Origin of the sequence: Aestuariivita boseongensis (assembly GCF_001262635.1) — a bacterium.
Taxonomy (GTDB): Bacteria; Pseudomonadota; Alphaproteobacteria; order Rhodobacterales; family Rhodobacteraceae; genus Aestuariivita; species Aestuariivita boseongensis.
Genome location: NZ_JXYH01000020.1, coordinates 1 through 56,544 on the forward strand (window position 1 = coordinate 1; position 56,544 = coordinate 56,544).

General features: G+C 62.5%; 55 protein-coding genes and 1 pseudogene (1 of these 56 only partly in view). 28 read left to right on the top strand and 28 right to left on the bottom strand.

The window, feature by feature from the left end:
* From TR61_RS20565 to guaA, 13 genes and pseudogenes are all read right to left on the bottom strand, one after another.
* Window positions 1-181 (bottom strand): annotated as a pseudogene (locus tag TR61_RS20565) (hypothetical protein); the annotation flags it as partial.
* Window positions 105-974 (bottom strand): polyphosphate kinase 2, encoded by an 870-nt coding sequence (gene ppk2, locus TR61_RS09685; RefSeq protein WP_050929788.1) that lies wholly within the window; start codon window positions 972-974, stop codon window positions 105-107. The gene ppk2 and the pseudogene TR61_RS20565, both read right to left, overlap by 77 nt.
* 49 nt (window positions 975-1,023) lie before the next feature.
* The gene (locus TR61_RS09690; RefSeq protein ID WP_245626861.1) at window positions 1,024-1,989 is read right to left on the bottom strand and encodes an alpha/beta fold hydrolase; all 966 of its coding nucleotides are present in this window, start codon (window positions 1,987-1,989) and stop codon (window positions 1,024-1,026) included.
* Window positions 1,979-2,905, bottom strand: a complete 927-nt coding sequence (metA, locus tag TR61_RS09695; RefSeq protein WP_050929789.1) for a homoserine O-acetyltransferase MetA — start codon at window positions 2,903-2,905, stop codon at window positions 1,979-1,981. The genes TR61_RS09690 and metA overlap by 11 nt, the downstream gene beginning before the upstream one ends.
* Before the next feature lie 39 nt (window positions 2,906-2,944).
* Window positions 2,945-3,805: a hypothetical protein gene (locus TR61_RS09700; RefSeq protein ID WP_050929790.1), complete on the bottom strand. Its 861-nt coding sequence runs from the start codon at window positions 3,803-3,805 to the stop codon at window positions 2,945-2,947.
* A gap of 33 nt (window positions 3,806-3,838) precedes the next feature.
* Window positions 3,839-4,762, bottom strand: a complete 924-nt coding sequence (locus TR61_RS09705; protein ID WP_050929791.1) for a DMT family transporter — start codon at window positions 4,760-4,762, stop codon at window positions 3,839-3,841.
* Between the two features lie 26 nt (window positions 4,763-4,788).
* Window positions 4,789-5,670 (bottom strand): DMT family transporter, encoded by an 882-nt coding sequence (locus TR61_RS09710; protein WP_245626862.1) that lies wholly within the window; start codon window positions 5,668-5,670, stop codon window positions 4,789-4,791.
* 2 nt (window positions 5,671-5,672) lie between these two features.
* A complete protein-coding gene (locus TR61_RS09715; protein WP_050929792.1) occupies window positions 5,673-5,942 on the bottom strand; it encodes a putative quinol monooxygenase in 270 nt (89 codons plus the stop codon).
* Between the two features lie 113 nt (window positions 5,943-6,055).
* The gene (locus tag TR61_RS09720) at window positions 6,056-6,802 is read right to left on the bottom strand and encodes an FkbM family methyltransferase (protein ID WP_050929793.1); all 747 of its coding nucleotides are present in this window, start codon (window positions 6,800-6,802) and stop codon (window positions 6,056-6,058) included.
* 29 nt (window positions 6,803-6,831) lie between these two features.
* On the bottom strand, window positions 6,832-7,680 hold the full coding sequence (locus TR61_RS09725) for a DUF268 domain-containing protein (protein ID WP_050929794.1): 849 nt from the start codon (window positions 7,678-7,680) through the stop codon (window positions 6,832-6,834).
* Between the two features lie 15 nt (window positions 7,681-7,695).
* Entirely contained in the window at window positions 7,696-8,274 is a 579-nt protein-coding gene (locus TR61_RS09730; RefSeq protein WP_082181910.1) for an FkbM family methyltransferase, read from the bottom strand.
* A 9-nt stretch (window positions 8,275-8,283) separates the two neighbouring features.
* Complete coding sequence (locus tag TR61_RS09735; RefSeq protein ID WP_050929796.1) at window positions 8,284-8,559, bottom strand: hypothetical protein; 276 nt, start codon at window positions 8,557-8,559, stop codon at window positions 8,284-8,286.
* A 196-nt stretch (window positions 8,560-8,755) separates the two neighbouring features.
* Window positions 8,756-10,324, bottom strand: coding sequence for a glutamine-hydrolyzing GMP synthase (gene guaA / locus TR61_RS09740; RefSeq protein ID WP_050929797.1), 1,569 nt, complete (start codon window positions 10,322-10,324; stop codon window positions 8,756-8,758).
* Window positions 10,325-10,580: 256 nt separating this feature from the next.
* Between guaA and TR61_RS09745 the strand changes: the two genes are divergently transcribed.
* From TR61_RS09745 to TR61_RS09755, 3 genes are all read left to right on the top strand, one after another.
* Complete coding sequence (locus TR61_RS09745; RefSeq protein ID WP_050929798.1) at window positions 10,581-10,931, top strand: Lin0512 family protein; 351 nt, start codon at window positions 10,581-10,583, stop codon at window positions 10,929-10,931.
* Window positions 10,924-11,289: a Lin0512 family protein gene (locus tag TR61_RS09750; RefSeq protein WP_050929799.1), complete on the top strand. Its 366-nt coding sequence runs from the start codon at window positions 10,924-10,926 to the stop codon at window positions 11,287-11,289. Before TR61_RS09745 ends, TR61_RS09750 begins: the two co-directional genes overlap by 8 nt.
* A gap of 116 nt (window positions 11,290-11,405) precedes the next feature.
* Window positions 11,406-12,950: a trimethylamine methyltransferase family protein gene (locus TR61_RS09755; protein WP_050929800.1), complete on the top strand. Its 1,545-nt coding sequence runs from the start codon at window positions 11,406-11,408 to the stop codon at window positions 12,948-12,950.
* A gap of 10 nt (window positions 12,951-12,960) precedes the next feature.
* On the opposite strand, the gene TR61_RS09760 is transcribed toward TR61_RS09755, so the two are convergent.
* Window positions 12,961-13,278, bottom strand: a complete 318-nt coding sequence (locus TR61_RS09760) for a DUF6477 family protein (protein ID WP_050929801.1) — start codon at window positions 13,276-13,278, stop codon at window positions 12,961-12,963.
* Between the two features lie 254 nt (window positions 13,279-13,532).
* Here TR61_RS09760 and TR61_RS09765 point away from each other — a divergent pair, with 254 nt between their 5' ends.
* The 3 genes from TR61_RS09765 (at window position 13,533) to TR61_RS09775 (ending at window position 16,719) form a co-directional block, all read left to right on the top strand.
* Window positions 13,533-14,654: a DUF6456 domain-containing protein gene (locus TR61_RS09765; RefSeq protein ID WP_050929835.1), complete on the top strand. Its 1,122-nt coding sequence runs from the start codon at window positions 13,533-13,535 to the stop codon at window positions 14,652-14,654.
* A 130-nt stretch (window positions 14,655-14,784) separates the two neighbouring features.
* The gene (lipA, locus tag TR61_RS09770; protein WP_342669423.1) at window positions 14,785-15,780 is read left to right on the top strand and encodes a lipoyl synthase; all 996 of its coding nucleotides are present in this window, start codon (window positions 14,785-14,787) and stop codon (window positions 15,778-15,780) included.
* A gap of 123 nt (window positions 15,781-15,903) precedes the next feature.
* Window positions 15,904-16,719 carry an endonuclease/exonuclease/phosphatase family protein gene (locus tag TR61_RS09775; RefSeq protein WP_050929802.1) on the top strand — a complete coding sequence of 272 codons (816 nt, stop codon included), beginning with the start codon at window positions 15,904-15,906 and terminating at the stop codon, window positions 16,717-16,719.
* Window positions 16,720-16,768: 49 nt separating this feature from the next.
* Here the strand turns inward: TR61_RS09775 and TR61_RS09780 are convergent, their stop codons facing one another.
* Window positions 16,769-17,773, bottom strand: a complete 1,005-nt coding sequence (locus TR61_RS09780) for a GlxA family transcriptional regulator (protein WP_050929803.1) — start codon at window positions 17,771-17,773, stop codon at window positions 16,769-16,771.
* 175 nt (window positions 17,774-17,948) lie between these two features.
* Between TR61_RS09780 and TR61_RS09785 the strand changes: the two genes are divergently transcribed.
* The 3 genes from TR61_RS09785 (at window position 17,949) to TR61_RS09795 (ending at window position 21,649) form a co-directional block, all read left to right on the top strand.
* Window positions 17,949-19,319, top strand: a complete 1,371-nt coding sequence (locus TR61_RS09785; protein WP_050929837.1) for a class II 3-deoxy-7-phosphoheptulonate synthase — start codon at window positions 17,949-17,951, stop codon at window positions 19,317-19,319.
* 229 nt (window positions 19,320-19,548) lie between these two features.
* On the top strand, window positions 19,549-20,916 hold the full coding sequence (locus TR61_RS09790) for a cytochrome P450 (RefSeq protein ID WP_050929804.1): 1,368 nt from the start codon (window positions 19,549-19,551) through the stop codon (window positions 20,914-20,916).
* Window positions 20,917-21,151: 235 nt separating this feature from the next.
* Window positions 21,152-21,649 (top strand): hypothetical protein, encoded by a 498-nt coding sequence (locus tag TR61_RS09795; RefSeq protein WP_050929805.1) that lies wholly within the window; start codon window positions 21,152-21,154, stop codon window positions 21,647-21,649.
* A 33-nt stretch (window positions 21,650-21,682) separates the two neighbouring features.
* On the opposite strand, the gene TR61_RS09800 is transcribed toward TR61_RS09795, so the two are convergent.
* The 4 genes from TR61_RS09800 to TR61_RS09815 form a co-directional block, all read right to left on the bottom strand.
* Window positions 21,683-22,366 carry a DUF502 domain-containing protein gene (locus tag TR61_RS09800; protein ID WP_050929806.1) on the bottom strand — a complete coding sequence of 228 codons (684 nt, stop codon included), beginning with the start codon at window positions 22,364-22,366 and terminating at the stop codon, window positions 21,683-21,685.
* Between the two features lie 86 nt (window positions 22,367-22,452).
* On the bottom strand, window positions 22,453-23,352 hold the full coding sequence (locus tag TR61_RS09805) for a pseudouridine-5'-phosphate glycosidase (protein WP_050929838.1): 900 nt from the start codon (window positions 23,350-23,352) through the stop codon (window positions 22,453-22,455).
* A 5-nt stretch (window positions 23,353-23,357) separates the two neighbouring features.
* On the bottom strand, window positions 23,358-24,254 hold the full coding sequence (locus TR61_RS09810; protein ID WP_050929807.1) for a PfkB family carbohydrate kinase: 897 nt from the start codon (window positions 24,252-24,254) through the stop codon (window positions 23,358-23,360).
* Window positions 24,255-24,291: 37 nt separating this feature from the next.
* Complete coding sequence (locus TR61_RS09815) at window positions 24,292-25,104, bottom strand: DUF4198 domain-containing protein (RefSeq protein WP_050929808.1); 813 nt, start codon at window positions 25,102-25,104, stop codon at window positions 24,292-24,294.
* On the opposite strand from TR61_RS09815, the gene TR61_RS09820 reads away from it, so the two are divergent.
* Window positions 25,088-26,227, top strand: a complete 1,140-nt coding sequence (locus TR61_RS09820; protein WP_157440878.1) for a HupE/UreJ family protein — start codon at window positions 25,088-25,090, stop codon at window positions 26,225-26,227. The genes TR61_RS09815 and TR61_RS09820 overlap by 17 nt on opposite strands.
* Window positions 26,228-26,277: 50 nt before the next feature.
* Here the strand turns inward: TR61_RS09820 and TR61_RS09825 are convergent, their stop codons facing one another.
* Window positions 26,278-26,898, bottom strand: coding sequence for a thiamine phosphate synthase (locus TR61_RS09825; RefSeq protein ID WP_050929810.1), 621 nt, complete (start codon window positions 26,896-26,898; stop codon window positions 26,278-26,280).
* Between the two features lie 135 nt (window positions 26,899-27,033).
* Here TR61_RS09825 and TR61_RS09830 point away from each other — a divergent pair, with 135 nt between their 5' ends.
* From TR61_RS09830 to TR61_RS09850, 4 genes are all read left to right on the top strand, one after another.
* Window positions 27,034-27,780, top strand: coding sequence for an RNA methyltransferase (locus tag TR61_RS09830; RefSeq protein ID WP_050929839.1), 747 nt, complete (start codon window positions 27,034-27,036; stop codon window positions 27,778-27,780).
* 332 nt (window positions 27,781-28,112) lie between these two features.
* The gene (ctaA, locus tag TR61_RS09840) at window positions 28,113-29,258 is read left to right on the top strand and encodes a heme A synthase (RefSeq protein ID WP_050929812.1); all 1,146 of its coding nucleotides are present in this window, start codon (window positions 28,113-28,115) and stop codon (window positions 29,256-29,258) included.
* Window position 29,259: 1 nt separating this feature from the next.
* Window positions 29,260-30,729, top strand: coding sequence for a carboxypeptidase M32 (locus tag TR61_RS09845; RefSeq protein ID WP_050929813.1), 1,470 nt, complete (start codon window positions 29,260-29,262; stop codon window positions 30,727-30,729).
* Between the two features lie 9 nt (window positions 30,730-30,738).
* Entirely contained in the window at window positions 30,739-31,164 is a 426-nt protein-coding gene (locus TR61_RS09850) for an acyl-CoA thioesterase (RefSeq protein WP_050929814.1), read from the top strand.
* A 131-nt stretch (window positions 31,165-31,295) separates the two neighbouring features.
* On the opposite strand, the gene gyrA is transcribed toward TR61_RS09850, so the two are convergent.
* Complete coding sequence (gene gyrA, locus TR61_RS09855) at window positions 31,296-34,022, bottom strand: DNA gyrase subunit A (protein ID WP_050929815.1); 2,727 nt, start codon at window positions 34,020-34,022, stop codon at window positions 31,296-31,298.
* A gap of 200 nt (window positions 34,023-34,222) precedes the next feature.
* Here gyrA and TR61_RS09860 point away from each other — a divergent pair, with 200 nt between their 5' ends.
* The gene (locus TR61_RS09860; RefSeq protein WP_050929816.1) at window positions 34,223-34,486 is read left to right on the top strand and encodes an usg protein; all 264 of its coding nucleotides are present in this window, start codon (window positions 34,223-34,225) and stop codon (window positions 34,484-34,486) included.
* Between the two features lie 78 nt (window positions 34,487-34,564).
* Here the strand turns inward: TR61_RS09860 and TR61_RS09865 are convergent, their stop codons facing one another.
* Window positions 34,565-35,512 carry a radical SAM protein gene (locus TR61_RS09865; RefSeq protein WP_050929817.1) on the bottom strand — a complete coding sequence of 316 codons (948 nt, stop codon included), beginning with the start codon at window positions 35,510-35,512 and terminating at the stop codon, window positions 34,565-34,567.
* 143 nt (window positions 35,513-35,655) lie between these two features.
* On the opposite strand from TR61_RS09865, the gene zwf reads away from it, so the two are divergent.
* From zwf to pgi, 3 genes are read left to right on the top strand one after another with little or no spacing between them, the layout of a single operon-like run.
* A complete protein-coding gene (gene zwf, locus TR61_RS09870) occupies window positions 35,656-37,110 on the top strand; it encodes a glucose-6-phosphate dehydrogenase (protein WP_050929818.1) in 1,455 nt (484 codons plus the stop codon).
* Window positions 37,107-37,778 carry a 6-phosphogluconolactonase gene (pgl, locus tag TR61_RS09875; RefSeq protein WP_050929819.1) on the top strand — a complete coding sequence of 224 codons (672 nt, stop codon included), beginning with the start codon at window positions 37,107-37,109 and terminating at the stop codon, window positions 37,776-37,778. Before zwf ends, pgl begins: the two co-directional genes overlap by 4 nt.
* A gap of 3 nt (window positions 37,779-37,781) precedes the next feature.
* Window positions 37,782-39,386 carry a glucose-6-phosphate isomerase gene (gene pgi / locus TR61_RS09880; RefSeq protein WP_050929820.1) on the top strand — a complete coding sequence of 535 codons (1,605 nt, stop codon included), beginning with the start codon at window positions 37,782-37,784 and terminating at the stop codon, window positions 39,384-39,386.
* A gap of 85 nt (window positions 39,387-39,471) precedes the next feature.
* Here pgi and TR61_RS09885 read toward each other — a convergent pair whose 3' ends face one another.
* Window positions 39,472-39,951 carry an acyl-CoA thioesterase gene (locus tag TR61_RS09885; RefSeq protein WP_050929821.1) on the bottom strand — a complete coding sequence of 160 codons (480 nt, stop codon included), beginning with the start codon at window positions 39,949-39,951 and terminating at the stop codon, window positions 39,472-39,474.
* 138 nt (window positions 39,952-40,089) lie between these two features.
* Between TR61_RS09885 and TR61_RS09890 the strand changes: the two genes are divergently transcribed.
* The 5 genes from TR61_RS09890 to TR61_RS09900 all read left to right on the top strand — a co-directional run bounded on the left by TR61_RS09890 (window position 40,090) and on the right by TR61_RS09900 (window position 44,734).
* Entirely contained in the window at window positions 40,090-41,709 is a 1,620-nt protein-coding gene (locus tag TR61_RS09890) for a long-chain-fatty-acid--CoA ligase (protein ID WP_050929822.1), read from the top strand.
* Between the two features lie 165 nt (window positions 41,710-41,874).
* Entirely contained in the window at window positions 41,875-42,027 is a 153-nt protein-coding gene (locus TR61_RS19910; protein WP_157440879.1) for a hypothetical protein, read from the top strand.
* A complete protein-coding gene (gene hemP, locus TR61_RS19650) occupies window positions 42,024-42,197 on the top strand; it encodes a hemin uptake protein HemP (RefSeq protein WP_082181911.1) in 174 nt (57 codons plus the stop codon). Before TR61_RS19910 ends, hemP begins: the two co-directional genes overlap by 4 nt.
* Window positions 42,198-42,255: 58 nt before the next feature.
* The gene (locus TR61_RS09895) at window positions 42,256-44,034 is read left to right on the top strand and encodes a gamma-glutamyltransferase family protein (RefSeq protein ID WP_050929840.1); all 1,779 of its coding nucleotides are present in this window, start codon (window positions 42,256-42,258) and stop codon (window positions 44,032-44,034) included.
* Between the two features lie 58 nt (window positions 44,035-44,092).
* Complete coding sequence (locus TR61_RS09900; RefSeq protein WP_050929823.1) at window positions 44,093-44,734, top strand: glutathione S-transferase family protein; 642 nt, start codon at window positions 44,093-44,095, stop codon at window positions 44,732-44,734.
* Here TR61_RS09900 and TR61_RS09905 read toward each other — a convergent pair.
* Together TR61_RS09905 and TR61_RS09910 are read right to left on the bottom strand one after the other, a co-directional pair.
* The gene (locus TR61_RS09905) at window positions 44,731-45,336 is read right to left on the bottom strand and encodes an alpha/beta hydrolase (protein WP_050929841.1); all 606 of its coding nucleotides are present in this window, start codon (window positions 45,334-45,336) and stop codon (window positions 44,731-44,733) included. The two genes, TR61_RS09900 and TR61_RS09905, sit on opposite strands and share 4 nt — an antisense overlap.
* 60 nt (window positions 45,337-45,396) lie before the next feature.
* Complete coding sequence (locus TR61_RS09910; RefSeq protein WP_050929842.1) at window positions 45,397-46,326, bottom strand: VOC family protein; 930 nt, start codon at window positions 46,324-46,326, stop codon at window positions 45,397-45,399.
* 105 nt (window positions 46,327-46,431) lie between these two features.
* Between TR61_RS09910 and TR61_RS09915 the strand changes: the two genes are divergently transcribed.
* From TR61_RS09915 to TR61_RS09930, 4 genes are all read left to right on the top strand, one after another.
* Window positions 46,432-47,328, top strand: a complete 897-nt coding sequence (locus TR61_RS09915; protein ID WP_050929824.1) for a LysR family transcriptional regulator — start codon at window positions 46,432-46,434, stop codon at window positions 47,326-47,328.
* A 496-nt stretch (window positions 47,329-47,824) separates the two neighbouring features.
* Complete coding sequence (locus tag TR61_RS09920) at window positions 47,825-48,568, top strand: sugar transferase (RefSeq protein WP_050929843.1); 744 nt, start codon at window positions 47,825-47,827, stop codon at window positions 48,566-48,568.
* Window positions 48,569-48,681: 113 nt separating this feature from the next.
* A complete protein-coding gene (locus TR61_RS09925; protein WP_050929825.1) occupies window positions 48,682-49,794 on the top strand; it encodes a CpsD/CapB family tyrosine-protein kinase in 1,113 nt (370 codons plus the stop codon).
* 143 nt (window positions 49,795-49,937) lie between these two features.
* Window positions 49,938-51,248, top strand: coding sequence for a GumC family protein (locus TR61_RS09930; protein ID WP_050929826.1), 1,311 nt, complete (start codon window positions 49,938-49,940; stop codon window positions 51,246-51,248).
* 9 nt (window positions 51,249-51,257) lie between these two features.
* Here the strand turns inward: TR61_RS09930 and TR61_RS09935 are convergent, their stop codons facing one another.
* Window positions 51,258-52,616 carry an oligosaccharide flippase family protein gene (locus TR61_RS09935; RefSeq protein ID WP_050929827.1) on the bottom strand — a complete coding sequence of 453 codons (1,359 nt, stop codon included), beginning with the start codon at window positions 52,614-52,616 and terminating at the stop codon, window positions 51,258-51,260.
* A 237-nt stretch (window positions 52,617-52,853) separates the two neighbouring features.
* Between TR61_RS09935 and TR61_RS09940 the strand changes: the two genes are divergently transcribed.
* On the top strand, window positions 52,854-54,065 hold the full coding sequence (locus TR61_RS09940) for a glycosyltransferase (protein WP_050929828.1): 1,212 nt from the start codon (window positions 52,854-52,856) through the stop codon (window positions 54,063-54,065).
* Here the strand turns inward: TR61_RS09940 and TR61_RS09945 are convergent.
* Window positions 54,062-55,789 (bottom strand): hypothetical protein, encoded by a 1,728-nt coding sequence (locus tag TR61_RS09945; RefSeq protein ID WP_050929829.1) that lies wholly within the window; start codon window positions 55,787-55,789, stop codon window positions 54,062-54,064. The two genes, TR61_RS09940 and TR61_RS09945, sit on opposite strands and share 4 nt — an antisense overlap.
* Window positions 55,786-56,544, bottom strand: the 3' portion of a protein-coding gene (locus TR61_RS09950) for a hypothetical protein (RefSeq protein ID WP_050929830.1). 195 nt of this gene lie beyond the right edge of the window; the window shows 759 of its 954 coding nt (coding positions 196-954); its start codon lies off the right edge, out of view — the gene reads right to left on this strand; it ends in the stop codon at window positions 55,786-55,788. The genes TR61_RS09945 and TR61_RS09950 overlap by 4 nt, the downstream gene beginning before the upstream one ends.

Genomic DNA, 56,544 nt, shown 5'->3' on the forward strand with positions numbered 1-56,544 from the left:
TCGCCGCCTCCGACAGGGTAAAGCCCGTGGGCCCTTTCTCGGTAATCAGCTTCAGCGCCGCATCGATCAGGGCCTGGCGCAGATTGCCGTGGTGATAGCCGCGTTTAGCCATGCCAGATGTCGGGGCCTCCGCAAACCGTGGTATCCAGCGCGCCGATGGCCTTGGCGTCCTTACGGTCATATTCCAGCCGGTGCAGCACATGCCGGATCGCATTCAGGCGCGCGCGGCGCTTGTCGTCGGACCGCACAATGGTCCAGGGGGCGTCGGTGGTATGGGTCCGTTCAAGCGTCTCAGAGATGGCGGCGGAATAATCGTCCCATTTCTTCAGCCCCTCCACGTCGATCCAGCTGAGTTTCCATTGCTTCAGCGGATCGCCCTCGCGCGCCAGAAAGCGGCGCAGCTGTTCGGCGCGGCCTACGTTCAGCCAGAATTTCACAAGGTGGATGCCTTCATCGGCCAGCATTTCCTCGAACGGGTTTACTTGCATGAAGAAATGTTCGCGCTGCGCGTCTGTACAAAAGCCAAAGACCTTTTCGACCACGCCGCGGTTGTACCAGCTGCGGTCAAAGAACACGATTTCCCCGGCGGATGGTAAATGGTCGATATAGCGCTGGAAATACCATTGGGATTTCTCGGCATCCGACGGCTTCGACAGCGCCACAACCCGCGCCCCACGAGGATTAAGGTTTTCCCGGAAGCGCTTGATCGTGCCGCCTTTTCCGGCTGCATCTCGTCCTTCGAACACCAGCACAACCCGCTGGCCGGTTTCCTTGACCCAAGCCTGCATCTTGACCAGTTCGATCTGCAAGGCGGCCAGATCGGCCTCATAGACCTTGCGCGCCAGACGTTCGGAATGGGGATAGCTGGGGTCGATGATATCGCCCTTTTCGGCGCGTTTGATCGCCTTGCGCACCTCATCCGGTGCGCCGTCCTTGAAAAATGCGCTGATCGCGCCGTCAAAAGGGAGTTCCATCTGCCCGGTCCCTGACTGGTGTTTTCGTCAATATGGAATGTTAATCGGATTAACGCAAACCCGCACGTGACGCGGCGCGGTCGATGGCGTCAATCACCGCATCTTCCGAGACATGGTGCGGCATATGCCCGATCCCCTCCAGCGTGGTCAGGTTCGCGCTCTCGATCCGGTCGACCAGCCGGGCAGAGTGGATCGAATTGCCCACCGTGGTGTCGGCTGTGCCATGGACCAGTTCAATGGGCAGGGTCAGCGTGTCGTAATGCGGCTCAAGCGCCTTGATTTCGTCAAGGATGCCCGCGCGCTGATCGGCATTGGCGCGCAGCGTGTCACGGCGCAGCGTCAGGCCTGCGCCCACGTAATCGGCATAGCCGTCGGGCACCGCCTGCGGGTCAAAGATCGACCGGATGGTTTGCCGAATCCGGCTATCGGGCACAAAGGCGGTTATCATCGGCACCACGAAAGCCGCGCCCAAGCGGCTGGAGGTCACGCGATAGAAAGGATCAAGCGGCGTGTCCCAGGGCAGGGACGGCGCGGCCACCGGCACAAGGGCCGAGATATTGCCGGGATTGTGCACCGCCCAGGCCAAAGCCACCGCGCCGCCATAGCTGGTGCCCATGACGATGGGTTTGTCCGCGCCCAGTTCTGCAGCCGCGCGGGCCAGAAGATCGGCCTGCTGCACGATGGTGGCGCCTGTGGTGTTGATCCGGTCGGTATAGCCCAGCCCGGGCCGGTCAAAGGCGATCACGCGATACCGTTCGGCCAGGCGGGGCGCCAGCGAAAAGGTCATATCGCGCAGGTTCCCACTCGCCCCGTGGATCAGCACCACATCGGGCACCGATCCGTCATCCGGCCCCATCACCACCGCATGGACGCGCACGCCGCCCATATCGACGAATTGGCCGATGGGGGGATACTCGGCTTCGGCCCGCGCCTCGTGACGTGCGGCGCGAAAGCTGACGATGGTCGCAAAGACGGCCAGTCCGATGACGACATAGAGTGAAATTTTACGTCCCAATCTTACTCAGATCATATGGCGTGGATTGATAAACTTCGTTCAACCAATTGCCATATAGAAGATGCGCGTGACTTCTCCAGCGGTTGAGCGGGGTTTTTGCCGGATCGTCGTCGGGGAAGTAATTCACCGGCATCTGGATCTCGGCCCCGTCGATCTGGTTTTGCGCGCGGTCGCGTTCATATTCCTCGCGCAGGGTGCCGCTGTCATATTCGAAATGGTTCAGGATATAGATCGCGCGGTGGTCCGGATCCTGGATCAGGCAGGGGCCGGTGACGTCCGAGCCAAGAAGGATCGGCAGACCTGCGGCCTTCACCTCGTCTTCGCGCACTTCGGTCCAGCGGCTTACGGGCACGACGCAATCATCCGAAAATCCCCGCAGATAAGGCGAGGCCGGGGCAAGGTTCGTGTGCCGGTAGCAGCCGAACAGCTTGTGATCCAGAAGGTGCTTGGGCACGCCGTGGAAGTAATGCAGCATCGCCATGCCGCCCCAGCACACGCCGAAGGTGGAATGCACGTTGGTCTGGGTCCAGTCCATCACCTGGGTCAGCTCATCCCAATAGGTGACGTCTTCGAAATCCAGATGTTCAATGGGCGCGCCGGTGATGATCAGGCCGTCGAATTTCTCGGACCGGACCTCCTGAAAGGGGCGATAGAATTCGGCCATATGTTCGGCGGCGGTGTTTTTCGTCTGATGTTCCGACATGCGGATCAGCGAGAATTCGATCTGCAAGGGGCCTGCGCCGATCAAACGGGCGAACTGGTTTTCCGTCTGAATCTTCTTGGGCATCAGATTCAGAAGCCCGATCCGCAAGGGCCGGATATCCTGATGGGCGGCCAGATCTTCGGACATGACCTGCACGCCCTCACGGGTGAGAACGTCGAAGGCAGGCAGGTCTGAAGGCAGTTTGATGGGCATGTCGCAAGTCCGCGTGAGGGAACGGGTCAGATACGGTCTTTAACTCTGTTTCTCAAGGGCATCGGCGATCACGTCCACGAAAGCGGCCTCACTTGTGCAGCCCTCCAGTGTGGTGGCCTCGACCGTCACCCCCCATTTCGCCATTGCCTCATATCGCGGTTGGCGATGGGCCAGCGCGCGGGCATAGGTCCAGCGGATGAAGGCGTCAGGATCAACACCACCCTCTGAGCAGTTGTTTTCGCTCAGATATTCGTCCCAGGCCGCCAGCAGGAACTCCGGCTGATAGGCCATGGGCTTGGGCGCCTTGTCAAAGCGGCGGATCAGTTCCTGGGTATGGGCCTCGTTCCCCTTCAGCCAGATCAGGAGGGTATGTTGCGACAGTTCCTTCAGGATCGGATCGTTCGGATCATCCCCATCGGCCCATTCGCAGATCGACCCGCCCGTGTCGCAGATGAAATTCGGGTATCCATAGATCACCTCGGCCCGGTGGATGAAATGCTCGGTGTCCAGAAGCGCCTGGATCTCCGCGCGTTTGAACTGCTCCTGCCTGCGGCGGTACTCGGCGATGGGCAGACCGCCTTTGGCCGGATCGCCCGGTTTGCCCAGATAGGTCGATACAGGCGCCAGATTGTTGAAGCTGATATTCGAGCCGATATAGATCGAATCCGACAGCAGCAGATCGCGCAGGAAGGGCACCTTCATGGCTTCGGCCTTGGCGTTGTCGGTGATGTATTCGCCCATGTACCGTGTGCCAATGCGGTAATCGATCGAGTAATGAAACCACGTTCCCGCATCGCGCAGCATGTTCGACAGATAGGTCTTGCCCAAGCCGGACATGCCGTAGATCAGCACCCTTTTATGCGGCGCAGCGCGCCAGTCCTCAGCGGATTTGTACAGCATGGCGGCCCTGTCCCGTTGCCTTGAAGCGTTGGTCTAATGGGCCTTTCTGCGCCGGTCAATCAGGTGGCGCATTACGCGGCCATCCAGGATCACCAGCCCCAGCGCCAGAAGCGCCAGCCCCAGGAAGGCCGACGGGTGCAGCGCCTCGTCCAGGAAGGCCGCGCCCAGCAGGATCGCGATGGGCGGGATCAGCAATGTGACCAGCATCAGGTTGCCGCTGCCCGCCATGGCCAGCACGCGGTAATACAGCAGATAGGCCCCCGCCGTCGCGATGATCGAATAGTACCCGATGGCGGCCCAGGTGCCCGGCATCAGATCGAAACGCACCGGCCCGTCGATGATTAGCGCCGCAGGCAGCATGATCAGCGACGATCCCGTCAGCATGCCCGCCGCCGCCACCTGCGGCGCAAGCCCGCCCAGTTTCAGCCGCGCCCAGGCCGATGCCACCGCGTAAGAGACCGTGCCTGCGATGATCCCCAGTTGCGCGATGGATCGCAGATCGAACGCGCGGAAACTCTCCAACCCGATGGTCGTGGCCACACCGAAGAACCCCAGGCCCACGCCTATGGCCTTGCGCGCCGTCATGCGTTCATCGGCAAAGACAAGGGCCGCCACGATCACCCCGAATATCGCCGTCGCCGCGTTCAGGATCGAGGTCAGCCCCGTTTCCACATGCAGCTGCGCCCAGGCCATCAGGCCAAAGGGGATGACGTTGTTGAGAAGCCCCATCACCAGAAATCCCAGCCAGATCCGGGGATCGCGCGGGAGGGGCAGGCGCATCACGATCACCACAGCCCACAGCACCAGCATCGCCCAGAAGGTCCGATGCAGGACCGATGTGACGACGGGTACCTCGTTCAGCGCGATGCGGATGGAAAAGAACGAAGCGCCCCAGATGCAGCCCAGAAGGATCATTTCGATCCAGGCGCGGGTGGAGATGTCTTTTTGCTGGGTCATGGCCTATCTGACGGCACAGGGTCCGGTCAGGCGACCCGGATCTTGCGGGTCTGGGACCAGACATTGAGATAGATCGCGGAAAAGATCACCAGCGCGCCGCTGGCCACCCAGATATCCAGCTCTTCCCCGTAAAGCACCGCGCCCACGACGAAAATCACCGGAAGGCGGGCAAAATCGAACGGCACAACGATAGTGGCGGGCGCAATGGCCAGCGCATTGGTGATGCAGAAATGCGCCAGCAGCCCGGCGAAACCGATCACCGCCAGCCAGGGCAGGGTCTGCGCGTTGGGCAGGGTGACCTTGCCGTCAATGCCCACGGCGACAAGTCCCATGATCGCCTGCAGAACCGTCAGCCAGAACAGGATGCAGGCGATGGTTTCCGTGCGCGTCAGCTTGCGCGTCAGCATCAGCGTGCAGGCAAAGAAAATCGCGGAACTGGCCGCCGTGATCACGCCGATATTGATCGTCTCGGGCGAGGGGCGCGCCACCAGCAGGATGCCGATGAACCCGATCACCGCGGCCAGCCCCTTCAGCGGGGTCAGCCGTTCGCCCAGAACAAAGGGCGCCAGAACGATGACCCAAAGCGGCGTCGTGAATTCCAGCGCGAAAACCTGCGCCAGCGGGATCAGCGCCACCGCATAGAACCACAGGTTCTGCCCGGTGAAATGCGCCGCGTTGCGCAGGATCTGCGTGCCCATGGACCGGGTCGTGACCTCGGCCCAGCGGCGGGTCAGCGTGATCACGACGCAAACGATCACCACCCCGATCAGCGACCGGTAAAGCATCATTTCAAACGTGTCATGCACGCCGCTGACCTCGCGCCCTGCAACGGCCATCGACGAAAAGGACGCAATCGCGCCCGTCATCCACAGCGCCGCTTTCAGCACCTGGGGTTTGGGTTCTGCGATGCTCACGCGTCGGTCACTTCGAAATCGCGCGGGATATGGCCGGTGGCCGCCCACCAGGCGCTGGCGCGGGTGCGGGTCTGATGCGCCTCGAACGCCGCGCGGTCGGTGAATTCTTCGGATACCGAAAAGACGCCGGGCGCGGTTTCCACCACGTCAAAGCGCAGACATCCCGGTTCGGCGCGGCTCAGCCGGATATGTTCGGGCAGGGCGTCGCGCACGATCTTTGCGTCATCTTCACCGCAAGTCAGTGTGCCGGAAAGAGAAACTGTCATATCGCGCTCTTGAACGTGGTCTGGGGCCGGTTCAGGGCGCGCTTTCGCGCGTGGCAGAACCAGCCCCTCCGTCCTAGAGCGCAGTGCAGACGGATGCAATCACGACCACGCGGTCAGACGCGCAGCGACAGGAATTTTTCGCCCCGGTCACGGATCACCTGACGGTCGGCGGAGAAGGCGTAAAACGCCTCGCTGCAGCCCGACACAATGCGGTCATGCAATTCGATGAAGATGGCATGGATCTGCTGCAGGCTGGGCGCGGCATGGGTCAGCAGATCGTATTCGCTGCCTTCGATATCCAGTTTCAGCAGCCCGATCTCGGACAGATCGACACCCAGCTCGCTCAGCTGAAGCGCCGGCGCGGTGTTAACCAGCACCCCTTCGTCCTCCTGTGCGACGGCCGTGAAGCCCCATGCGCCCGTCCCGCGATCGGTGATCTTCACATCCGGTCCGGGCTGACCCACCAGCGCCCCGTGCACATGCCGGATCATGGGAAAACGGGCCACGTTCTGACGCAGGACCAGCAGGTTCTGGCGTGCGGGTTCGATGGTGATCACCTGCGCCTTGGGAAACATGCGCGACAGCGCGATGGCGGCCGTGCCGATATAGCCGCCCGCGTCCACGATGACCCCGTCGAAGTCACTGGGCAGTGCGGTTTTCAGCAGATCAAACTCGCCATTAAGGCTGGTGATCGCCACGGTCAGATCCGGCGTGCCGCGCCGCACACAGACCTCGGTCTCGCCAATCCAAAGGGGCAGCGTTTTGCCGCGTCTGGTACAAAGGTACCGCAAATATTGGCGCAGGCCCACATGACGCAGGCAGCGCAGGCTGCGTTTGAATTTGATGAAAGCCGTGTCCATCGCCCCTCCGGCGGTCGGGTGGATGACCGTCAGAGTAACGTGAGATTTGATAAATACAACCTAAAGGTGTATTTCATTCCGGCCTGTGGCCCGCAGGTTACTGTGCCTTCGTAAAAGGTATAGATCCCGCAGCCATAGCGCGCTTTTCCGACGGCATCCGATACGGAGCGATCCAGATGAAGATCGCCGGCGTCATCCACGTAATCAAAGCGCGTCAGCGTCATATGGGCCGCAATGCTGGGATGGGCGAAAATGCTTTCAGGATGAAAAACGCGGTGCGCGTTGAAGTGCACCTCGTCGGCCAGACCAATGGGGAAACTGATGTAGAGACGGCCGCCGGGTGCCACCAGATCCACCAGGTTTGCAATGCCTTTGGTATGACCCTCCACGTCAATCGGATCGGTGTATCGCCCCAGACCGAAATGTTCGATCGCATGCAGGCAGGACAGGGAATCCGTTTGTCCGATGTCCTGCGGAAACATCAGATCGGCCTGAGTGAAGGTGATATTCTCATGCACCGACCGAGTGAGGGGGCGCACGTCCAGAACCTCGATTGGCCGGAAACTGGCGACATGGGCCACGAACCCGTCCACCCGTGACCCGATATCGATATGGCGTTTGGGTTTGGCGTCATGGATCAGTTTGGCCACAAGCAGATCCTGATGGAAATAATGCCCCGTAGCCGCACCGGCTGTGTCGGCATAATCCTTGAGGATCCGGCGCGTCCGGGTGATCTTCCCGCCCTTGGCCAGCCATTCCGCGCGCTGTTTGTTATACAGCATCGCATGTTCCAGCTTTTTCGCGCGTTTGCGGCCAAAGAACAGCCGGGCAGTTCCAAGCAAAAGCGATTGCAGGGTGCTTGGCGTGTATGTGGTCATTTCCGTTGCGCCTCCTCAGGCTGGCAGACCCAACTCATCCAAAGACATGTCGGATTTCACGAACAAAAAGTTATGCGTGCCAATGCTGTCCATGCCGGTTTCCGCAATCTGTACCACCTCTGCCAATTCAACCTGCCTGAATTCAGCGTCGACGGTAAAGGCTTTGAAATCGTTTGAAAACATCAGCTCGAACGTCTCTACCAGGTTCGGGTTTATCTGTATTCCCGACGGTTGATGCTCGTTCACGCTGATTTCGATCAGCAACACGTTCTTGGTATTTGCAGAAAGAAGAGAAGATGCGCCCTTCAGGCACCCCAACTCGGCCCCTTCGACATCGATCAGCACCAAGCAAGACTTTCCTTGAACAAGCGCACCAGCCGTCTTGTCAAATGTCGATATAGGCACAAGCGTGCTGTTGGTTTGCCCGGCCCAGCCTTCGACCAGAGAGGCACCTGTATTGGCGCCAAAAAGCGGCAATGCGCCGAGATGATCGCTCAGTGCTATTGGGAAAAGCTGAAAGTCCGGTTCGAAGCGATTGGCCTCGATATTTTTCAGAAGGACATTGACGTTCAACTGGTTGGGTTCAAAGGCGATTACCTCTTTTCACGCATCCAGGGCCTTGCACACGTAATAGCCCGCGTTTGCCCCGATATTCACGAGAAGGTCGAATTTCTCGATGATTTTGTGAAAGACTTGGGTTTCGTCGGGTTCGAAGACGCCTTGCTCCATCGCAGGAGAGCCATTGAAGTAGAAACCCAGCGCTTCGCGATATTCGACATCACGATGCAGCAGTTTGTATTCCCGGCGGTATTTGTGAAACGCAGACAAAATCGGGAAAGCTTTCTTCACGAATGGCTTTAGTCTGCGTTCGATATCCATGTCTTTGTCCTGCCTGCGAATGACGTCGCCTCGGGAATGCCCGGAGACTTGCCGGGTTATCGCTTGCCCGTCTGCCGTACCACGTCACATATAAAAGCGCTTCAACTTCCGCTTCAACGCCAATGGTGTCAAACCGACGCCCCGCAGAAAACTGGCAGGGGGAAAAGCGGCACAAGCGAGCACGGCGTTCAGGCCGTCACTCCCACTCAATGGTCCCCGGCGGTTTCGAGGTGATATCATAGGTCACCCGGTTGATGCCCTTCACCTCATTGATGATGCGCGTGGCGGTTTCGCCCAGGAAGTCGTGGGTGAAGGGGTAATAATCCGCCGTCATCCCGTCGACCGACGTCACCGCCCGCAGCGCACAGGCATAATCATAGGTGCGCCCGTCGCCCATCACACCGACGGTGCGCACGGGCAGGATCGCGACGAAAGCCTGCCAGATCTCATCATAAAGACCGTGTTTGCGGATCTGGTCGATATAGACGGCGTCGGCTTTGCGCAGGATATCAAGCTTTTCGCGCGTGATCTCGCCGGGGCAACGGATGGCGAGGCCCGGTCCGGGGAAGGGGTGGCGGCCGATGAAGCTGTCGGGCAGGCCCAGTTCGCGGCCCAGGGCGCGCACCTCGTCCTTGAAAAGCTCGCGCAGAGGTTCGACCAGTTTCAGGCCCATCTTTTCTGGCAGCCCGCCCACATTGTGGTGCGATTTGATCGTGACAGACGGCCCGCCGGAAAAGCTGACGCTTTCGATCACGTCGGGATAAAGCGTGCCTTGCGCCAGGAATTCCGCACCATCAATCGTGTCGGCATGTTTCTGGAACACGTCAATGAACAGTTTGCCGATGATCTTGCGCTTGGTTTCGGGGTCGGACTGGCCTTCCAGTTCGCCCAGGAACAGCTCGGATTCGTCGGCATGGATCAGCGGGATGTTATAGTGGTCGCGGAACATCGACACGACCTCGTCGGCCTCGTTCTGGCGCAGCAGCCCGTGATCGACGAAGACGCAGGTCAGCTGATCGCCAATCGCCTCGTGGATCAGCACGGCCGCGACCGATGAATCGACGCCGCCAGACAACCCGCAGATGACGCGCTTGTCGCCCACCTGTTCGCGGATCAGGCGGATCGCTTCCTCGCGATAGGCGCCCATGGTCCAGTCGCCGGTAAAGCCCGCCAGTTTGACGAAGTTCTCATACAGCGTTTTGCCATTGGGCGTGTGGTGCACTTCGGGGTGAAACTGCACCGCATAGAAATGGCGCGTCCGGTCTGCGGTGATCGCAAAAGGCGCGCCGGGCGAGGTGCCCAGAACCTCAAAACCCGGAGCGATTTCAGAGACATGGTCGCCATGGCTCATCCAGACCTGTTCGCGGCCCGTGCCGTCCATGAACCAGCCCGTGAGCAGATCATCCCGCTTGTCGGTTGGCGTGACATAGGCGCGGCCGAATTCGGCTGTGGCATGCTCGCCCGCCTCAACCTTGCCGCCCAGATCATGCATCATCACCTGCTGGCCATAGCAGATCCCCAGGATCGGCACGCCCATCGCGTAAGCCGCTTTGGGGGGGCGGGGCGATCCCTCGCGCATCACGCTGTCGGGGCCGCCGGAAAAGATGATCGCCTTGGGGGCGAAGTCTTTCAGGAACGCGTCCGAGACGTTCTGATAGGGGTGGATTTCGCAATAGACATTCAGCTCTCGCAGGCGGCGCGCGATCAGCTGCGTCACCTGGCTGCCGAAGTCGATGATAAGAAGGCGGTCATGGGTCTGGGTCATGGCGACTGACTAGGCCGGGGCGGGGGTTTGCGCAAGTGTCTGTCGTGCGCATATCTCCCGAATCAAGCGCGAAGCGCGCCGGAGATCGCCAGACCGCCCGGACGGGCTGGCGATTTGGCTGTCACAAGCGCTTCGATCAGGCGAAAGATGACTTGGTTGCCATAAAGCGCGGCCATGCACCGTCAGATCGCCACCCCGCGGTCTGGCGATCCCCGGCGCGCATTGATAGACGAAGCCGCAGATATCAGGAGGGGTCATGACACGCTTGCTCACCGAATTCGGCCAGGGCACATCCTTGCGCCGGGGGGATTACACCGAAGCGGCCTGCCGCGCCGTGCGCGATGCGCTGTGGCACAACTCGATCAACCTGGCCGAGCTTTTCGGCTTCCCGAAAGAGGCAATGCAGATCCGCGTGGATGTCGGCGTGCAGCACCCCGATCAGGTGGACACGGGAAAAATCGCCGCCGAATTCCCCTATGGCCAGCCCGACATCGTGGTGACCCATGGCGGGCTCGACATCCCGCGCCCCGAAGGCACCGGCAACCCGACCATCATGGCCACCGTCGCCCTGTCGGTCAGCTTTGACATGGAGCGCGCCGATGGCTGAGCAACGCATGATCATCGAAATGGGCATGGGCAACGACATGTACGGGCAGGATTATACCAAGGCCGCCGCCCGCGCGATCGAAGACGCCATTCGCCATTCCAGCCTGCCGATTTTCGAAGCCACAGGCCTGTCGCATGACCAGATGCGCGTGCAGGTGACCGTCGGCGTGCAAGACCCCGATGCGGTGGATTGCGGCGCGCTGGTCAAAGCGCTCCCGCGCGGCCGGGCCCAGGTGCGGGCGGTCAAGGGCGGTCTGAATGTGGCCAATCCCGACACCGGGGGCGTGATCGTCATCGCCTCCGCCGCGGTCGAGGCGTTTTTGCCCCGGCAAACCGGCTGGCGGCTGCGCAGCCCCTGACATTCGCGGCACTTGTCGCTTTTTTCCCGTAGATGGCGCAAACTGCGACCGGTTGTGCGGCGCGTCGGGCTATCTGATCGCAACACGACTCGTCTCGGAAAGGGGAGCATTCGGATATGACTGAGGCACCAACACGTCGCAGAGCCCGCGGGGGCGGTGGGGCCGCACGCCGCGCCGAACGCACCGCCGTGCATTTCGAGACCGCGAAATATATCGAACGCAACATCCCGAATTTCGAGATCCTCAACGAAGAAGCGCTTGAGATCATCGAAACCAACGCCGAAACGGTGCTGGAAGAGATCGGCGTGAATTTCGTGGCCAACCCCGCCGCGCTCGACCGCTGGCGCGAGGCCGGTGCCGATATCGACGGCGAACGCGTACGCATTCCGCGCGGCCTGGCCCGCAAATTGTGCGAAACCGCGCCGTCGTCCTATACCCAACACGCCCGCAACCCCGAACGCACCGTCGAGGTTGGCGGCAAAAGCCTGGTTCTTGCCCCGGTCTATGGCCCGCCCTTCGTGCGCGATGCCGCGGGTGGCCGCCGCTATGCCACGATGGCCGATTTCGAGAAATTCGTGAAACTGGGCTATATGTCGAAATGGCTGCACCATTCCGGCGGCACCGTGTGTGAGCCCACCGACATCCCCGTGAACAAGCGCCATCTGGACATGCTTTACGCCCATATGTCGCTGTCGGACAAACCCTTCATGGGATCGGTGACCGAGCCCAGCCGCGCGCAAGACAGCGTTGAGATGTGCGAGATCCTGTTCGGCAAAGACTTCGTGCAGGACAACACGGTGATGACCTCGCTCATCAACATCAACTCGCCCATGACCTTTGACGATGTGATGATGGGCGCGTTGGAGGTCTATGCCAAGAACAACCAGGCCTGCATCGTGTCGCCCTTTATCGTGGGCGGCGCCATGGCGCCGGTGTCGGTTGCGGGTACGCTGACGCAAGTGCTGGCCGAAGTGCTGGCGGGCATCGCCTACAGCCAGCTGATCCGCCCCGGCGCGCCTGTGATTTTCGGCGCCTTTGTGACCTCGATCGACATGAACTCCGGCGCGCCGACCTTCGGCACGCCCGAGGCCAGCCACATCACCTATGGTGCAGGCCAATTGGCGCGGCGGATGAATCTGCCGTTCCGCTCGGCCGGGTCCTTCACCGGATCTAAGCTGCCCGACGCGCAAGCGGCCTATGAGACCGCGAACAGCCTGAACATGGGCCTGCTGTCCGGCGTGAACTTCATGCTGCATGCCTGCGGGTGGCTGGAAGGCGGCCTTGTGTCGTCGTTCGAGAAATTCGTGATGGATGCCGATCAGCTGGGCACGCTGCACCACCTGGCCCGCGGGATCGAGGTGGACACCAACGCCCAGGCCATGGACGCGATCGCCGAGGTGGGGCCGGGCGGCCATTACCTGGGCTGCGCCCATACCCAGGCCAATTTCAAACAGGCTTTCTGGAAATCCAATCTGCTGGATTACAAGCCGTTTGAGACCTGGGAAGAAGAAGGCGCGCGCGACACCCAGGCGCTGGCGGCGCTGCGCGTCGAAAAGATGCTGGCCGATTACCAGAAACCCGCGCTGGACCCCGCAATTGACGAGGCGCTTCAGGCCTATATCGCCGACAAGAAAGCCTCGATGCCCGACGCCTTCATGTGAGCGATGCGTTTCAGGCGGGTTTGCCCGCCTGGCGCGCCCGGCTTTCCTGGCTGGCGCGCAGGATGCGCGCTTCGCCCATCATCGCGATCAGAAGATCCAGATGGCGCGTCAGCGAATAGCTGGCGTCGCCTGATTTACGCTGGCTGTTCACAACCGCCTCGTCCTGCAGCAGCCGCATCAGCGCATCGGCGGCGCGCGGCACCTGGCCATATCCCAGAAGTCGCGGCAGATGCCGGTCGCGGTCGTAATCGGCAGCCCCAAGGCGCGCCGCACGGATCAAAAGGCGCGGGCGGGTCAGCCGGTCAATCAGCCCCAGAATATCCTGCATGATGTTGTCCTTTCTGTTGGGTTTTCCTCGCAACAAGGGCAGAGCATTGCACAACCTGAGCGGGTGTTGCGCTTTAGCGTCAGGCACCGTTCGATCCCTTCACAACTGTTTATTATTTAGAAACAATGCTGTTCGCATCGGCTCATTTTTGCCTCTGGCGCAACATGCAACCACAGGTAGAGTTAATGGGGTTGTATTGATGAAACGGGAGACTGCGTGAGGCCCCGATGACGGGTCCGCGCGACAAGGGACAGATGTTGAAGACATTATCTGAACCCCGGCTGCCGGGCTGGGTGACTGAACAATCCATGCGCTATCTGGCGCATACATCGGCGGGGCGCTCGATCCGGGGGCTTGCGCGGGATCAGAACTGTCATCCTTCCACCATCCTGCGCCAGATCCGGCGCGTCGAAACCCGGCGCGACGATCCTCTTGTGGACGAGGTGCTGAACTCTCTGGGCCGACTTGTGGTGACTATGCCGGACGCGAAAGACCACCGCGCCCCGGCGGAGCAAAGGAGGTCTGATGACATGTCGCTTCACACCATTTCCGGGTCCGAAACCATCGAAGATTTGCCCAGCGATGCTGAACTGAACCGCGAGGCGCCGCGCATTCTGCGCAGGTTGTGCGAAAGCGGCGCCGTGCTGGCCCTGGCGGCGGAAATGGAGAAGGCCGTCGTGGTTCGTGACGGACCCGGGGGCAGCACGGCCCGCACGGCGGTCGTGGACCGCGCGGTGGCGCAGGCCATGGCGCTCAACGAATGGATTGCGTGCCAGACCACAGGGCGCATTGCGCGCTATACGATCACCCAGGCGGGGCGCGCTGCGCTTGGCCGGATGATGGCGCATGAGGAAAGCCGCTGCGCGGCGGCAACCAACCGTGCGACGCCGGCGCGCGGCGAGATCGACACGGACGAGGGCGAAGGGGCGCGCAAGGTCAAATACGGCGTGGCGGAAAGCCCGCTCTGCGCGCTGGCCCGCCGCAAGGACCGCGATGGCCGCCCGTTTCTGCCTGATGACCTGGTGGCCGCCGGCGAACGGCTGCGCGAGGATTTCGAGCTGGCCCAGGTCGGCCCCAGTATCGGCCAGAGCTGGGACAGGCTTCTGACCGGCGGGATACGCGGAGTGTCCGGATCAGGGGGCGCGCCGATCGGACAAAGCGCTGCTCAGGCCCGTGTGCTGGCTGCGCTGCACGAGCTGGGATCCGGTCTGGGCGATGTGGCACTGCGCTGCTGCTGTTTTCTGGAAGGGCTTGAGACGGCAGAAAAACGCCTGGGCTGGTCGGCCCGGTCGGGCAAGATCGTGCTGCGCATCGCGCTGCAGCGGCTCAAGCGGCACTATGCGGCGCTTGGGGGGGACAGCCAGATGATCGGCTAAGCGGGCAAGGCCGTTCGAACGGCCTTGCGCCCGGCCTGTCAACCGCGCCACGCGTCTTCGAAGACGCGTGCGGCCCGCACGGGAAAGCATAGCGGCCATGCGTCGCGTCGCTTTGACGGGGGGGCAGCTTATGTTATGGGGCATCCAAGCTGACCCATTTGTGAGGCACACCGTGCGCGATCTGAAAATCCCCGAACAGCGCCATCCCGAAAAGGCCCGGCGCCCGGACAATCCCCAGCCCAAGAAACCGGACTGGATTCGCGTCAAGGCGCCCGGCGGCAAGGGATATGCCGAAACGCACAAGATCATGCGCGAGAACAAGCTGGTCACGGTCTGCGAAGAGGCCGGCTGCCCCAATGTCGGCGAATGCTGGAGCCAAGGCCACGCCACCATGATGATCATGGGCGAGGTCTGCACCCGCGCCTGCACCTTCTGCAACATCGCAACCGGCAAACCGCCCGAGGCGCTGGATGCGTTCGAACCGGGCCGCGTGGCCCATGCGGTGGAAAAGCTGGGGCTGAACCATGTGGTCATCACATCCGTTGACCGCGACGATATCGAAGATGGCGGGGCCGAACATTTCGCCCAGACGATCCGCGCCGTGCGTCACCGCAGCCCCAAGACCACGATCGAAATCCTGACGCCGGATTTCCTGAAATGTGATCCGTCGGTTCTGGAAGTCGTGGTCGAAGCGCGCCCCGACGTGTTCAACCACAATCTGGAAACCGTGCCCGGCCTTTACCCTGAAGTGCGCCCCGGCGCGCGGTACTTCCATTCGCTGCGGCTTTTGCAGCGGGTGAAGGAACTCGACCCGTCGATGTTCACCAAATCCGGCATCATGGTGGGGCTGGGCGAGGATCGCCAGGCGGTCCACGCGGTGATGGACGACATGCGCGCGGCCGATATCGATTTCCTGACCATCGGTCAGTATCTGCAGCCCACGCCGAAACACCACCGGGTTGACCGGTTCGTGACGCCCGAGGAATTCAAGGCCTATGAAAAAGCCGCCTACGGCAAGGGCTTCCTGATGGTCTCGGCCACGCCGCTCACGCGGTCGTCCTATCACGCGGGCGATGATTTCGCGCGGCTACGTGCGGCGCGCAACGCCAAGCTGGGGCTGGGGTAAGGTTTTCCGCCATAGGCCGTAAAGCGCCTTTGGCCTAACCTCACGGGGCGAATTTTCGAAAATTCGCCTGCCTCCCGGCGGCGATCCTTCGAAGGATCGCGGCCCGGATCGGAGGTTTTGCCCATGCCCTTGCGTATTCTGTCTTGGAACGTCGAACACTTCACCGGCCATGGCACCGGCGCGCGCTCAGATCGCGTCACGCGGGTCGCGCAGCTGATCGAGGACGAGGATCCCGACATCTTCGCGCTGATGGAGGTCAAGGGCTCCACCGTCTTCACCGAATTCACCAACCGCTTTCCCGGATATTCCTTTTCGATCACCGAAGGCACGCAGGTGCAAGAAATCCTGATCGGCGTGCGCGGGGGCCTGAGCGCGTTTTTCACCCAGCGCAATGAATTCAAACGCTCCAACCCCAATCTGCGTCCGGCGGCTCTGCTGACGGTCACGCTGGCCGGGGATGAGCGGCTGTCGCTGCTGTTCTCCCATCTCAAGAGCCTGCCCAGCCCCGAAGGGTTTGGCCTGCGCGACGCGATGTTCGACAAGGTGCGCAGCCTGAAAAAGGCCATCGATGGCGCGACAGATGGGGCGGGCAAATTCATCCTGCTGGGTGATCTGAACACGATGGGTCTGAACATGACCTATTCCAACGCCGATCTGACCGGCGATGAAGAAATCACCCGGGTCGACCGGATCCTGCGCCGCCGGGACCTGCACCGGCAGATGAAAACGCATCCCGCGACCTTCAACAACGGCTCGACCTCCTCCTATCCGCCGGCGGATCTGGATCATGTCTATGCCTCATCGAACCTGTCTTTTGCCGATCAGGGGCAGGGGGCCACGGTGCGTGTGGGCGGCTGGGCCGAGGCGGCCGATCCCGATGCCTGGATCGCCGCGTTTTCGGATCACGCGCCCCTGATTTTCGAGCTTCAGGACCTGTGACGCGGTCCGGATTCCGTATTTTCAGCAAGAAGAAGAGGGCTGCTGTGCCTCAAATCGACAGGCGCGCCGCGTGGCTGCCGCGTTCGCGGTAGGGCGTTGTGTCGTAATGCGCGCGGTAGCATTTGGAGAAATGCGAGGGTGAGGCAAAGCCGCAGGCCAGCGCCACGTTGATCACGCTCATATCCGTCTGCATCAGCAGGTTCCGCGCCTTTTGCAGCCGCAGTTCCATGTAATAGCGTTTGGGTGAGCGGTTCAGGTAGCGCCGGAACAGCCGTTCCAACTGGCGCGTTGACATGCCGACCTCCTTGGCCAGAAGCGAGGGCGAGATCGGCTCTTCGATATTGGCCTCCATCATCTGGATGACCTGGCTCAGCTTTGGGTGGCGCACGCCGATGCGGGTGGGCACGGACAGGCGCTGCGTGTCCTGATCGGTGCGGATCGAGGAATAGATCAGCTGATCGGCGACCGCATTGGCCAGTTCCTCGCCATGGTCATCGGCGATGATCTTCAGCATCAGGTCGATCGACGACGTGCCGCCCGCCGTGGTCATCCGGTTGCCGTCGATGACGAAGACCGATTTGGTCAGCTCGACCTCCTGGAATTCCTCGGCAAAGCTGTCCTGGTTTTCCCAGTGGATCGTCGCCTTTTTCCCGTCCAGCAGACCAGCGCGTGCCAGGGTATAGCCCGCCGTGCACAGCCCGGCCATTTTCAGACCCTTGCGCGCCTCGCGCCGGATCCAGTTCAGCACCGGCTTTGTCGTGGCCTGCTGCACGTCGATACCGCCGCAGATCATCACCGTGTCGTCGCGCGTCAGTTCGGGCAGGGCGTCGTCCAGCTTGAATGCGGTGCCGGCCGAACAGCTGACCGTATCGCCACCTTCGCCCACCAGATACCACGAATAGAGATCCATGCCCGCCATGCGATTGGCAATCCGCAGGCTTTCCAGCGCCGAGGAAAAGCAAAGCATTGTGAAGTTTTCAAGCAGCACGAAGACGAAGCGGCGTGGCTTGGCGGGCGGATTCGGAATATCCACGAAGTGGCGTTGGGTTTGCATGCCGCGGCTACCTTGGGTCTTTCGGCTTTGGGCTCTGTCTTATGGTGACAGCTGCTTTCCACCTTGTTCATGCTTCATTTACGGCGTCAAGAGGTCGCAAATCATGTATGGTCACTGGCCTCATGCTTTCGTATAAGCTGGCTCCCTGACGATCAGCCTGATGGAGATCAAACCGATGAGCGAGTGGCAAAAATCCGATTGGCGCAAAAAGCCCCGGGTGCAGATGCCTGACTATACCGACGCGGCGCTTCTTGCCGAGGTGGAAGGTCAGCTGTCCAAATATCCGCCGCTCGTCTTTGCAGGCGAAGCGCGGCGGCTGAAGTCGCAGCTGGGCGAAGCCTCGCGGGGGGAGGCGTTTCTGCTGCAGGGCGGCGATTGCGCGGAAAGCTTTGAGCAGTTCAGCGCGGACGCCATTCGCGACACCTTCAAGGTGATGCTGCAGATGGCGATGGTGCTGACCTATGGCGCCAAGGTGCCGGTGATCAAGGTGGGCCGCATGGCGGGCCAATTCGCCAAGCCGCGCAGCGCGCCGACCGAGACCGTGAATGGCGTGGAACTGCCCAGCTATCGCGGCGATATCATCAACGAATTGGCTTTCACGCCCGAGGCGCGCATTCCCGACCCGCGCAAGATGCTTCAGGCCTATACCCAGGCCGCGGCCACGCTGAACCTGCTGCGCGCGTTCTCCACGGGCGGTTTTGCCGATATGAGCCGGGTGCATTCCTGGACGTTGGGTTATACCGACAGCGAAAAGACCGAACGCTATCACGAGATTGCCAGCCGCATTCAGGACACCATCGACTTCATGGCCGCCGCCGGCATCACCGCCGACACGACCCATGAGTTTTCGACCGTCGAATTCTATACCAGCCATGAAAGCCTGCTGCTGGAATATGAAGAGGCGCTGACACGGCTTGACTCCACGTCTGGCAACTGGCTGGCGGGCTCGGGTCACATGATCTGGATCGGCGACCGCACCCGTCAGCCTGACGGGGCCCATGTGGAATTTGCCCGTGGCGTGCTGAACCCGATTGGCCTGAAATGCGGGCCCTCGATGACCAGCGAAGACCTGAAGCTGCTGATGGCCAAGCTGAACCCGCAGAACGAAGCGGGTCGGCTGACGCTGATTGCCCGTTTCGGGGCCGGTTCGGTGGGCGATCACCTGCCGCGCCTGATCAAGACCGTGCAGGAGGAAGGGGCCAATGTGCTTTGGACCTGCGATGCGATGCATGGCAACACGATCAAATCCTCGACCGGGTACAAGACGCGGCCGTTCGAATCCGTCCTGCGTGAAGTGCGCGAGTTCTTCGAGGTCCACAGCGCCGAAGGCACCATTCCCGGCGGCGTCCATTTCGAAATGACGGGCCAGGACGTGACCGAATGCACCGGCGGCATCCACGCGGTCAGCGACGAGGATCTGTCCGACCGGTATCACACCGCCTGCGATCCGCGTCTGAATGCCAGCCAATCGCTGGAGCTGGCCTTCCTTGTGGCCGAAGAACTGACCCGCCGCCGCAACGACTCGCCCAACCGCGCGGTGGGCTAGGGCCTGCATTCCGTCGGTATTGCCAACCGCCCGCGCATCCCGGTGCGCGGGCGGTTTCGCGTCTGGATGTCACGTGGCGGCCCCGGCTCAACCGCAAATGGTTAACGAAAGCTGGACAAATGCGGCCTTTCCGTGAAAGCTGTCGCACAAAGAGCACGTGAACAGGCCTGTGAACAAGAACCGCGCATTAAATGACGCGGGCAGGCCCAAGGGAACATAGGCAGGCACCATGGCAGCAGAATTGGCTCAAGAACTCCGTCCCGCAACAGACCCCGGACCTTTGGTTCAGGCCGATCTGGCCACCGAAGATGTGGGGCTGGTCGATTTCGCGAAAAAGGCCGGGAAGAACATCTTTTCCGTGATCCCCGATGCGACACGCACGCAGACCTATCTGAAGGGGCCTGCGAATATGCATTATGTCTGCGACCCGGAGATGGTCACCGATCTTCTGGCCGGTGTCGGGCGGCGCTTTCCCAAATCGCAATTCACCCATAACGTGATCGGCCCTGCGGTGGGTAATGGCATGATCCTGTCCGAAGGGCAGAAATGGAAAGACCAGCGCCATCGCTATGCCCCGCTTTTTGCCGCGCGCAACCTGCCGGTGCTGACCGCCCATTTCGCCCAGACGGGCGAGGAACTGGGCACGTTCTTCGCCAATGCAGGCGGCAAGGTCGATGTGGCCGATGCCGCGCAGGAGGCGACGCTGACCAATATCAGCCGGGTCATGTTTTCCGGCAATGAGGCGGTGTCGAAACAGGAAGTGCGCAACGCCATGCGCAGCTTTACCGATTACATCAGCTATATGTCGCTGTTCGATCTGATGGGGCTGCCGAAATGGGTGCCCCGGAAGAAATGGCTGAAAAGCAAGGAACCGATCCGCGCCCTGCGCAAACTGGCGCGGGATGTGATCGAAACCCGCCAGGCCAAGCGCCGGGAGGTGGCTGAAGATTTCCTCGACCTGCTGATCGAGGCGCTGGAAAGCGACCGCGAGGATATCGACACCACCGTCGATAACCTGCTGACCTTCGTGGCGGCGGGGTATGAGACCTCGGCCAATACGATCGCCTGGGGGCTTTACCTGCTGGCTATGCATCCCGACGCGCAAGCCGCGATCCGGCAGGAGGTGCTGAAAGCCTGCCCGTCAGGGCCCATTGCTTATGAAGATCTGCCGAAAATGCCGCTGTTGCAGGCTCATGTGAAGGAAACGCTGCGGCTGTATCCGGCGGGCGCGCTGTTCGCGCGCGACGCGACCGAGGAAACCACGATCAAGGATGTCACCTTCAAGAAGGGCGACGTGATCATGTTCCCGGTCTATTCGCTGCATCGCAATGAAAAGCTGTGGGAGGATGCGCAGGCCTATCGCCTGGACCGCTTCCTGAACCAGACCTATCCGCGCGGGCAATATATCCCCTTCGGTGACGGGCCGCGCATCTGCATCGGCGCCCAATATGCCGAGGCCGAGATCATGGTGCTTCTGGCGTCGGTCCTGCGCAGGGTGGTCTTTACCATGTCAGACGCGCCCATGCCCGGGCTGAACCTGACCTTTACCATGCGCCCCGGCGGGCCGATCCTTCTGAACGCCATCGCGCAGGGCTGATTGTTTCGGGTGGCGCAACAGCGCTGCCCGATTTGTCAGATTGTTTCACAAATCCGAATAACCCCCTGACGCGCGATGATAATCGTCGCGCGCAGGTCGGTGCGATTCCGGTAAATATTCACGCATTTGTCATCTTTCCGCCCGTTTCCGAACCTACCCCAGTGATCGGGGCAATTACCAGTTTGGCCTGCGGATCCGTCGGCAGCCTTTCGGTACGGAAAAAGGGATGTCGGGAATGGCAACGGAATTGCTGGTCACAGCACAGTATGCGGAAGACGCGGACGCGATGTTCGAAAAGGCAAGCTCTTTTGCCGATATGATCGAGGTGACGCGCAAGATCTCGAGTTATGAAGGTCTGCCGGCCTTGCCCATGGTGCAGGGGCGCACCTATCGCACCAATGTGAAGGTCTTCGGCCTTCTGGAAACGAAAGACTATGCCATCCGCATCGACACGCTGTGCAAGACCATGCGCCGCATGCAGTCCAGTGAACACAGCGAAAAGGTCAAATCCTGGAAACACACTCTGGATGTGATGCCCCATGGCGAGGGCAGCATCTGGACCGACCGTGTCTGCATCGACGCGGGCTGGAGCACGCCCTTGCTGGTGCGCTATGCGCGCTTCATGTATCTGCACCGCCACACGCAGCGCGGCGCACAGTCAGTGACGGCGGTTATCCAGAAATCGCCCCGGATCTATCTGCCGGATGTGGCGGCCTTTCAGGCGCGCGACTGAATGAAGAACGCGCTGTAAACCACTTGCAGCGCGTTATTTTCCGGTGATCTGCACCGGCTCTTTCCCGTTGGGGTAAACCAGCCCGGCCGAGATCACCAGCTTGGCGGCTTCCTCGATCGACATGTCCAGCTCGATCACGTCATCCTTGGGAAAGAACAGCAGAAAGCCCGAAGTCGGGTTGGGCGTGGTGGGCACAAAGACCGACACCATGCCACTGTCGACCCCTGTGCGCGCGGCCACCTCGCCCTTGGTATCGGTCGAGATAAAGCCAATCGCCCAGATGCCCCGGCGGGGATATTCGATCAGGCAGGCTTTCTCAAACGACCGTTCGGATTGGGCGAAGACCGTCTCGGCGATTTGCTTGATCCCGGAATAGATCGACCGCACCACCGGTGTGCGTTCCACCAGGCTTTCCGCCCAGCGGATCAGCGATCGGCCCAGAAGGCCCTTGGCCACCCAGCCGACGATGATCGTGAAGATCAGGAAGATGATCACGCCCACGCCGCGCAGGTTGATGCCGATATATTGCTCGGGCCGCAGGTGATAGGGCACCAGCGGCAGCACAAACCCGTCGATCCAGCCCACGACCGTCCAGATCAGCCAGATCGTCAGGCCGATCGGGGCAATCACGATAAGACCGGTCAGGAAAGAGGCACGCAAACCGCCGAACAATCCGGTGCGGCGCGGGGGGTCGTTTTCGTCAAATGGGGTGGTCATCAGGCATCCAGAAGCACTTCGATCTGGAACCTAGGGATTTATTCAGGCGGCTACAATGGCGCTTGCGTCGCAGGCTGCATGGAATCTCAGCTTTTGCCCAAGGCTTGGGCAATTCGCGCAGCCAGCCATGCGTTGTGGCGTACCAGCGCGATATTGGCGGTCAGCGACCGGCCTTCGGTCAGCTCGAAAATCCGCTGCAGCAGATAGGGCGTGACCGCCTTGCCGGTGATCCCGTGGCGATCCGCATCCGCCTGCGCCTTGGCGATGATCGGGGCCAGGGTGGCGGCGGAAATCTCATCGGCTTCAGGGATCGGATTGGCCACAAGCTGCCCGCCGGGCAGGCCCAGGGCGGCGCGCATCCGGTGGGCATCGGCGATCTGCTGCGGATCATCCATGCGCAACGGCGCGGGCAGGCCCGAGCGGCGCGACCAGAAGGCGGGAAACTCATCCTGACCCACGGCGATGACCGGCACGCCCAGGGTTTCCAGCACCTCAAGCGTTTTGGGCAGATCAAGAATGGCCTTGGCCCCTGCGGCTACCACGGTGACCGGGGTTTGCGCCAGTTCCTGCAGATCGGCCGAGATGTCAAAGCTGCTCTCGGCCCCCTGATGCACGCCGCCGATCCCGCCGGTGGCGAAAACGGCGATGCCTGCCGCATGTGCGGCGATCATGGTGGCGGCCACGGTTGTCGCCCCGGTGCCGCCCGTGGCCATGCAGGCGGCCATATCGGCACGGCTTAACTTGGCGACGCCCTTCGATTGCCCCAGCGCGTCAAGCTGCCCGTCGCTGAGCCCGATATGCAGATGGCCGCCGATCACCGCGATTGTGGCGGGCGTGGCCCCTTCGGCGCGGATATCGGCCTCCACCTGCCGGGCGACCTCCACGTTTTGGGGATAGGGCATGCCATGGGTGATGATCGTGCTTTCCAGCGCGACGATGGGGGTGGCATTGGCGCGGGCAGCCTCAACCTCTGCCGAAAAGGTCATGGGGATCACAGCGGTGTTTCTCCTGAGACATAGGTGGCCGCGGCGTGCAGGGCCTGGGACAGCGCCGCGTCGCGATCCGCGCCACGGGCTTCAGCCGCGATATGGGCGGCCATGAACGTGTCGCCCGCGCCGGTGACACGGGTGACCAGCACTTCGGGCGGGGTCCGGGTGATCAGCGCGGCCCCGGCGCTGCCTTCACTGGCGGATTTGCCGCCATCGGTGACCAGCACCCGCCGCGCGCCGCGATCCAGAAGGCCCTGCGCGGCCTCGGCCGAACTCGAAAATTCCCTCTGGCAGAGGATCCCGGCCTCTTCCAGGTTCACGTAAAGCGTGCCGCGCGCGTGGTTCACGAAGGGCAAAAGCCGCTCGGCCTTGCCGGGGGAGGCCGGGGCCACCCGCAGATCGGCAAGCGCAAAGGCGGGATCCTGCGCGATCTCTTCCAGAAGCGTCAGGGTCAGGTTGCCGTCGAGCGCGACGAAACCCTCAAAGGGCGCATTGGCGGTGCCCAAAGGCCCATGATGCAGCGCGCGCAGGATCTTGGCCCCGGCGGCTTCCAGCGAATGCGCGTCGGCAATCGCCGCGATCAGCCCGTTCGCGCCTTCGACCGCCATATAGCGATCGGTCGGCAGATCGTCCGAGCGATAGACATGGTCCACATCCATCCCCAGACGCGCGCAGGCTGCGACCAGTTCGGCCCCTTCCTCGTCCTGGCCGATGGCGGTCAGAAGGGTGGGGCGCATCCCGAAACGCGCCAGCGTCATCGCGATATTCATGGCCACACCGCCCGGCAGGCGGGTGATCCGCCCCGGCACGTCCGATCCCTGCCGCATATGGCTGGCGGCCCGGCCGATGATGTCCCACAGGACCGATCCGATACACAGAATGGGAGGCGATTGCGTCATGGCCCGTTATTGGCCGCAATGGCGCGCGCGCGCAAGATCAAGGCATGCGGAATGTCAGCGCGGCCCAAAGCGTTTCCCACACGTCATCCGCGTCTTCCGGGGCCTCGCGCAGGACCACGGCATCCAGCAGGTATTCATGCCCCGGTTTCACGGCGATCCGGGCCCGGCCCGCCGCATCGGTGCGCGTCAGGCTGACGGTGACGGTGCCATCGGGCGCACGCTCAAAGATTTCGACCTGCGCATCGCCGCGCGGTTCGCCCTGATAGAACAGCTGAACCGGAAACCCGCCCGCCAGCGCATCGGTATAGGGGTTGGCCAGCGCCACGAATTCCGTCTCAAGCCCCAGCACGCGGTCGGATCCTTCCGCCTTGCCCACGCCCACCAGCGCCTTGGCATGGCGGGTATAGCGTTCGGAAAACCCGGTCTCGGGCAGGTCGCGGGCCATGTGGCGGGCGCGGATGTCGGGAAAATCCTTGTGATCGGCGAAGGCCTGGAATTTCTCCCATTCCTTGTAGGTGATCGAGGAGGGTGCGGTTTCATGCGCAATCACCAAAAGCCCGTCACCCGGCACCGGCATGTCCAGCACCGGGATATTGCCCATCCGGGGCGACAGCGCCTCGACCCGGTCGCCCAGAACCATGTCGAACCGCTTTGACCGGCGGTCGAAAAAGCCCAGGTTGATCCCGGTGAAGTTTTCGCCATTCTTGAACTGCGCCACCAGATTTTCATTGGCTGACAGTTGATATCTGTCTGGTGCGATCCAGAATTCATGGGCAAGAACGGGCGGTGGCGCCAGTGCGACGGCAAGCGCGGCAAGGATACGGGGACGGAAAATGCTGAAACGGATCATGCGGGAAAAGCTGCGCTTTGTGGCGGTGGTGTCAAGCCTCTGGATGGTTTTTTGCGCCTCGATCGCGCTGGCCCATGAGGTCACGCCCACCATCGGCGATTTCCGCGTTCAGGATGGCCGGATCGAGATGGAACTGCGCCTGAATGCCGAGGCCTTCGTGGCGGGCATCGACCTTGACGGCATGGCAGACACCAATGACAGTGACCAGTCCGATGTGTATGACGACCTGCGCGCGCTGGAGCCCGAGGCGCTTGAGCCGCGCCTGCGCGCCTTCATGGAAAGCTGGCTGCCCCGGATCGGGATGGACGCCAATGGGCCGGTCACGCTGCAACTGGATGGCGTGACGGTCGATCCCGTGGGCAATGTCGATCTGCCGCGCCCGTCCTTCCTGCGGCTGAGTGGCGATCTGCCGGATGGCGCGCGGGTGATGGTCTTTACCTGGCCCGACGGCGCCGGCGACATGGTGCTGCGCCAGATGGGGGTGGAAGAACCGTTTACGGGATACCTGGAAGGCGGCCAAAGCTCGGACGCGATCCCGCTGTCGGGCGGCGGGGCGCGGGGAGGTTGGCAAACATTCGTCGATTACATCCCCGTGGGGTTCGACCATATCCTGCCCAAGGGGCTGGATCATATCCTGTTCGTTTTGGGATTGTTCTTTCTCAGCACCCGGCTGAGGCCCCTGATCTGGCAGGTCAGCGCCTTTACCCTGGCCCACACGGTCACGCTGGCGCTGGGGGCGCTGGGGATCGTGAACGTGCCCGGGTTGGTTGTGGAGCCGCTGATTGCCGCCTCCATCGTCTATGTCGCGGTGGAGAACCTGTTTGCCAGGGGCCTGAACCCGTGGCGGCCGGTGGTGATCTTTGGCTTTGGCCTGCTGCACGGGCTGGGCTTTGCCAGCGTGCTGGGGGAATTCGGTCTGCCCGCGGGGCAATTCGTGCCTGCGCTGATCGGTTTTAACGTTGGGGTCGAACTGGGCCAGCTGACGGTGATCGCGCTGGCGTTCCTGGCGGTCGGATACTGGTTTGGCCAGAAAGACTGGTACCGCGCGCGCATCGCCATGCCCGCATCGGTGGTGATTGCCTGTGTCGGGGCCTATTGGTTCGTGGAGCGTGTGTTCCTGTAGGGGCCGTTTTCTTGGAAAGAAAACGGTCCGGAACCTTTCCAAGGTTCCGGTCAGCCCAGAGGGGCCAGCAAGCGCCCCAACTCTCCGGCGGGGTCTGCGTCGCACCAGATCTCATCGCCGATGCCGAAGAAATCGGTGCATGCGGCCAGCCGCTCCACCAGCGCGATATCCAGCGCGCCTTCGGCCACAACCGGCAGCTCAATCATCTCGGTCCACCATTCGAACAGCTCCGGCTCGGCCACGCTGCCATCGCCCAGGGCGCTTTGGCCCACCGGTCCGAAGCTTACGTAATCGGCGCCCGCTTCGCCGGCGGTCATCCCGTCATGGCGTGAGGTGCCGCAGAAACTGCCCACGATCGCATCGGGCCCAAGCGCCTTGCGCGCGGCGCGCACGGGCTTTGCGCCATCGCTCAGATGCACACCGTCCAGCCCGAGCCTTTCGGCCAGCACCACGTGATCGGTGATCACCAGCGCCACGTCGCGCGCGTGGGCCACCTGGCGGCAAACATCCGCCGCGCGCGCGATCCGGTCTTCGTCGCGGGTGGCAAGGTCCAGCCGGATGCAGGCGATCTCATGCGCATCCAGAACGCGGGCAAGCTGGTCGGAAAAGCTGCTCAGCTCAAACTCCTGGGGGGTGATCAGGTAAATCTGTGGCTGCTCGGGCGTGTCCATCGCGTGCCGTCCTTTTGTCTTTCGTCTTGCTCATAGACCATTGCCCGCGCAATGAAAATGCCCCTGGCTGTGCTCTTGCGCTTGGGCCGCGCGCCGCTTAGACCCGCGCGCAACCTGCCACAGAAGGAGGCGCGCATGCCCACACCCGGCCCTCAGCCCGTGATGATCCTGATCCGCCCCCAGATGGGCGAGAATATCGGGGCGGCGGCCCGTGCGATGTGGAATTTCGGGCTGGACCGCATGCGGGTCACCTCGCCGCGCGATGGCTGGCCCAATCAGAAGGCCGTGGCCATGGCCAGTGGCGCGGGCCGTTTGCTGGATGAGGCGCAACTTTTCGACAGCACGGCCGAGGCCATTCACGATTGCACTTATGTCTTTGCCACCACCGCGCGGCAGCGGGACATGACCAAGCCGGTCTTCAGCCCCGAAGGCGCGATGAAACTGGCCGCCGAAAAGATCGCTGCGGGCGAAAAGGTCGGCGTTCTGTTTGGCCCGGAACGCGCTGGCCTGGAGAACGACGACATCGCGCGGGCCAATGCGATCATCACCGTGCCGGTGAACCCGGATTTCCCGTCGCTGAACCTCGCGCAATGCGTGCTCTTGACGGGCTATGAATGGCGGCGTCAGACCACCGAGGTCGTGCATGAGGTGATGGAGCTGGCGGGGTCCGACTGGGCCACGGGCGAAGACAAGGACCGGCTGGGCGATCATTACGAGGAACGGCTGGAAGAGGCCGGGTTCTTCTTTCCCGAAGCCAAGGCCGAGGGCATGAAACGCAACATGCGCAACCTCTGGGCCCGGATGCCGCTGACGCGCGCCGATGTGCAGATGCTGCACGGCATGATGCGCCAGATGGTGCGCTGGAAGGAACGGGGGGACTAGGCCCACCGTACGCAACCCTCAGGCTTTGCTTACCTTTCCGCGCTAGCTTTCCCGGCGTTGCAACACTTGCTGTCGGATTGGCACCCAGCAGTGCGATCAGGACGATGGTTCCTTTTGCGCTTTTCATGTTCGGGCCGGTCTTTCAAACCGTCCGGGCAGACCGTCATCTTTTCAGGCAGGCCTGCCTCCTGACGCCATCCCCCCTTTATCACATGGACACCCTGCCAGAGAATGCTCTGCGCGGGGCAATGCCGCAGGCTTATGCGCTGGACGATCGCCCCCATCAGACATAGGTTCCGCCGTGAACAAAAACGGCAGAGGGTGCAGAGCCCATGAGCGGCAAGCGCAGCATTTTTGAAGAGGTGTCCGAGCAAACGCCGAAACCCGCAGCCCAGCCCGGCCTGATCGACGCAGGCAAGCGCGGCGCACGGGGCGCGATCCGGGTCTGGCTGATGCTTCTTTTTGCTTTGGTCGCGGTGATGATCGCGGTGGGCGGTCTGACGCGCCTGACGGATTCGGGGCTGTCCATCACCGAATGGCGGCCCCTGACCGGCGCGATCCCGCCGCTGACGCCCGAGGATTGGGCGCGCGAATTTGCGCTTTACCAGCAGATCGACGAATGGCGCATCCAGAACCAGTGGATGACGCTTGAGGATTTCAAATTCATCTATTGGTGGGAATGGGGTCACCGGCAACTGGGCCGCGTGATCGGCCTTGTCTGGGCTTTGGGCCTGTTGTGGTTCGCGATCCGTCGCCAGATCCCCACGGGCTGGGGCGGGCGTCTGGTCTTTATCGGCGTGCTGGGCGGTCTGCAGGGCGCGATCGGCTGGTGGATGGTGGCCTCTGGCGTGACGCAAGGCGAAGGGATGGTCGATGTGGCCTCCTACCGGCTTGCCACGCATCTGGGGCTGGCCTTCGTGATCCTGGGCTTCATCGCCTGGTACACCTTCCTGCTGGGCCGGGAGGAGCGTGATCTGATGCAGGCCCGCCGCGCCAAGGAAGCCAAGCAGTTCTCACTGGCCACGGGGCTCATGCATTTCGCCTTCCTGCAGATCCTGATCGGTGCGCTGGTGGCGGGTATCGATGCGGGGCGGTCCTATACCGATTGGCCGCTGATGGGCGGGCAGTGGTTTCCCGCCAGCGCCTTTGTGCTGGAACCCGCCTGGCGGAATTTCTTCGAAAGCCCCGGTCTGGTGCAGTTCATCCATCGGGTGACGGGCTATCTTCTGCTGGTCTTTGGTATCATCGTCTGGCTCAGGGGGCGCAAATCGGCCCATGTGAATACGCGCTTTGCCTTCAACCTGGTGATGTCGGTGCTGGCCCTTCAGGTGGTGCTGGGCATTGTCACCGTGCTTTACGGCGCGCCCTGGCATATCGCCATCGCCCATCAGGTGCTGGCCGTGGTTCTGTGGGTGTCGATCCTGCGGGCGCGGTATCTGTCGGCCTATCCCATCGCAACCTCCATTCGCGGAGCCTGACATGCGTGCATATGACGAGTTGATGGCGTTCGACCGCCAGACCCAGGCTTTGGGCCAGATCGCGGGCCGTCTGGGCTGGGATCAGGAAACCATGATGCCCCGCGGCGCGGCCCAACAGCGGGGTGAGGAGATGGCCGCGATCGAGGCCGTTTTGCACGCCCGCCGGTCCGACCCCCGCGTGGGCGAATGGCTGGAAAAGGCCGAACCGGAAACGGATGTGGAAAAAGCGCAGCTGCGCGAAATCCGCCGGTCTTATGACCGTGCCAGAAAGGTGCCCGAGGCGCTCGCCACGAAGCTTGCCCAACTGACATCCGAGGCGCAGGGCAAATGGGCCGCTGCGCGCGCGGATGAGGATTGGTTCGCCTTCGCCCCGGTTCTGGACGAGGTCGTGGCGCTGAAACGCGAAGAAGGCGCGGCTCTTGCCGATGGCGGCGATATCTATGACGCCATGCTGCAGGACTATGAGCCCGGCACCGCCGCCGCTCAGATCAGCGAGATCTTTGACGCGATGCGCCCGCGGCTTGTGGCCCTGCGCGCGGCCATCCTGGAAAAGCCCGAGCCTGCGGGGCTGAGCGGCACATTTCCTGCCGGCAAACAGATGAAGCTGACGCGGCACCTGGCCAAAACCTTCGGCTATGACATGGGCCGGGGCCGCGTGGACAAGGCGGTGCATCCGTTCAGCTCAGGTTCGGGCGCGGATGTGCGCATCACCACGCGCACGGCGGAAGATGACCCGTTCAACTGTTTCTACTCCACCATCCACGAGGTGGGGCATGCCGCTTACGAACAAGGCGTCGATCCGGCCTATCAGCTGACAGCGCTGGGGCGCGGCGTGTCGATGGGCGTGCATGAAAGCCAAAGCCGGATCTATGAGAACCAGATCGGGCGCGGTGCGGCCTTCACCAGCTATCTTTTTGATCAGGTGACCGAGACTTTTGGCGATATCGGTGTTGCGGATGCGCAGGCCTTTTATGCCGCCGTGAACCGGGTCAGGAACGGCTATATCCGGACCGAAGCTGATGAGGTGCAATACAACCTACACATCATGCTGCGCTACGATCTGGAACGCGCGCTGATGGCAGGCGATCTGCAGGTGGCGGATCTGGAAGCGGCCTGGAATGACCGTTTTGCCGCCGATTTCGGATATGCCGTGGACAAGCCTTCAAACGGGTGTCTGCAGGATGTGCATTGGTCGGTGGGGCTGTTTGGGTATTTCCCGACATATTCGCTGGGCAATGTCTATGCCGGCTGTCTCTATCAGGCGTTGCGCGCGGCCCTTCCCGATCTGGATGCGCAACTGTCAGAGGGCGTCACCGAAAACGCCACCGGCTGGCTGCGGGTGAACCTGCAACGCCATGGCGGGCTGTATGAGCCGCGCGAGGTGATCGAGCAGGCCTCGGGCGTGGCCCCCTCCGAGGGCCCGCTTCTGGACTATCTCGAAGCCAAATTCACTCAGCTTTACGATCTTTGAAGGACTGACATGGACATCCCCTTCCGCACCAAACGCATGCTGAATTTCGGCGATTGCGATATCTCGGGCACCGCCTATTTCCCCAGCTACCTCAATATCCTGAACGGCGTGAATGAGGAGTTCTGGCTGCATCTGGGCTGGCCCTGGCACAAGATCATCTGGGAAGAACGCTGGGGCACGCCGACGGTGCATATCTCGTCGAACTTCTCCTCGCCCTCGTTTTTCGGCGAAGAGCTGGAATTCGAGGTGACGGTGCTGAAGGTGGGCCGGTCGTCGGTCACGATCCGCCATGTGATCAGCTGCGAAGGTGAAAAGCGTTGGGATTCCACGCAAGTGCTGGCGGCGTCGGATCTGGACAAACACGTCTCGATCCCCTGGCCCGATGACGTGAAAGCCGCGCTTGAGGCGCTGATCGTTCCACAAACGGAGGAGTGAGGGATTTTGCGAGGCTCTGCCTCGCGCTCCGGGGGTATTTTGGGCCAGAAAGAAGCAAGAGCGCGCATTGCCGCTTCTTTCTGGCGAGATATACCCCGGGGGAGCCCGAAGGGCGGGGGCAGCGCCCCCGATTAGCCCTCGGCTTCCTCTTCATCCCCCTGATCGGCGATCCAGGCGACGCTGACGACCTCTTCGCCTTTGCCAGTGTTGAACACCTTCACGCCGCCCGCGCTGCGGGAGCGGAAAGAGATCCCATCCACCGGCACGCGGATCGACTGGCCCTTGGAGGTGGCGAGCATGATCTGGTCATCCATCTCAACCGGGAAGGAGGCGACGAGTTCGCCGCCACGCATGGCCTTGTCCATCGCCGCCACGCCCATGCCGCCCCGTCCGCGCACGGGATAGTCGTGGGAGGAACTGAGCTTGCCCGAGCCTTGCGCCGTGATCGTCAGGATCAGGTTTTCGGCGGCTGACATTTCGGCATAACGCTCCTGGCTGATCGTTGCCATGGCGTCGCCTTCTTCGGCCTCTTCCGGCACTTCGGTGTCGCCGGCCACGGCGCGGCGCATTTTCAGGTAGGCCGCGCGCTCATCCGCACCCGCTTCGAAATGGCGGATCACGGACATGGACACGACGCGGTCACTGCCCGAAAGCTTGATGCCCCGCACACCGGTGGAATCGCGGCCCTTGAAGACGCGCACATCGGTGGTGCGGAAACGGATGGCGCGGCCCGAGTTCGTGACGAGCATGACGTCGTCATCCTCGGTACAGATGCGCGCGTTCACCATCTGAACGCCTTCGGGCAGTTTCATCGCGATCTTGCCGTTGGATTTGACATTGGTGAAATCCGACAGCGCGTTGCGGCGCACATCGCCCGCGGTGGTGGCGAAGACGATCTGCAGATCGTCCCATTCGTCTTCATCCCGGTCGACAGGCATGATGGCGGCGATCGAGACGCCCTGCGGGATCGGCAGGATGTTGACGATGGCCTTGCCTTTCGACGTGCGCCCTCCCAGCGGCAGGCGCCAGGTTTTCAGCTTGTAGACCATGCCATCGGTCGTGAAGAACAGAAGCTGGGTATGGGTGTTGGCCACGAAGAGGGTGGTGACGACGTCCTCTTCCTTGGTTTGCATTCCCGACAAACCCTTGCCGCCGCGTTTCTGGGCGCGGAAATCCGACAGCGCTGTGCGTTTGATATAGCCGCCCGAGGTGACGGTCACGACCATGTCTTCGCGTTCGATCAGGTCCTCGTCTTCCATGTCGCCGGACCAGTCGACAATCTCGGTGCGGCGGGGGACGGCGAATTGGTCTTTCACCTCGCGCAGTTCATCGGCGATGATGCCCATGATGCGGTCGCGGGAGCCGAGGATTTCCAGGTATTCCTTGATCTTGCCGGCCAGCTCTTCCAGCTCGTCGGTGACTTCTTTCACACCGATCTGGGTCAGGCGTTGCAGGCGCAGATCCAGGATCGCGCGGGCCTGGGTTTCCGACAGGTTGTAGGTGCCGTCGTCGTTCACCGGATGCAGCGGATCGTCGATCAGCTTGAGGTATTCGATGATGCTTTCCGCAGGCCAGCGGCGGGTCATCAGTTTCTCGCGCGCTTCCGCTGCGTCGGCAGACGCGCGGATGGTGGCGACGACCTCGTCCACGTTCGATACGGCCACGGCCAGACCACAGAGAATATGCGAGCGTTCGCGCGCCTTGCGCAGCTCGAACGCGGTGCGGCGGGCGACGACATCTTCGCGGAAGTCGATGAAGGCGGTCAGGAAGCCGCGCAGGGTCAGCTGTTCGGGGCGGCCGCCATTCAGGGCCAGCATGTTGCAGCCGAAGGAGGTTTGCATCGGGGTGAAGCGGAAAAGCTGGTTCAGCACCACCTCCGCTGTGGCGTCGCGTTTGAGTTCGACCACCACGCGCACACCGTCGCGGTCGGACTGATCCTCCACATTCGAGATGCCTTCGATCCGCTTTTCACGCACCGCTTCCGCGATCTTTTCGATCATGGAGGCCTTGTTCACTTGATAGGGGATCTCATCCAGGATGATGGCGTAACGGTCTTTGCGGACCTCTTCGATGCGGGTCTTGGCGCGGATGATGACGCTGCCGCGCCCTTCGAGATAGGCTTTGCGCGCGCCAGACCGGCCCAGCATGATGCCGCCGGTGGGGAAATCCGGGCCGGGAACATATTCGATCAGTTGTTCGGAGCTGAGATCCGGGTCTTCGATCAGGGCCAGCGTGGCATCCACGATCTCGCCCAGATTATGGGGCGGGATGTTGGTGGCCATGCCGACGGCGATGCCGCCTGCACCGTTGACCAGCATGTTGGGGAAACGTGCGGGCAGGACGGTGGGTTCGCGGTCCTTGCCGTCGTAATTGTCCTGGAAATCTACCGTATCCTTGTCGATATCGGCCAGCACGAAGGCGGCGGGTTTGTCCATGCGCACTTCGGTATAACGCATGGCCGCCGGGTTATCGCCGTCCATCGAGCCGAAATTGCCCTGACCATCCAGAAGCGGCAGCGACATGGAGAAATCCTGCGCCATCCGCACCAGCGCGTCATAGATCGCGCTGTCGCCATGGGGGTGGTATTTACCCATGACGTCGCCCACGGGGCGGGCCGATTTGCGGTAGGATTTGTCGTGGGTATTGCCGGTCTCATGCATGGCATAGAGGATCCGGCGGTGCACCGGCTTGAGCCCGTCGCGCAGATCCGGGATCGCGCGGGAGACGATGACCGACATGGCGTAATCCAGGTAGGAGGTCCGCATCTCCTGTTCGATAGAGATGGTGGGGCCGTCATACGCAGGGCGCTCTGGCGGGGTTTCTTCTTCGTTTTCAGGGGTTTCCGGCGTGTCGCTCAACTGTCGTGCCCAATCTTTCAGCGGGGTCTATATGTTGTGTGCACACCTTATCAGAACCCGCATATGGGGTGCAATGATAAGTCATGACTTCCTTTGGCAGCCAAGGGGGTGTTCTGCTAACATACTGTTTTTGTTGAAAACTTCGTTTTTTGTGGAATCATGGACCTGAGGGCGCAGAAAAAACGAGGTCACATGACAAGATGACAGAGACGGAAATGATGCTGAAAGGCTATGGGCTGACCACGGCGGAGATGTTCTATCACATGCCGGATTACACCCATGTGCTGAACACCTTTATCTGGCAGGATTATGATCTGGCGCCGGATCATCCGAAACTGTTTAAATTCATCGAATTCTGGCAGGACGAGATCGAAGGTCCGCTGCATTCGGTGCGCTTCACCCATCGCAAGATGATCAGCCCGGGTGAGTGGCGGAATGTCACCGGGGAATTCCATCTGAACTGAGCGGGGCGCAAGCGTCTTCGAAGACGCTTGGACGCGATTTCGAAATCGCGTGATCAAGCCCGTTCGAACGGGCTTGGCTCACGCTGAACAGCTCGCCCCACCCAGAACGCAGAATTTCGCGCAATGGGGGTGGTTCAACATCACGTCGCGCTCGGCCTGTTCCAGGGTTTCCCCCAATTCGAATTGGGGGTCATAGGGCAGAAGCGTGCAGGCCAGAACGGCCGGCTTTTGGGCGCCCTTGCGCTTGACCACCATGCGAGAGGACGAACACATCACCGCATCGGGCGATTTGTTCAGGATGCCCCAGCAGGCGGTGGTGATTTCCGGCACTTCGACGCTTTCGTCCATTTCCGGGAAAATCACTGTTTCTGCAGGGTTATAGGCGTCGATCTTGAAGTCATGTCTGGCGTAGAGTGCTGCGAATCCGTCGCGCGTCTGTGCCTCGGTCTCCTCCCACATGGAGCGCCCTGCGACGGCCATGCGGAAGCCGTGATCGCGCAGCCATTTCATGCCCTCAAGCGTCTTGTCGAAGCTGCCCACGCCGCGTTCCGCGTCGTGATGGGCCGCGGCATAATGATCGACCGAAATGCGCAGCGTCAGCTTGTCGCCATAGGCGTCCCGCAACTCCAAAAGCCCCGCGCGCATGGATTTGCGCATCATGGGGCGCATGGCGTTGGTCAGGATCAGCACCTCGTATCCGCGCGCCAGGCAGGCGCGGGCCATGCCGATCATCTGCGGGTTCAGGAACGGCTCCCCGCCGGTGAAACCGATCTCGCGTACGCCCCATCGGCGCTCTTCCAACTGGTCTAGGTAATCCGTCACCTCTGCCTCGGTCAGATAGACCAGCGCGTCATTGGTGGGGCTCGATTCGATGTAACAGTTGACACATTCGATGTTGCAGAGCGTCCCGGTGTTGAACCACAGCGTCTGCGGGTTCGTCAGGCTGACACGGGCGCGGTCCTGGCCGTCTGCGGTGACAAGGGGGTCTTTGAACTTGCCGATATTGGCGCGGCCGGTGTCTTTCATGGGGATGTCAGTCTCGTGCGTCTTGGATATCCAAGGCTTAAATCAGAGGCGGGCTGCGGCGAAAACCCGTGATCGCGGGTTTGACACAGTTGTGAAGCGCAACCAGCCTGTTAGGCTGGCCCCGAACAGGAGGCCTATTCGCCATGGTGTCGCGCGTTATTCCGGTTGATCCCTTTGATCTGGTCGTCTTTGGCGGCACAGGTGATCTGGCGCGGCGCAAGATCATCCCGGCGCTGTTTCGCCGGTATTGTTCGGGGCAGGTGCCCGAGGGCAGCCGGATCATCGGCGCGGCCCGGTCCGAGCTGGATCGCGACGGGTTTTGCGACATGGTGGCCGGTGCGATCCGTGAATTCAGCGGGGGGCGCGCCTGCGAGGACGGCACGCTGGAGCGGTTCTTGCAGATGGTCGACTATGTGAAACTGGATGCGTCGGGCGAGGACGGCTGGTCCGAGCTGACCCACCTGATCAAGGAAGACCGCACGCGCGCGTTCTATTTGTCGGTGGGCCCGGCGCTTTTCGGCGATATCGCGGGGCGCATCCGGACCCACGGGCTGGTCAATGATCAGACGCGGATCGTGGTGGAAAAACCCTTTGGCCATGATCTGGAGAGCGCGCAGGCTTTGAATGCCACACTGGCGCAGCATTTCCACGAACGGCAAATTTACCGGATCGACCATTATCTGGGCAAGGAAACCGTGCAGAACCTGATGGCGGTGCGCTTTGGAAATATGCTGTTCGAGCCGCTGTGGAATGCGCAATATGTCGATCACATCCAGATCACGGTGGCCGAAACGGTCAGTATCGGGTCGCGGGGGGAATATTACGACCGCGCGGGCGCGATGCGGGACATGATGCAAAACCACCTGATGCAGCTTTTGTGCCTGATCGCGATGGAGCCGCCCGCGCGGTTCGAGCCGGATTCGGTGCGGGACGAAAAGCTGAAGGTGATCCGTGCACTGGACCCGGTAGAGCCGCACCATATCGTGCGCGGTCAGTTCGATGGCACGGGCGATGAACCGGGATATCGTGAAGAGGTGGGCCATCCCCGGTCGACCACGGAAAGCTATGTGGCGTTGAAGGCGCATATCTCGAACTGGCGCTGGTCGGGGACGCCATTTTATCTGCGCACCGGCAAGAAGCTGGTGGCGCGGTCTTCGGTCATAAACGTGGTGTTCAAGGATGCGCCGCATTCGATCTTTGGCACGGATGCGGGTGGGGCCGCCAATATCCTGTCGATCCGGCTGCAGCCCAATGAGGGCATCACCATGCATGTGACGATCAAGGAACCGGGACCGGGCGGGATGCGGCTGGTCGATGTGCCGCTGGATATGTCTTTTGCCGAGGCTTTGGGGCCCGAGGGCGAAGATCCGCCCGATGCCTATGAGCGGCTGATCATGGATGTGATCCGGGGCAATCAGACGCTGTTCATGCGCGGCGACGAGGTCGAGGCCGCCTGGGCCTGGACCGATCCGATCATCGCGGGCTGGAAGGCGCGGGGGGAAGTGCCCAAACCCTATGACGCCTATTCCAAGGGGCCGCTGGATGCCGATCAACTGATGCGGCGGGACGGGCGCGAATGGCGGGGGATCAAGCCATGAAGATCGTGGATTACGCAGATCGTGAAATGCTGGCGATCAGTCTGGCCAACGAGCTGGCCGGGGATCTGGAAAACGCCTTGTTTCATCACGATACGGTATCTTTCGCGGTGCCGGGCGGCAGCTCTCCGGGGCCTGTGTTCGATGTGCTTTGTGCCTCGGACCTGGATTGGAGCCGGGTGCATGTGATGCTGACCGATGAACGCTGGGTACCGGAGGATCATGCGCGGTCCAACACACGCCTGATCCGCGAACGGCTGCTGACGGGGCGCGCGGCCAAGGCGCGGTTCCTGCCGTTCTATGCGCCTGCGGATCACCCCGAGGATGTGCTGGCCGAAGTGACCGCGCCGCTGGTGCCCGAATTGCCGATTTCGGTTCTGCTGTTGGGCATGGGGGCGGATATGCATACGGCCTCGCTGTTTCCCGGTGCGCCTGGGCTGCGCGCGGCCCTTGCGCCGGACGCGCCTGTTCTGGTGGCGCAGGAGCCGCCCACGCAGGACGAGCTGCGCGTCAGCCTGAGCGCCCATGTGCTGGACGGGGCGATGTCAAAACACCTGCTGATCATGGGGGACGACAAGCGCGAGGCGCTGGAGCGCGCCATGACCCTGCCGCCGGAAGAGGCGCCTATAAACGCGGTTTTGTCTGAAACAACAGTGCATTGGGCGCCCTAGTTGATGTTCGACACACTGCATCTGCTGAAGGACGCGGCGGGCTCTGTCACCATGGCAGAGCTGTTCGAGGCTGACCCGAACCGGGCGGAGCTGTTTTCGGCCCGGACGGGAGACATGCTGTTCGATTACTCCAAAACGACGATCACGCCTGCGGCGCGCAAGGCGCTGATCGCGCTGTGTGACGCGGCGGATTTGGCGGGGCGGCGCGATGCGATGTTTTCGGGCCAGCCCATCAACGAAACAGAAGGGCGCGCGGTGCTGCATACGGCGCTGCGCAATCTGGATGGCGATGCGGTATTGGTGGACGGGCAGGACGTGATGCCCGATGTGCTGGCCACGCTGCGGGCCATGGGCGAATTCACCGATGCCGTTCGCAGTGGCGCGCATCAGGGCGCGGGCGGGTCGATCACCGATGTGGTCAATATCGGCATTGGCGGGTCCGATCTGGGCCCGGCCATGGTGACCGAAGCGCTGCGCCCGTACCACGACGGGCCGCGCTGCCATTTCGTGTCGAACGTGGATGGCGCGCATATCGCCGATACGCTGCGGGGGCTGGATGCCACGCGCACGCTGGTCATCGTCGCGTCGAAGACCTTTACCACGATCGAGACGATGACCAATGCCCGCACCGCGCGGGCCTGGATGATCGACGGCGGCGGCGATCCCGCGCGCCAGTTCGCCGCCGTGTCGACCGCACAAGACAAGACCGCCGCCTTCGGCATCCCCGAGGATCAGGTCTTTGGCTTCGCCGACTGGGTCGGCGGGCGCTATTCGGTCTGGGGGCCGATTGGCCTGCCGGTGATGATGGCCATCGGGAAAGAGGCGTTCTCAAGCTTCCTGCGCGGCGCACAGGCGATGGACCGGCATTTCCGCGCCGCCGATTGGGCCGAAAACCTGCCGGTAATGCTGGCCCTGCAAGGGATCTGGCATCATCAGATCTGTGGCTACCCGACCCGCGCGGTGCTGCCCTATGATCAGCGTTTGGCGCAGCTGCCCGCCTATCTTCAGCAGCTGGAGATGGAGAGCAATGGCAAAGACGTCACCATGGGCGGTGAAGACCTGGCGCAGCCCGCAGGCCCCGTGGTTTGGGGCGCGCCCGGAACCAACGGGCAACACGCGTTTTACCAGCTGATCCATCAAGGCCGGCAAGTGATCCCCTGTGAGTTCATGGTGGCGGCCGAGGGCCATGAGCCGGATCTGGCCCATCACCACGATCTGCTTGTCGCCAATTGCCTGGCCCAATCCCAGGCGCTGATGCAGGGGCGCACACTGGAACAGGCGCGCGCCATGCTGGCGGATCAGTTTGACGGCGCGGAGCTGGAGCGGCAGGCGCGCCATCGGGTCTTTACAGGCAATAGGCCCTCCACCACGCTGATCTATCCGAAACTCACGCCCGAGGTGCTGGGCCAGATCATCGCCGCCTATGAACACCGCGTCTTTGTCGAAGGGGTGATCATGGGCATCAATTCGTTCGATCAATGGGGGGTGGAGCTGGGCAAGGAACTGGCGACGGCCCTCGGCCCGGTCGTCGAGGGCGAAGAGAGCGGCGCGGGGCTTGATGCCTCAACCCGTGCGCTGGTTGACTATATTCACCGCCACAAAGCGTAAGCCACGCCAAGATCATCTTGGCGACTGCTGCTTCTTTCTGGCTCTAAATACCCCCCGCAACAGCGCCGTCCTGTCCCCGCGCGGGTCAGTGCGCAACGGCACCGTCGTGGTTTTGGAAATGGGCGCGCACGGGCTCGGGCAGGGGATAGCGGCCTGATCCGTCGGGATAAAGCGTGACGATCACGCAATCAAAGGTCGCACGTAGCCGTCCGCCGGACCACAGCTCCTGATGCATGGTATAAGAGGTGTTGCGAAAGGCGGTGACACCGGCGGTGGTCACGTAATCCTCGCCCATCAGCATTTCCTCGACATAGCGCACCTCGCCCGAGCGGATGACGACGCGGGGCTGGGGTTCGCCCTTGGGATAAAGGCCCAGCGTATAAAGATCGCCGTAAGCCACCCGCAGGGTTTCGAACCAGGTCATATAGGCCTTGTTGTTCACGTGCCGCAGCACGTCGAGCTCGGCAAAGCGGACCTTGTCGGCCATGGCCAGCGGTTGAGGGGTGGCCATGCCGAAGGCCAGCTGTTCTTCGGGGCTCAGGGCGGTGTGATAGCGCAACGTCATGTAGGCTTGGCTATGCATTCGCGGCGTTAAGAGCAAGCCTCATATTGCCAAACGGATCGGGGCTTGGCAGGGTCGCGCGATATTGGGCCGCGTCGCGAACAGACGGCCTTTCAGCACCGCTTAACGGGGAGGATGCGCATGCTGGGTCAAATGATGACCGCACCGCTTTTGATTTCGTCACTGATCGATCACGCCGCAACCTATCATGGGGGCACGCCCATCGTGTCGGTCAACACCACGGGCGGGGTGGAAAACACCACCTGGGGGCAGGTCGCCACAAATGCGCGCCGCCTGGGATCGGCGCTGACCAGGCTGGGGCTTGAGCCGCAGGCGCGCTGCGCCACGATCGCCTGGAACAACCGCCGGCATCTTGAGATCTATTTCGGCACGTCCGGGGCCGGGTTTGTCTGCCACACGATCAACCCGCGTCTGTTCCCCGAACAGCTGGTTTACATCATCAACCATGCCGAAGACCGGGTGCTGTTCATCGACGAGACCTTCGTGCCGCTGGTTGCATCCTTGGCCGATCAGCTGACCGAGCTGAAACATATCGTACTGATGGGCCCCCGGAACGAGGCGGCAGCCGAAAAGCTGCCGGGCCTGAAATTCTATGACGAGCTGATTGCCGAGGGCGATCCCGCTTTCGAATGGCCGACATTCGACGAAAACACGGCATCCAGCCTGTGTTACACCTCGGGCACCACGGGCAACCCCAAGGGCGTGCTTTATTCCCACCGCTCGACCGTGCTGCATTCCTTCGCGGGCAACACCGCCGATTCGCTGGCGATCACTGCGCGCGATGTGGTGTTGCCGGTCGTTCCGATGTTCCACGTCAACGCCTGGGGCGTGCCCTATTGCGCCGCGATGGTGGGGGCGCAGATGGTCATGCCGGGGCCGAACCTGGATGGGGAAAGCCTGGTGAAACTGATCGACGATTATGGCGTGACGATCGCGCTGGGGGTGCCCACGATCTGGCTGGGGCTGCTGGGCCATGCCAAGGCCGCCGGCAGCAAACTGGCCAGCCTTGAGCGCACGGTGGTGGGCGGGTCGGCCTGCCCGCCGTCAATGATCACGCAGTTCCGCGAGGAATATGGCGTCGATACGATCCATGCCTGGGGCATGTCCGAGATGTCTCCGCTGGGGTCGGTGAACATGCCTTTGGCCAAGCATCGTGCCTTGCCCGTCGAAGAGCAGCACAAGGTCCGCGAAAGCCAGGGCCGCCCACCCTTTGGGGTCGAGCTGAAGATCGTCGATGACGAGGGCAATGACCTGCCCTGGGATGGCAAGACGCAGGGCGATCTGCTGGTGCGCGGGCATTGGGTGCTGGATGCCTATTTCCGGATGGACGATCAGGACATCCTGCAGGACGGCTGGTTTGCCACGGGCGATGTGGCCACGCTGGACCCGGACGGGTTCATGACGATCCGCGACCGGTCGAAGGATATCATCAAATCGGGCGGCGAATGGATCAGCTCGGTCGAGTTGGAAAATATCGCCATCGCCCATCCCGCGCTGCAGGATGCCGCCGTTGTGGGCGTGGCCCATCCGAAATGGGACGAGCGGCCCATTCTGGTGGCCGTCCCGCATGAGGGGCAATCCCCCAGCGCCGAGGAGCTGCTGGCCTTTTTCGACGGCAAGATCGCCAGCTGGCAGGTGCCTGACAAGGTGGTCTTCAAGGATGTGCTGCCGCGCAACGCCACGGGCAAGGTGCTGAAGCGCAACTTGCGGGATGAGTTTGGCGATGTTCTGACGGGCTGACCGCGTCCTGTTTTTTGCTGAAAAATTGACCTCGCGCGGTTTGGCTGCGCGGGGTTTTTTCATTGGTCTTGCCTTTCGCGTTGACTTATCCGACTAATTTAGTCAGATATAAGTCAGCCAAGCCGTCACGCGCTCAGCCAGTTCGATAACCGATGGAGGTTTCACATGTCTGACCGCACCGCCCAGGCGCCGTCGCCCGCCATACCTGTTCATGCGCATCCGCTGCGCGATGTTCTGATGCTGGATCTGCTGCCGACATCGCAGATCGGGCTGATGGAGCGTTTTTTTGACCGGATCGAAAGGGGGGCGGCGCAATGAACCAGATCACGCCAATCATTCTGCGCAAGGGCGAAGACACACCAGCTCGCGCCCCCGTCCACCGGGCCGAGGATCTGACCGCAGGCGGGCAGACAGCGCGGATTTTGCTGGGGGATCAGGTGTATCAGCTGCGGATTACCAAGCTGGGAAAGTTGATCTTAACGAAATAGCGCATAGGATGTGTGCTGAAGGCGCTATGATTGGCTCCTGACTTTTCTGGAGTTGACCATGACCTTCACCACCCGGCCCGATATCACCGGTACCTTCGGGGTTGTCACCTCGACCCATTGGATGGCCAGTGCGGTGGGGATGCGATTACTGGAACGCGGCGGGAACGCCTTTGACGCGGCCGTGGCCGCGGGGTTCGTGCTGCAGGTGGTTGAGCCGCATCTGAACGGCCCGGCCGGCGAATTTCCGGCGATCTTCCAGAAACCGGGTGAGGCGCCGCAGGTTCTGTGCGCGCAGGGAACTGCACCGGCGGGGGCGACAATCGCCCATTACCGCGCCCAGGGGCTGGAGGCGGTGCCGGGCTCGGGCCTTTTGGCCACGGTGATTCCCGGCGCCTTCGACGGCTGGATGCTGATGCTGCGCGATCATGGCAGCAAACGGCTGCGCGATGTGCTGGAACCGGCGATTTATTATGCCCGGCACGGCCACCCGGTTTTGCCGCGTGTTTCATATACAATCAAAGGCTTGGCAGGCTTCTTTGAAGCAGAATGGCCAGGATCTGCCGCCACCTGGATGCCTGGCGGTCAGGCCCCCGAAACGGGACAGCTTTTCGCCAATCCGCGGCTGGCCGACACCTATGAGCGCATCCTGACCGAGGCGGAGACGGCGAAATCCCGCACCGCCCAGATCAACCTGGCGCGCCGCATCTGGCGCGAGGGTTTCGTGGCCGAGGCGGTTGATCGCTATATCCGCGACACGGAAGCCATGGACGCAACGGGCGAGGCGCATCGCGGCGTTCTGAGCGGTCAGGACATGGCCGGTTGGGAGGCGACATATGAAAGCCCGGTCAGCTTTGATTACGAGGGCTGGACAGTGTTCAAGACCGGGCCATGGGGTCAGGGGCCGGTGCTGCTGCAATCGCTGTCGCTGTTGGGCTATCATGACATTGCCGCGCGCGACCCGCGTGGGGCGGATTTCGTCCATCTGGTGACCGAGGCGATGAAGCTGTCTTACGCGGATCGAGAAACCTATTACGGGGACGGGGCGGCGGTGCCATTGAACCGGCTTCTGGATCCGGCCCACACCGCGCAGCGGGCGCGGCTGATCGGGCCGCGCGCCTCGCTTGAGCAGCGGCCCAGCCGGTTGGAGGGGTTGGAACACCTGGCCGACGCAATGATCGCCCGCGCCGCCCGCAGCGTGAGCGAAGGCGGCGTCGGCGCGGGGGAGCCGACCATGGCCCATCTATCAGATCGGCGCGGCGACACGGTGCATCTGGATGTGATTGACCGCTGGGGCAATATGGTGGCGGTGACGCCCTCGGGCGGGTGGTTGCAATCGAACCCGGTGATCCCGGATCTGGGCTTTGCGCTGAACACGCGCGCGCAGATGTTCTGGCTGGAGGAGGGGTTACCGCAGTCGCTGGCCCCCGGCAAACGGCCGCGCACGACGCTGTCGCCCTCGCTGGCCCATGGGCCCGGGGGGGAGGCGCTGGTCTTTGGCACGCCCGGTGGCGATCAGCAGGATCAGTGGCAGCTGATCTGGTTCCTGCGCATGGCCCATCACGGCATGGGTCTGCAGGAGGCTATCGACGCGCCGCTGTTCCACACCAGCCATTTCACCGGATCCTTCGCGCCCCGTGCCGCCACACCGGGGTCTTTGATGGTGGAGCCGGCCCTGGGCGCGGATGTGATCGCCGATCTGCGCACGCTGGGCCACGATGTCACCGTGGCCGAACCCTGGACCGTGGGCCGTCTGACCGCCGCGCGGCGCGGGGCGGACGGGCTGTTGAGCGCGGCGGCAACGCCCCGGATGATGCAGGCCTATGCGGTGGGGCGTTAGCGGCGCTTGCGCTTTGGCGCGGGGCTGCGCTTAATCGCCCGGACATGAGGAGGGGCGCATGATCACGCAATATAACTGGAACACCTCGAACGGGTACAAGATCGCCATCGCGCTGGAAGAGATGGGGTTGGAGAACCACATTCACCCCATCAATATCGGCGCGGATGAGCAGTTTTCAGATATGTTCGCGCAGCTCACGCCCAATGCGAAAATCCCCGTGATCACCGATGAGGATGGCCCGGATGGGGCGCCGGTGACGATGTTCGAAAGCGTGGCGATCCTGATCTATCTTGCGGAAAAGACGGGGAAATTCTGGGTGAGTGATGCGCGCGCGCGGCTTGAGGGGGTGCAATGGCTGCTGTGGCAGGCATCCGGGCTGGGGCCGAATTTCGGGCAGCTCCATCACTTCAACAATGTGGCGCCGGACGATCAGACCTATTCGCGGGAGCGTTTCACCACTGAGGTACGCAGGCTTTACGGCGTGCTGAATGCGCGGCTTGAGGGGCGGGATTTCATGCTGGGCGATTATACGATTGCCGATATGAACATCTGGCCCTGGGTGTCGCGCCATGCCTGGCAAAAGGTGGATCTGGCCGAGTTTCCCAATGTGGAGCGGTGGTTCAACGCCATCGGCGCGCGCTCTGCGGTCATCAAGGCGCGCGCCGATCTGGATGCCGCTTGTGCCGCGGCCAAGGGTTAGGCGGTCAGAAACGCCGCGATTTCGGCCAGTTCGGATTGCTGAACCTCGTGCCCGCCGGGATGGGTGTGGCGGCTGACGGTGCTGCCCTGACCTTCGAACCAGGCGGCCAGTCGGTCAGACAGCGGCAAGGGGCAGATCGGATCGCGCGCACCTGCGGTGATCAGGATATCCTTGTCTGCGAGGCCCGGCTGCGGCGCGGGATCGAAGGGGATCAGCGGGTGCATCAGCACGGCGCGGTCGAAAAGATCGGGGCGGTCAAAAAGGACCGCGGCGAGGATGTTCGCCCCGTTGGAATAGCCCAGGCCGATCATCGGGCGGTCTTCAAGGCCCTGACGCATCGCGGCGATGAAATTCCCCATCTTTTCCGTGCGTTGCGCGAGGTCGTTCATGTCGTAAACGCCTTCGCCCGTGCGCCGGAAAAACCGCGCGGCTCCCATTTCAGATACATCCCCGCGCGGGGCGATCAGCGTGGCCTGCGGCAGGATATCGGACAGCAGGCCGGTAAACTGATGTTCGTCCCCGCCGGTGCCGTGGAAGGCAAAAACAACCGGCGCATTCGCTGCGCCGTCGTTGCGGTAATGCAGATAAAGATCGCTGGACATCGTCTTCATATCCTTTGAAAAAAAGGGCGCGGCGGGTTCCGCGCGCGCCCTTTGTGCCCGTCAGTTGAGTGGTGGCAGGATCGCTTCGATCCGGTCGCGCAGATGGGCGTGCTGCGTGGGAAGTTTAAGGGCCTGACCCAGGTTCGCGGTGTCTTCGTCGCGGTCAAAGCCGGGTTCATTGGTGGCGATCTCGAACAGGATCCCGCCGGGGGTGCGGAAATAGATCGCCCAGAAGTAATCCCGGTCGATCACCGGGGTGACCTGGTATCCGGTGTCCATCAGCTGTTTGCGCACCTCAAGCTGGGCTGCACGGTCTTCCACGGCAAAGGCGATGTGGTGGACCGATCCCGCGCCCTGCCGAGCCATGGGGGCAGAGGGCATCTGGTGCAGGTCGATGCGGTCTGCGCCATTGCCGCCGGGCAGCACCATGCGTGTCATGTCGCCCTGGCGGTCGGCGACCTCATAACCCATGAAGCGCAGCAGCTCTTCGCTGGCGGCGCTGTCCTGCACGCGGAAGCGGGCGCCGTGAAAACCTTTGATCCCGGCCTCTTCCGGGACATCGGTGCCGGTCCAGGGGGCGCGGGTATCGTCTGCAACCTCAACCAGGGAGAAGCCGTCGCCATCGGGGCCGGCAAAGCGCAGGCGGGTTTCACCAAAAACGGTTTCGCGGCCAAGGCCCTTCACGCCCTGATCTGCAAGCCGGGTTTCCCAATAGCCGATCGTGCCCGGGGCCACGGCGAATTCGGTATCGCCGACCTCGCCCGCGCCGGGTTTGCCGGGGGCCATATGGGGGAAGGGGAAATAGGTCATCACCGAGCCGGGCGTGCCGACCTCATCCCCGTAATAGAGGTGATAGACGTCCGGCGCGTCGAAATTCACCGTTTTCTTGACCCGGCGCAGGCCTAGGGTCTGGGTGAAAAAGTCGTTGTTTTCCTGTGCATTGCCCGCCATTGAGGTGACGTGATGCAGGCCTTTGATCTGGGTGATCATGCTGACATCCTTTTGCTGATCTGTTCGCTTGCATCGGATATGGCGCAGGTGCGCCGTTTCGTGTAGTGGGATAATGTTCAATTCAATATTGCGGAAAACGTAATAATGCGCGACCTCCATGCCCTGCGCCTGTTTCTGTCAGTGGCCCGCGATGCCAGCTTTGCCGAAGCCGCGCGGCGGATGGGCACGACGCCGGCTTCGGTCACGCGCGCCATCGCGGCGCTGGAGGAGGAGTTGGGCACCCAGCTGTTCGTGCGGACCACCCGCAAGGTGTCGCTGACGTCAGAAGGGGCCGCCTTTGCCGCGCGCATCGGCCATCTGGTGACTGATCTGGACGAGGCGATGGACAGTCTGCGCCACCGGGATGCCACGGCACATGGGGATCTGCGCCTGTCGGTGCCGGTGTCCTTCGGGTTGCGGGTTCTGCCCGATATTCTCCAGCGGTTCCGGCTGAGCCATCCGCAGGTGCGGCTGAGCGTGGATATGACAGACCGGTTTGTCGATATTCTGGATGGCAGTGTGGATCTGGCGGTGCGCATTTCGGGCCCGCCCGAGGATCGGTCGACCATCTGGCGCAAGATCTGCGGGGTGGAGCGGCTTCTGGTCGGTGCGCCAGAGGTGCCGGAGGCCGCCATCCGAAGCCCCGATGATCTGCGCGCGGAGCGTTGCCTGAGTTACGGTTCGGACCCGGCGGGGGAAAAGTGGTCGTTGAGCCATGGGCGCGAACGGCGCAGTCTGCGGGCGGGGCGTGGATTTTCCAGCAACAATGGTGATCTGCTGGCGCAGATGGCCGAGCAGGGGGCGGGCGTCGCTTTGCTGCCCCGGTTCATCGTGGCGACCGGGCTGGAGGCGGGCCGGCTGGTGCATGTGCTGCCCGACTGGCGGCCTGATCCGCTGTGGCTGACGCTGTATTACCCGCCCTATACCAAGCTGCCGCCGCCGGTTGCGGCCTTTTCCGCCTTCTTCGAGGAAGAGATCCTGAAGGGCGGATTTTCGGCTTAGAAACGAAACCAAACCCTGCGGGAGATATCGCCCTTTTTGCCGATTCGCAGAATCCGGAATCGGGCAAATCCTGTGCGAAAACCTGTCCTGCTCGGGGCGGGGCGGTTGTCCCTGAGATGCGCAAAAACCGTGCTGGTTGTGCCATCTGTGCTGGATTGGCGCGGCCTTGGCAACAATTGCCACAGATTCGCCGTGTTGTGAGCTGTTTTTGCGGATTTTCCCCTTGGTATTAACGCCAGGTCGGAAACACTGTGTTCATTGATAATTTGCGCGAAATTCTGCGCAAATCTGATAGGTTAATCATGGCGAAAACGTGGCCGAGATGGGGCACACGCGCCAGCCGCTTTCTGACGGGGATGGATGTTCAGAGGCGGTGTAAGTGGTTCCGGCAATCTGCTGTGCCGGGTGTTTTTTGGAATAGGTCTGCCGTTTCGCGCGTATGCGTGGATCCCGAATGTATCGGCCTGGCTGAAGACCATTGCTGTGGGGGGCAATGATGAAGGATTTCGCGCGTGACGACGTGTTAACGTCTGCCGTGCCCAAGTTTGGTGCGCCTGCGCAACCGGCTTTGTCGTTGCAGGACGCGCGGGTCCTGCCAGGTGGGGGAGCCGATCTGCGCCCGTCCGACCGGGCGGGCTATCGCGCTTGGGGCAAACGGGGTTTGGACATCGCTTTGGTGCTGCTCAGCCTGCCGGTCACGGTGCCGATCATCCTGATCAGCGCGTTGGCGTTGTGGATTGAAGGCGGGTTGCCGTTTTACACGCAGGATCGCCTGGGCCGGAACGGCAGGCGGTTTCGCATCGTCAAGCTGCGCACGATGGTGCGCGATGCCGATGAGCGGCTTGAGGACATTCTGGCTTCGGACCCCGCGTTGCGCGCGGAATGGGATGACAGCCAGAAGCTGAAGAACGATCCGCGCATTACGCGGGTGGGACAACTGTTGCGCGTCACGTCGATGGATGAGCTGCCGCAGCTGTGGAACGTGCTGAAGGGCGAGATGACGTTGGTGGGCCCGCGCCCGATGATGCCGCAGCAATTGCCGCTTTATGGTGATCCGCGGGCCTATTTCGCGATGCGGCCCGGTCTGACCGGGGCCTGGCAGGTCTCGGCGCGCAATGAAAACGGGTTCGAGACACGGCGGAGCTTTGATGCGCAATACCATGGCTCGCAAAGCCTGGGGGCGGATCTGGCGATCATGTGGCGCACATTGGGTGTGGTGCTGCGGCGGACGGGCTATTGAGGTGGGGTATGGCCCCGGATGAGTGAGAGTTGACGAGTGATGGCCGGACGTGCCCGATGACCCGAAGGGGCAGGGCAGGACAGGCCGGTAAGACAGAAAGGGAGGCGCGGGAGATGAAAGATTCCTATGTGCTTCGACCCGAGATGAAGACCGACAAGAGCTTGGACAGCGATACCGATTGGGTTGTGATCCGGCGCCGCAAAGCGCCGGGTATGGCTGTTGAGGAAGCGACTGCGCCGGAACCCGTCACGAATTTGCCCGAACCGGCAGAAGACATCAGCCGCGGGGCGGAGCCGAAGCTTCGTGGGCAAGACGCGCTGGCCTCCGACAGTGTTGAAGAGACGACAGTTGAAGCGGATGACACCGTTTTCGACGTTCCGGCCGAGGGTGCTTTTGCCGCGCAGGGCGTGCAGGAGCCCTCGGAACCGCGCGCGCCCTTTGCCCTGGGCGCTGACCACGCGGTCCCTGCCGAAGACGAGTTGTTGATGGACATGTATTCCCCGCAAGAGCTGTGGGCCATGCTGCCTCGCATCCAGTTGGGCGCGCGTTTGGATGGCCGGCCCGCGCGGGGCGGATTGCCGTCGCTGATCGAATATTTCCGGGCCGATCCCATTGCCAAGGGGTTTGACCTGCTGCGCACCCGTCTGGTGCGGACGATCCGCGCCTATGGCTGGCGCCAGATCGCGATTGTCTCGCCCACGCCCGGCTGCGGCACCACCTTCACGGCGGTGAACCTGGCGCTGAGCCTGTCGCGCGTGCCGGGCAGCCGGACGATCCTGATGGACATGAACCAGCGCAGCCCCGGCGTGGCCGAGGCGCTTGGCGTGCGCCATCCGCACCAGTTGGATGCGTTCCTGTCAGGCAAATCCGAGCTGGACGAATACCTGGTGCGCCCGGGTGAAACCCTGGCCGTGGGGCTGTCGGATGCGCCCAATCCGCTGGCCTCGGAGATGCTGTATGATCCGCTGACCGGCGTGGTTCTGGACGAGATGATCGACGCGCTGGACCCGGATCTGGTGATCTATGACCTGCCGCCGATGCTGTCCCATGACGATCTGGCGGCGTTTCTGCCGCAGGTGGATGGCGTGTTGCTGGTCGCCGATGGCACCCAGACGCTGCCTGAACATATCTCGGCCTGTGAGCGTATCCTTGAGGGGCAGACCCAGCTTCTGGGTGTCGTCCTGAACCGGGGGCGCGCGGAAGGGAACGCGGATCTGATCGTCTGATCCTTGCCGATATGGCGCCATGGGAAATTTCGCATTTGTCATAGTTTCGCCCGTTTGTTCTGATAGTTATGCGCGTAATGCCCTGCGACAAATGCGGGGGTTCGAGCAGTCAGAGCGCCGAAAACGGCGATTGGGATAGGCAAATGGGGCCGATTTACACTCTGGAAGATGTGATCGACATGCTGCGCCGTCGCGCCATGCTGGTCTTTGCCGTCACCGTATTGGGTGCGCTGGCTGCGGTCTTTCTGGCGCTGTCGACCCCGCATGAATACCAGGCGGTCGAGGTCATTCAGGTGGAACGCCCGCTGATTGCCGACGAGATGGCGCCGTCGATTGTCGAGGGGTCCTCGGGGCGGCGGCTGCAAAGCGTGCAGCATCAGATGACCTCGCGCGGCACGCTTCTGGATATCATCGAACACTACGGGATCTATGACGATCTGCCTGCCATGAGCCTGGCCGAAAAGGCGCAGGCACTGCGTGAAGCGATCCGGCTGGAGGGGGTGGCGGCGGCACGCGACGGGACGCTGGACGATGGCGAGCTGTCGGCGCTGACCATCGTGGTGCGTCTGGGCGATCCGCGTCAGGCCCAGCAGGTTGCACGGGAGATTTCGCAGCGCACGGTCGAGCTTTATGCCGCGCGGCGCATCGACGAGGCGACGACCACGCTGCAGTTTTTCTCCAATCAGGAGGAGCAGCTGTTCGGTCAGCTGCAGGCGCTGGAGGATGAAATCGCCGAGTATCGCGCGGGCCAGCAGATCAGCCTGCCGGGATCGGTGGAATTCACACGCACGCAGATTGCCGCGCTGAGCACAGCCCTTCTGGATATCGAGCGCGAGATGATCGGCGTGCAGCGTCAGCTGGACCAGATCGACACCGAAGAACGCCGTCAGGTGACGGTGGAGCGGGAGGTGCGTGCGCTGGAGGCCGAGCTTTTGAACCTGCGCGAACAGCGCGCGCTTTTGGAGGCGCGCCAGTCTGCGCTGACCGCGTCGCTTGAAACCTCGCCCGAGGTGGAGCGGCGTCTGGGCGATTACGAGCGCGAATTGGCGCAGCTTCGGGAACAGTTCGACGTGGTGTCGACCCGGAAGGCCGAGGCCGAGGTGGCCCTGCGGCTGGAGACCGAGCGGAAATCGGAACGTCTGGTCATTCTGGAGCAGGCCGATATCCCCGAACATCCCGTTACGCCCAGCCGCAAGCGGACGGTCATTCTGGGCACCGGCGCGGCGATGATCCTGGGTGTGGTTCTGGCCTTCCTTCTTGAGCTGCGCCATCCGGTGATCCGCACGGCCCAGCAGATGGAGCGCGAGATTGGCATCACACCCGTGATCACCCTGCCCAATGTGGCCGTCAGCCGTCGCAAACCCGGACGGCTTGCGCGGTTGCGCGCCTGGTTCAACGGGCAGGTGCCGGTGACGACGCAATCGGAAAAGCCGCGCAAGATGCGCCAATCCTAGCGCTGCGTCTTACGCGCCGATCATGGGGCGGATCGCGTCGAAATTCATCCAGATCGCGGCGGCGCTGAGGACCAGAACCACGCCGAACCACAGCAGATCATGGCGCGGATCCCAGACATGGTGGCTGCGCGCCAGCCAGATCAGCACCGGATGGGCGCAGATCAGCGCAAGGCCAAAGCCCACGATTGCGCCCACCAGCCCGAAGGTTGTGACACCGATCAGCAGGAAGCCCACCTGCAGCGTTGCGCGGGTGGCGTTGAAGACGAAATACTGGCGTGAATCCCCTGCGGCCAGCGCGGCGTTGTCATAGGTCACGCCGACGGCTTGGATCATCTTCACCGCTGCGATCAGCGTCACGATCCCGCCCGCAAGCAGATACCGGTCGTCATAGAGCTGCCCGACAAGCCACGGCCCGCCAAAGGCGAGCAGCGCCAGCATCGTCACAAGGCCGCTGGTGGCGACATGGCGCATGCGGGCCAGTTTGCGGAAGTTCTCGGGGCTTTCGCGGGGCGGGCGCTCGCGATAAATCGGGATCAGCATCCGGTGCGCCAGCGTGATACCCAGCGCGATGGGGAAGCTCGCCAGGAAATAGCCGATATTGTAGATGCCCAGCAAATCCAGATGCAGGTATTTGCCCAGCACCGCCTTGTCGCCCTGCGTGGTGAAGAAGAAAAACGCGGTGGACAGGAAGATCCATTTGCCGAAACCGAAAAGCTCGGTCACCGCGCTGCGGTCCCAGCGCAGGCGGTTGTGTTCTCCGGGCAGGAAGGCGTGGTTCAGGATCAAAAGCACAAGCGCCTGGATCACGGTGCCCAGAACCAGCGCAAAGACCGAACGCGTGGCCCAGGCCAGCGCGATCATCACTGCCAGACCGATGACCTGGGATGTCAGGTCCAGCGCGGTCACACGGCCGACCGCCAGGTGGCGCTGCGCGGTGGCGACACGGGTGGGTTGCAGGCCCAGGATCAGCAGCGACAAGCCTGCCACGGGCAGGTAGCTGGCCAGCAGCGGTTCGTCATAGAAATCCGCGATGGGCCCCGCCAGGACCCAGGTCAGCGCAAAAAGCACCACGCCCCGGATGATCTGCAGCGTCCAGGCCGTGTTCAGAAAATCCGGATCGTCGCCGCGCTTGGATTGGGAGATGGCCGGGAAGATCCCCAGATCCGAGAACAGCGCAAGTCCGATCGTCACCATTGTGACCAGCGCCATCAGTCCGAACGCTTCGGGAAAGAGGATCCTCGTCAGGATCAGGTTCGACGCCAGCCGCAGCGCCTGACCGGCCCCGTAGCCCACGGTGATCCACGAGGCGGATCGCAGGATGCGCGCCATCAGCCCCGAGCCGTGGATATACTCTGCCAAGCGTGCCATCTGTCCCCGACCGCTGTTCTTGCCTGCGACGCTAGGCCTGCCATGAACCGGCGTCAATCAAGGGTGAAACCGGTGCGGCGGCTTGTGTCATTCTTGTCGGATTTCCCAGGAAAATCGCGGGTTTGGCGAAACAGTGCCGCGGGCTTTGGCGGATTGATGCTAAGGCTGGGGGCGTGTCTTTCCAGCGCCGATTTCAGTCGCTAGGAACAGGGGCGATCCACCGCGCAAGAGGCCGTTTTGAAGCTTGCCTATATCCTGAATACCTATCCTCAGCCCTCGCAAAGCTTTATCCGCCGCGAGCTGGCCGCGATCGAGGCGGAGGGCCATGCGGTATTGCGGCTGGCGATGCGGCGCAGCGACATGGCGCTGGTCGATCCGCTGGACCGGGAGGAAGGCGCGCGGACCGCCTATGTTCTGGATGCAGGCGCTTTGGGTCTGTTGGGTGGGCTGCTGCGTGAAGCGCTGCGCGCGCCGCGCCGGTTCTGGGGGGCCTTGCGGCTGGCGATGGCGATGGGGCGGGTGTCGCATGTGGGGCGCATCCGTCACCTGATCTATCTGGCGGAAGCCTGCCTTGTGGCCCGCGCCCTGCGCGAGGCCGGGATTACCCATATGCACGCGCATTTCGGCACGAATTCGGCGGCTGTGGCGGCGCTGGCCCATGTGCTTGGCGGTGTGGGGTACAGTTTCACCGTGCACGGGCCAGAGGAGTTCGACAGCCCGCGCGCCCTGTCGCTGGGGACCAAGATCGAAGGATCGGCTTTCACCGTGGGGGTCAGTGAATATGGCCGCAGCCAGCTATGCCGCTGGGTTGAGGCGCACCAATGGCCCAAGGTGCAAGTGGTGCATTGCGGGATCGAGCCTGCGCGCTTTGCCGATGTGACCGAGGTTGCGGAAGGGCCTGTGCGGCTGGTGTCGATTGGCCGGTTTGCGGAACAGAAGGGGCAACTGGTGCTGATCGCCGCCATGGCGCGGCTGCGGGCTGCGGGGGTGGATGTGTCTTTGCGCCTGTTGGGCGACGGACCGCTGCGGCCCGTGTTGGAGGAGGCGATTGCGCAGGCCGGGCTGGGCGATCACGTCACGCTGACAGGCTGGCTGGATGAAGAAGGTGTGCGGAATGAGCTTCGCGCGGCTAAGGCGCTGGTCATGCCCAGTTTTGCCGAAGGGCTGCCCATGGTGATCATGGAGGCGATGGCCAGCGCACGGCCGGTGATCGCCACCTATGTCGCGGGCATTCCCGAACTGGTGATCCCCGGCGACACCGGCTGGCTGGTGCCTGCGGGCGACGATCAGGCGCTGGCGCAGGCGGTGGAGGAGCTGGCGCAAACTCCGGTTGAGACACTGCGCGCCATGGGTGAGGCCGGGCGCATGCGCGCGCTGGAGCGCCACGATATCGGGGTCGAGGCGCGCAAGCTGTTGCAGCTTATGGCGCGGGCGCAAACGGGGGATTAATCCGCGACGCCCTCGCGAAAGCGCAAAATGGTGTCCCATCGGGGGTTGTCGTCGCCCAAATGGCGCAAAGCGCCCCAGCTGCCCCATTTCGACAAGCGCGAGACATCGTTATAGACGTTGAACGGACCGTCGGTGACGGCAGACCAGCCCGCGATCAGATGGGCGTAAAGCGCTCCCATTTCCGTGCTGTAATTCAGATGCCGGAAGAAGGCGTCGAGCGCCTCATCCTCGACCAATGCGCCCACGCCCACCACATGGGTTCCGCCTTCATACATGATAAGCTCCAACCCGTGGGCGCGGGCCACGTCCCCGTGATAAGGGAAAACGCGGGTTTTCAGATCGGCAATGGACCCGCGCGGCGCACCGCTGATGCTGCCGTCATACAGCTCTGACGCGGCCAACGCGGTGGCGTGGTCATAGGCGCGGCGGGTGACATAGGCGTCGTAGGCTGCACCCGTCAGGCCCTGTTCGGCGGCGGCGGCTTCGGCCCGCGCGCGGCTCTCGGCCAGCCATTGGCGGAGCAGGGGCAGTTTCGGCTCTTCCCCCAGACCGGCCTGGAGATATCCGGTGATGGCATAGGCGTCGAACAGCGTATAAGGCGCAGGGTTGCCGGGCGTTTCAGCCTGCCAGAGAGGGGCGTAAAGCGCCTGATCCTCAAGCCCCAGCCAATCGGCCTGAGTTGACAGGACGGTGACCAGTTGGTCGGGACGGTCCGCGAAGACATCGCGCCAGATCTGCGCCATTTGAGCGGCGCGCATGCCGTAGAATTGCATCCACTGATTGTCCTGTCCCCAACGCACCTTTGCCTGCGCATCGGCCCAGGCGGCCTGGGCAAAGCCCCAGTTCCAGACCTCGTTCGAGTATTCGACGAAGACGCGGGTATCTGTCGGGAGGCGGTCTTTCACCATTGTGGCAGTGTTCCGGAAAAACCCGTCATCGGCCTGATGCGGCAGGGTCAGCCAGGTGTCGGCACCGATCCGGGCTGAAAGGTCCAGGATCATCTCCATCGGGACGCCGCGCCAGGTGAAGCTGTAATCGTCCGGGCGGGGGCGGTCTTCCCACGCAGTCAAAGTGGAATTGTTCGTTTGCATCCAGTTCATGAACCGCAGCCCGTCAAACCCGCGCAGCACGGCCAGGAAATCGGGGTTGAAGACGGCGCCCTGATCGTAAAGCGCGGCACGATCTTTGCGCATGACGGTGATGTTGCGCAGGTAATCCCCGGTGCCCTGCCGGTCGGTGCGCTGGATCCTGATGTCGACCCCGCCGGGGCCGGGGGTGAAATCGAAGCTGATGCGGCCGGGGCCATAGCGGACATTCTGCGCGCGGCCCGAAACCTCGACAATCCCGTCGCCTTCAAATCGCAGGAGGTAGCGGCCCGAGAGGGTCATAGCCTCTTCCGGCAGATCGGTCATGATCAGCGTTCCGATGGAGCCAAGCTCGCCCGGGATGCGTGTGGGCCAGCCCTGCGCGTCGAGAAGCCCCAGCGCATGCAGGTCGGTGTCGGTCATCCCGCCCCAGCGGCCGGGCAGATGGCCGATCCAGGGACGGGCGGCCTTCATGCGGTCGATAAAGGGCTGTTGCGTGCCCCAATCGGCCAGCGTGGAGAGGTTGATGAACATGGGCACCGGCCTGTCCGGCTGCGCGGGTGGGATCGGTTGCGGATCGGCGGTTGCCAGCGGTGCCAGAAGACACCAGCCGATCAGCGCAAGCGCGCGCCGGATCATGTCCCCACGCCGGTTTCCGGCAGGTTCTGGATGACGTGCCAGACGACCTCCTGCATCAGGCGGGCAGCGTCGGGCGTGGGCGCAGTGGCGGGGGAGCCATCGGCGCGGTTCAGTTGCGCGGGCAGCCCGATGGGCGAGCGTTTGTAGAGCACCGCATAATGGGTGAGCGCCACAAGGTATTTGCCCAGATCGCTGAGGTGGATCATGTCCAGCGCGCCGTTCGCGTCACGGGCAAACAGCGCGGTACGGTCGGCCACATTGCCCACGCCGCCCTGCGCTTCGACGCGGCGGGTGAATGCGGCCATAACCTGGCCTGCGGGGATAATGCGCGTGGCGCGGTCCGTGCCCGATTGGCGGATGTCGCCGGCCAGAATCTTGCCCTGCCACAGCGTTTCGAAATCCCGGTCCAGACGGGTCAGCCAGCCGTCGGGATCGTCCAGCCGGTGCCAGGTTTCATAGAGATAGACGCGGGTCGTCAGCGAGGCTTCGCGCGCAAGATCGGCCCAGTTGCTTTTGTACTTGGGGCTGTCGTGATGGGCGATGGCATCGCGCAGTTCGACCATTTCGGTCAGGATGACGGCGTCGAAATCTCCGGAACGGATCGCCTCGCGCGCGGGCAGGAAGCGGGGATGGTCGTTTTCCTGATCGAACCCGTTGATTGGCACTTCGGGGTACCAGTGCTGGCGCAGGGAGGTGCCCCAGCCCAACTGGCTGGCATGGCTGTGGCCTGCGCCTGCAAGCTGTTCAAGCATGGC

Coding starts and splice junctions, on each gene's coding strand:
- TR61_RS09700 (WP_050929790.1), bottom strand. CDS start 3,805: ATGCTGTACAAATCCGCTGAGGACTGGCGCGCTGCGCCGCATAAAAGG.
- TR61_RS09900 (WP_050929823.1), top strand. CDS start 44,093: ATGATCACGCAATATAACTGGAACACCTCGAACGGGTACAAGATCGCC.
- TR61_RS09845 (WP_050929813.1), top strand. CDS start 29,260: ATGCGTGCATATGACGAGTTGATGGCGTTCGACCGCCAGACCCAGGCT.
- TR61_RS09725 (WP_050929794.1), bottom strand. CDS start 7,680: ATGACCACATACACGCCAAGCACCCTGCAATCGCTTTTGCTTGGAACT.
- TR61_RS09785 (WP_050929837.1), top strand. CDS start 17,949: ATGAGCGAGTGGCAAAAATCCGATTGGCGCAAAAAGCCCCGGGTGCAG.
- TR61_RS09885 (WP_050929821.1), bottom strand. CDS start 39,951: ATGACGTTGCGCTATCACACCGCCCTGAGCCCCGAAGAACAGCTGGCC.
- pgl (WP_050929819.1), top strand. CDS start 37,107: ATGAAGATCGTGGATTACGCAGATCGTGAAATGCTGGCGATCAGTCTG.
- TR61_RS09760 (WP_050929801.1), bottom strand. CDS start 13,278: ATGCAGGATATTCTGGGGCTGATTGACCGGCTGACCCGCCCGCGCCTT.
- TR61_RS09720 (WP_050929793.1), bottom strand. CDS start 6,802: ATGGACACGGCTTTCATCAAATTCAAACGCAGCCTGCGCTGCCTGCGT.
- TR61_RS09860 (WP_050929816.1), top strand. CDS start 34,223: ATGACAGAGACGGAAATGATGCTGAAAGGCTATGGGCTGACCACGGCG.
- TR61_RS09765 (WP_050929835.1), top strand. CDS start 13,533: ATGTTGAAGACATTATCTGAACCCCGGCTGCCGGGCTGGGTGACTGAA.
- TR61_RS09930 (WP_050929826.1), top strand. CDS start 49,938: ATGGGGCCGATTTACACTCTGGAAGATGTGATCGACATGCTGCGCCGT.
- TR61_RS09925 (WP_050929825.1), top strand. CDS start 48,682: ATGAAAGATTCCTATGTGCTTCGACCCGAGATGAAGACCGACAAGAGC.
- metA (WP_050929789.1), bottom strand. CDS start 2,905: ATGCCCATCAAACTGCCTTCAGACCTGCCTGCCTTCGACGTTCTCACC.
- TR61_RS09750 (WP_050929799.1), top strand. CDS start 10,924: ATGGCTGAGCAACGCATGATCATCGAAATGGGCATGGGCAACGACATG.
- TR61_RS09805 (WP_050929838.1), bottom strand. CDS start 23,352: ATGACCTTTTCGGCAGAGGTTGAGGCTGCCCGCGCCAATGCCACCCCC.
- TR61_RS09915 (WP_050929824.1), top strand. CDS start 46,432: ATGCGCGACCTCCATGCCCTGCGCCTGTTTCTGTCAGTGGCCCGCGAT.
- hemP (WP_082181911.1), top strand. CDS start 42,024: ATGAACCAGATCACGCCAATCATTCTGCGCAAGGGCGAAGACACACCA.
- lipA (WP_342669423.1), top strand. CDS start 14,785: ATGTTATGGGGCATCCAAGCTGACCCATTTGTGAGGCACACCGTGCGC.
- ctaA (WP_050929812.1), top strand. CDS start 28,113: ATGAGCGGCAAGCGCAGCATTTTTGAAGAGGTGTCCGAGCAAACGCCG.
- TR61_RS09890 (WP_050929822.1), top strand. CDS start 40,090: ATGCTGGGTCAAATGATGACCGCACCGCTTTTGATTTCGTCACTGATC.
- TR61_RS09715 (WP_050929792.1), bottom strand. CDS start 5,942: ATGACAGTTTCTCTTTCCGGCACACTGACTTGCGGTGAAGATGACGCA.
- TR61_RS09815 (WP_050929808.1), bottom strand. CDS start 25,104: ATGATCCGTTTCAGCATTTTCCGTCCCCGTATCCTTGCCGCGCTTGCC.
- TR61_RS09825 (WP_050929810.1), bottom strand. CDS start 26,898: ATGGACACGCCCGAGCAGCCACAGATTTACCTGATCACCCCCCAGGAG.
- guaA (WP_050929797.1), bottom strand. CDS start 10,324: ATGACCCAGACCCATGACCGCCTTCTTATCATCGACTTCGGCAGCCAG.
- TR61_RS09935 (WP_050929827.1), bottom strand. CDS start 52,616: ATGGCACGCTTGGCAGAGTATATCCACGGCTCGGGGCTGATGGCGCGC.
- TR61_RS09820 (WP_157440878.1), top strand. CDS start 25,088: ATGCTGAAACGGATCATGCGGGAAAAGCTGCGCTTTGTGGCGGTGGTG.
- TR61_RS09865 (WP_050929817.1), bottom strand. CDS start 35,512: ATGAAAGACACCGGCCGCGCCAATATCGGCAAGTTCAAAGACCCCCTT.
- TR61_RS09830 (WP_050929839.1), top strand. CDS start 27,034: ATGCCCACACCCGGCCCTCAGCCCGTGATGATCCTGATCCGCCCCCAG.
- TR61_RS09910 (WP_050929842.1), bottom strand. CDS start 46,326: ATGATCACCCAGATCAAAGGCCTGCATCACGTCACCTCAATGGCGGGC.
- TR61_RS09945 (WP_050929829.1), bottom strand. CDS start 55,789: ATGATCCGGCGCGCGCTTGCGCTGATCGGCTGGTGTCTTCTGGCACCG.
- TR61_RS09705 (WP_050929791.1), bottom strand. CDS start 4,762: ATGACCCAGCAAAAAGACATCTCCACCCGCGCCTGGATCGAAATGATC.
- TR61_RS09775 (WP_050929802.1), top strand. CDS start 15,904: ATGCCCTTGCGTATTCTGTCTTGGAACGTCGAACACTTCACCGGCCAT.
- TR61_RS09800 (WP_050929806.1), bottom strand. CDS start 22,366: ATGACCACCCCATTTGACGAAAACGACCCCCCGCGCCGCACCGGATTG.
- TR61_RS09780 (WP_050929803.1), bottom strand. CDS start 17,773: ATGCAAACCCAACGCCACTTCGTGGATATTCCGAATCCGCCCGCCAAG.
- TR61_RS19910 (WP_157440879.1), top strand. CDS start 41,875: ATGTCTGACCGCACCGCCCAGGCGCCGTCGCCCGCCATACCTGTTCAT.
- TR61_RS09790 (WP_050929804.1), top strand. CDS start 19,549: ATGGCAGCAGAATTGGCTCAAGAACTCCGTCCCGCAACAGACCCCGGA.
- TR61_RS09795 (WP_050929805.1), top strand. CDS start 21,152: ATGGCAACGGAATTGCTGGTCACAGCACAGTATGCGGAAGACGCGGAC.
- TR61_RS09810 (WP_050929807.1), bottom strand. CDS start 24,254: ATGACGCAATCGCCTCCCATTCTGTGTATCGGATCGGTCCTGTGGGAC.
- pgi (WP_050929820.1), top strand. CDS start 37,782: ATGTTCGACACACTGCATCTGCTGAAGGACGCGGCGGGCTCTGTCACC.
- TR61_RS09905 (WP_050929841.1), bottom strand. CDS start 45,336: ATGTCCAGCGATCTTTATCTGCATTACCGCAACGACGGCGCAGCGAAT.
- TR61_RS09895 (WP_050929840.1), top strand. CDS start 42,256: ATGACCTTCACCACCCGGCCCGATATCACCGGTACCTTCGGGGTTGTC.
- ppk2 (WP_050929788.1), bottom strand. CDS start 974: ATGGAACTCCCTTTTGACGGCGCGATCAGCGCATTTTTCAAGGACGGC.
- TR61_RS09755 (WP_050929800.1), top strand. CDS start 11,406: ATGACTGAGGCACCAACACGTCGCAGAGCCCGCGGGGGCGGTGGGGCC.
- zwf (WP_050929818.1), top strand. CDS start 35,656: ATGGTGTCGCGCGTTATTCCGGTTGATCCCTTTGATCTGGTCGTCTTT.
- TR61_RS09920 (WP_050929843.1), top strand. CDS start 47,825: ATGAAGGATTTCGCGCGTGACGACGTGTTAACGTCTGCCGTGCCCAAG.
- TR61_RS09745 (WP_050929798.1), top strand. CDS start 10,581: ATGACACGCTTGCTCACCGAATTCGGCCAGGGCACATCCTTGCGCCGG.
- TR61_RS09735 (WP_050929796.1), bottom strand. CDS start 8,559: ATGGATATCGAACGCAGACTAAAGCCATTCGTGAAGAAAGCTTTCCCG.
- TR61_RS09850 (WP_050929814.1), top strand. CDS start 30,739: ATGGACATCCCCTTCCGCACCAAACGCATGCTGAATTTCGGCGATTGC.